Annotated in this window: 69 protein-coding genes, 1 pseudogene and 1 riboswitch (1 of these 71 only partly in view); of the genes and pseudogenes, 27 read left to right on the top strand and 43 right to left on the bottom strand. The window is 49.0% G+C overall.

The features are described 5' to 3' along the window. From guaA to KNP64_RS13270, 5 genes are all read right to left on the bottom strand, one after another. Window positions 1–431 carry the beginning of a glutamine-hydrolyzing GMP synthase gene (gene guaA / locus KNP64_RS13290; protein ID WP_034781662.1) on the bottom strand. It extends 1093 nt beyond the left edge of the window, so 431 of the gene's 1524 nt are visible here — the first part of the coding sequence; it begins with the start codon at window positions 429–431; its stop codon lies beyond the left edge, outside the window. 111 nt (window positions 432–542) lie between these two features. Continuing rightward, a riboswitch (purine riboswitch) is annotated at window positions 543–643 on the bottom strand. A 39-nt stretch (window positions 644–682) separates the two neighbouring features. Beyond that, complete coding sequence (locus KNP64_RS13285) at window positions 683–2779, bottom strand: transglutaminase domain-containing protein (protein ID WP_214793822.1); 2097 nt, start codon at window positions 2777–2779, stop codon at window positions 683–685. After that, window positions 2776–3843, bottom strand: coding sequence for a DUF58 domain-containing protein (locus KNP64_RS13280; RefSeq protein WP_214793825.1), 1068 nt, complete (start codon window positions 3841–3843; stop codon window positions 2776–2778). Before KNP64_RS13280 ends, KNP64_RS13285 begins: the two co-directional genes overlap by 4 nt. Continuing rightward, window positions 3840–4793, bottom strand: a complete 954-nt coding sequence (locus KNP64_RS13275) for an AAA family ATPase (protein WP_214764512.1) — start codon at window positions 4791–4793, stop codon at window positions 3840–3842. The genes KNP64_RS13280 and KNP64_RS13275 overlap by 4 nt, the downstream gene beginning before the upstream one ends. A 173-nt stretch (window positions 4794–4966) precedes the next feature. Further along, window positions 4967–5572, bottom strand: a complete 606-nt coding sequence (locus KNP64_RS13270; RefSeq protein WP_214793828.1) for a flavin reductase family protein — start codon at window positions 5570–5572, stop codon at window positions 4967–4969. A gap of 274 nt (window positions 5573–5846) precedes the next feature. Here KNP64_RS13270 and KNP64_RS13265 point away from each other — a divergent pair, with 274 nt between their 5' ends. Beyond that, window positions 5847–7685 carry an ATP-binding protein gene (locus tag KNP64_RS13265; protein WP_251126457.1) on the top strand — a complete coding sequence of 613 codons (1839 nt, stop codon included), beginning with the start codon at window positions 5847–5849 and terminating at the stop codon, window positions 7683–7685. 202 nt (window positions 7686–7887) lie between these two features. After that, window positions 7888–8205, top strand: a complete 318-nt coding sequence (locus tag KNP64_RS13260; protein WP_131490827.1) for a hypothetical protein — start codon at window positions 7888–7890, stop codon at window positions 8203–8205. 62 nt (window positions 8206–8267) lie between these two features. Here the strand turns inward: KNP64_RS13260 and KNP64_RS13255 are convergent, their stop codons facing one another. After that, entirely contained in the window at window positions 8268–9530 is a 1263-nt protein-coding gene (locus KNP64_RS13255; protein WP_215114010.1) for a tetratricopeptide repeat protein, read from the bottom strand. 273 nt (window positions 9531–9803) lie between these two features. Between KNP64_RS13255 and KNP64_RS13250 the strand changes: the two genes are divergently transcribed. From KNP64_RS13250 to KNP64_RS13240, 3 genes are all read left to right on the top strand, one after another. Continuing rightward, the gene (locus tag KNP64_RS13250) at window positions 9804–10478 is read left to right on the top strand and encodes a hypothetical protein (RefSeq protein ID WP_214709517.1); all 675 of its coding nucleotides are present in this window, start codon (window positions 9804–9806) and stop codon (window positions 10476–10478) included. 57 nt (window positions 10479–10535) lie between these two features. Further along, window positions 10536–10736, top strand: a complete 201-nt coding sequence (locus KNP64_RS13245) for a hypothetical protein (protein WP_214709515.1) — start codon at window positions 10536–10538, stop codon at window positions 10734–10736. Between the two features lie 195 nt (window positions 10737–10931). Then, entirely contained in the window at window positions 10932–12260 is a 1329-nt protein-coding gene (locus KNP64_RS13240) for an N-acetylmuramoyl-L-alanine amidase family protein (protein ID WP_214793831.1), read from the top strand. A gap of 25 nt (window positions 12261–12285) precedes the next feature. Here the strand turns inward: KNP64_RS13240 and KNP64_RS13235 are convergent, their stop codons facing one another. After that, entirely contained in the window at window positions 12286–12810 is a 525-nt protein-coding gene (locus KNP64_RS13235; protein ID WP_214793833.1) for a GNAT family N-acetyltransferase, read from the bottom strand. 35 nt (window positions 12811–12845) lie between these two features. Continuing rightward, window positions 12846–13688, bottom strand: a complete 843-nt coding sequence (locus tag KNP64_RS13230; protein ID WP_214793836.1) for a CPBP family intramembrane glutamic endopeptidase — start codon at window positions 13686–13688, stop codon at window positions 12846–12848. A gap of 161 nt (window positions 13689–13849) precedes the next feature. On the opposite strand from KNP64_RS13230, the gene KNP64_RS13225 reads away from it, so the two are divergent. Then, on the top strand, window positions 13850–16207 hold the full coding sequence (locus KNP64_RS13225) for a bifunctional diguanylate cyclase/phosphodiesterase (RefSeq protein ID WP_251126456.1): 2358 nt from the start codon (window positions 13850–13852) through the stop codon (window positions 16205–16207). 77 nt (window positions 16208–16284) lie between these two features. On the opposite strand, the gene KNP64_RS13220 is transcribed toward KNP64_RS13225, so the two are convergent. After that, the gene (locus tag KNP64_RS13220; RefSeq protein WP_353047354.1) at window positions 16285–16626 is read right to left on the bottom strand and encodes a mannitol dehydrogenase family protein; all 342 of its coding nucleotides are present in this window, start codon (window positions 16624–16626) and stop codon (window positions 16285–16287) included. Between the two features lie 38 nt (window positions 16627–16664). Here KNP64_RS13220 and KNP64_RS13215 point away from each other — a divergent pair, with 38 nt between their 5' ends. After that, window positions 16665–16907: a hypothetical protein gene (locus KNP64_RS13215; RefSeq protein ID WP_214709507.1), complete on the top strand. Its 243-nt coding sequence runs from the start codon at window positions 16665–16667 to the stop codon at window positions 16905–16907. A gap of 33 nt (window positions 16908–16940) precedes the next feature. On the opposite strand, the gene KNP64_RS13210 is transcribed toward KNP64_RS13215, so the two are convergent. The 7 genes from KNP64_RS13210 to KNP64_RS13180 are packed head-to-tail and all read right to left on the bottom strand — an operon-like array spanning window position 16941 to window position 20569. Then, on the bottom strand, window positions 16941–17699 hold the full coding sequence (locus KNP64_RS13210) for an endonuclease/exonuclease/phosphatase family protein (RefSeq protein WP_214793838.1): 759 nt from the start codon (window positions 17697–17699) through the stop codon (window positions 16941–16943). After that, window positions 17696–18241 carry an AAA family ATPase gene (locus KNP64_RS13205; protein WP_214793840.1) on the bottom strand — a complete coding sequence of 182 codons (546 nt, stop codon included), beginning with the start codon at window positions 18239–18241 and terminating at the stop codon, window positions 17696–17698. Before KNP64_RS13205 ends, KNP64_RS13210 begins: the two co-directional genes overlap by 4 nt. A gap of 35 nt (window positions 18242–18276) precedes the next feature. Next, window positions 18277–18747: a hypothetical protein gene (locus KNP64_RS13200; RefSeq protein ID WP_214793842.1), complete on the bottom strand. Its 471-nt coding sequence runs from the start codon at window positions 18745–18747 to the stop codon at window positions 18277–18279. Next, entirely contained in the window at window positions 18740–19249 is a 510-nt protein-coding gene (locus KNP64_RS13195; RefSeq protein ID WP_214720137.1) for a hypothetical protein, read from the bottom strand. Before KNP64_RS13195 ends, KNP64_RS13200 begins: the two co-directional genes overlap by 8 nt. Then, complete coding sequence (locus KNP64_RS13190; RefSeq protein WP_131472859.1) at window positions 19250–19693, bottom strand: hypothetical protein; 444 nt, start codon at window positions 19691–19693, stop codon at window positions 19250–19252. It abuts the gene before it with no gap. 4 nt (window positions 19694–19697) lie between these two features. After that, window positions 19698–20129, bottom strand: a complete 432-nt coding sequence (locus KNP64_RS13185) for a hypothetical protein (RefSeq protein ID WP_214793844.1) — start codon at window positions 20127–20129, stop codon at window positions 19698–19700. Further along, window positions 20126–20569 (bottom strand): hypothetical protein, encoded by a 444-nt coding sequence (locus KNP64_RS13180; RefSeq protein WP_214793846.1) that lies wholly within the window; start codon window positions 20567–20569, stop codon window positions 20126–20128. The genes KNP64_RS13185 and KNP64_RS13180 overlap by 4 nt, the downstream gene beginning before the upstream one ends. Before the next feature lie 199 nt (window positions 20570–20768). Between KNP64_RS13180 and KNP64_RS13175 the strand changes: the two genes are divergently transcribed. From KNP64_RS13175 to KNP64_RS13160, 4 genes are all read left to right on the top strand, one after another. Then, window positions 20769–21479 carry a GntR family transcriptional regulator gene (locus KNP64_RS13175; protein ID WP_214789043.1) on the top strand — a complete coding sequence of 237 codons (711 nt, stop codon included), beginning with the start codon at window positions 20769–20771 and terminating at the stop codon, window positions 21477–21479. A gap of 151 nt (window positions 21480–21630) precedes the next feature. Next, complete coding sequence (locus KNP64_RS13170) at window positions 21631–21978, top strand: PTS lactose/cellobiose transporter subunit IIA (protein WP_214709491.1); 348 nt, start codon at window positions 21631–21633, stop codon at window positions 21976–21978. Continuing rightward, window positions 21975–22763 (top strand): PTS transporter subunit EIIC, encoded by a 789-nt coding sequence (locus tag KNP64_RS13165; protein ID WP_214789040.1) that lies wholly within the window; start codon window positions 21975–21977, stop codon window positions 22761–22763. The genes KNP64_RS13170 and KNP64_RS13165 overlap by 4 nt, the downstream gene beginning before the upstream one ends. Window positions 22764–22840: 77 nt before the next feature. Further along, on the top strand, window positions 22841–22990 hold the full coding sequence (locus KNP64_RS13160; RefSeq protein WP_158570788.1) for a hypothetical protein: 150 nt from the start codon (window positions 22841–22843) through the stop codon (window positions 22988–22990). A gap of 38 nt (window positions 22991–23028) precedes the next feature. Here KNP64_RS13160 and KNP64_RS13155 read toward each other — a convergent pair whose 3' ends face one another. From KNP64_RS13155 to KNP64_RS13135, 7 genes are all read right to left on the bottom strand, one after another. Next, complete coding sequence (locus KNP64_RS13155; protein ID WP_214793848.1) at window positions 23029–23478, bottom strand: WapI family immunity protein; 450 nt, start codon at window positions 23476–23478, stop codon at window positions 23029–23031. A 2-nt stretch (window positions 23479–23480) separates the two neighbouring features. Next, the gene (locus tag KNP64_RS13150) at window positions 23481–23981 is read right to left on the bottom strand and encodes a hypothetical protein (protein ID WP_131472855.1); all 501 of its coding nucleotides are present in this window, start codon (window positions 23979–23981) and stop codon (window positions 23481–23483) included. Between the two features lie 92 nt (window positions 23982–24073). After that, entirely contained in the window at window positions 24074–24244 is a 171-nt protein-coding gene (locus KNP64_RS14885; RefSeq protein WP_251126455.1) for a hypothetical protein, read from the bottom strand. Continuing rightward, complete coding sequence (locus tag KNP64_RS14880) at window positions 24223–24582, bottom strand: hypothetical protein (protein WP_251126454.1); 360 nt, start codon at window positions 24580–24582, stop codon at window positions 24223–24225. The genes KNP64_RS14885 and KNP64_RS14880 overlap by 22 nt, the downstream gene beginning before the upstream one ends. A 33-nt stretch (window positions 24583–24615) precedes the next feature. After that, window positions 24616–24843, bottom strand: coding sequence for an extracellular solute-binding protein (locus tag KNP64_RS14875; protein WP_371815595.1), 228 nt, complete (start codon window positions 24841–24843; stop codon window positions 24616–24618). A 348-nt stretch (window positions 24844–25191) separates the two neighbouring features. Further along, on the bottom strand, window positions 25192–26205 hold the full coding sequence (locus KNP64_RS13140) for a LacI family DNA-binding transcriptional regulator (protein WP_214793850.1): 1014 nt from the start codon (window positions 26203–26205) through the stop codon (window positions 25192–25194). A gap of 146 nt (window positions 26206–26351) precedes the next feature. After that, entirely contained in the window at window positions 26352–27224 is an 873-nt protein-coding gene (locus tag KNP64_RS13135; protein ID WP_131472853.1) for a TetR/AcrR family transcriptional regulator, read from the bottom strand. Between the two features lie 154 nt (window positions 27225–27378). Here KNP64_RS13135 and KNP64_RS13130 point away from each other — a divergent pair, with 154 nt between their 5' ends. Continuing rightward, window positions 27379–28872 carry an MDR family MFS transporter gene (locus tag KNP64_RS13130; RefSeq protein WP_214793853.1) on the top strand — a complete coding sequence of 498 codons (1494 nt, stop codon included), beginning with the start codon at window positions 27379–27381 and terminating at the stop codon, window positions 28870–28872. A gap of 48 nt (window positions 28873–28920) precedes the next feature. On the opposite strand, the gene KNP64_RS13125 is transcribed toward KNP64_RS13130, so the two are convergent. Further along, on the bottom strand, window positions 28921–29220 hold the full coding sequence (locus KNP64_RS13125; protein ID WP_214793856.1) for a hypothetical protein: 300 nt from the start codon (window positions 29218–29220) through the stop codon (window positions 28921–28923). A 447-nt stretch (window positions 29221–29667) separates the two neighbouring features. Here KNP64_RS13125 and KNP64_RS15005 point away from each other — a divergent pair, with 447 nt between their 5' ends. Further along, on the top strand, window positions 29668–29886 hold the full coding sequence (locus tag KNP64_RS15005) for a class I SAM-dependent methyltransferase (RefSeq protein WP_371815355.1): 219 nt from the start codon (window positions 29668–29670) through the stop codon (window positions 29884–29886). Beyond that, the gene (locus tag KNP64_RS13120; RefSeq protein WP_371815356.1) at window positions 29844–30272 is read left to right on the top strand and encodes a class I SAM-dependent methyltransferase; all 429 of its coding nucleotides are present in this window, start codon (window positions 29844–29846) and stop codon (window positions 30270–30272) included. Before KNP64_RS15005 ends, KNP64_RS13120 begins: the two co-directional genes overlap by 43 nt. Window positions 30273–30322: 50 nt before the next feature. Here KNP64_RS13120 and KNP64_RS13115 read toward each other — a convergent pair whose 3' ends face one another. Further along, window positions 30323–31336 carry an ABC transporter permease gene (locus KNP64_RS13115; protein ID WP_214709475.1) on the bottom strand — a complete coding sequence of 338 codons (1014 nt, stop codon included), beginning with the start codon at window positions 31334–31336 and terminating at the stop codon, window positions 30323–30325. Next, window positions 31329–32057 carry an ABC transporter ATP-binding protein gene (locus KNP64_RS13110; protein WP_214764531.1) on the bottom strand — a complete coding sequence of 243 codons (729 nt, stop codon included), beginning with the start codon at window positions 32055–32057 and terminating at the stop codon, window positions 31329–31331. Before KNP64_RS13110 ends, KNP64_RS13115 begins: the two co-directional genes overlap by 8 nt. A 171-nt stretch (window positions 32058–32228) precedes the next feature. Between KNP64_RS13110 and KNP64_RS13105 the strand changes: the two genes are divergently transcribed. The 4 genes from KNP64_RS13105 (at window position 32229) to KNP64_RS13090 (ending at window position 36024) form a co-directional block, all read left to right on the top strand. Further along, complete coding sequence (locus KNP64_RS13105) at window positions 32229–32831, top strand: TetR/AcrR family transcriptional regulator (protein WP_214793859.1); 603 nt, start codon at window positions 32229–32231, stop codon at window positions 32829–32831. A gap of 123 nt (window positions 32832–32954) precedes the next feature. Further along, window positions 32955–34451, top strand: coding sequence for a phytoene desaturase family protein (locus tag KNP64_RS13100; protein WP_214793862.1), 1497 nt, complete (start codon window positions 32955–32957; stop codon window positions 34449–34451). Window positions 34452–34560: 109 nt separating this feature from the next. Beyond that, on the top strand, window positions 34561–35286 hold the full coding sequence (locus KNP64_RS13095) for a hypothetical protein (protein ID WP_214793865.1): 726 nt from the start codon (window positions 34561–34563) through the stop codon (window positions 35284–35286). Window positions 35287–35295: 9 nt separating this feature from the next. Then, window positions 35296–36024, top strand: a complete 729-nt coding sequence (locus tag KNP64_RS13090) for an AAA family ATPase (RefSeq protein WP_214793868.1) — start codon at window positions 35296–35298, stop codon at window positions 36022–36024. Between the two features lie 245 nt (window positions 36025–36269). Here the strand turns inward: KNP64_RS13090 and KNP64_RS13085 are convergent, their stop codons facing one another. The 3 genes from KNP64_RS13085 to KNP64_RS13075 are packed head-to-tail and all read right to left on the bottom strand — an operon-like array spanning window position 36270 to window position 37800. Beyond that, window positions 36270–36755 carry a hypothetical protein gene (locus KNP64_RS13085; RefSeq protein WP_214793871.1) on the bottom strand — a complete coding sequence of 162 codons (486 nt, stop codon included), beginning with the start codon at window positions 36753–36755 and terminating at the stop codon, window positions 36270–36272. 15 nt (window positions 36756–36770) lie between these two features. Further along, a complete protein-coding gene (locus KNP64_RS13080) occupies window positions 36771–37250 on the bottom strand; it encodes a hypothetical protein (RefSeq protein ID WP_214793874.1) in 480 nt (159 codons plus the stop codon). A 58-nt stretch (window positions 37251–37308) separates the two neighbouring features. Next, a complete protein-coding gene (locus KNP64_RS13075; protein WP_214793877.1) occupies window positions 37309–37800 on the bottom strand; it encodes a hypothetical protein in 492 nt (163 codons plus the stop codon). 79 nt (window positions 37801–37879) lie between these two features. Between KNP64_RS13075 and KNP64_RS13070 the strand changes: the two genes are divergently transcribed. Then, the gene (locus KNP64_RS13070; RefSeq protein WP_214709453.1) at window positions 37880–38083 is read left to right on the top strand and encodes a hypothetical protein; all 204 of its coding nucleotides are present in this window, start codon (window positions 37880–37882) and stop codon (window positions 38081–38083) included. Here the strand turns inward: KNP64_RS13070 and KNP64_RS13065 are convergent. The 9 genes from KNP64_RS13065 to KNP64_RS13025 form a co-directional block, all read right to left on the bottom strand. Then, a complete protein-coding gene (locus KNP64_RS13065; RefSeq protein WP_214793880.1) occupies window positions 38080–38553 on the bottom strand; it encodes a DMT family transporter in 474 nt (157 codons plus the stop codon). The genes KNP64_RS13070 and KNP64_RS13065 overlap by 4 nt on opposite strands. Before the next feature lie 12 nt (window positions 38554–38565). After that, window positions 38566–39234, bottom strand: coding sequence for a Crp/Fnr family transcriptional regulator (locus tag KNP64_RS13060; RefSeq protein ID WP_214793883.1), 669 nt, complete (start codon window positions 39232–39234; stop codon window positions 38566–38568). Between the two features lie 6 nt (window positions 39235–39240). Then, complete coding sequence (locus KNP64_RS13055) at window positions 39241–39666, bottom strand: DMT family transporter (RefSeq protein WP_058765626.1); 426 nt, start codon at window positions 39664–39666, stop codon at window positions 39241–39243. A gap of 15 nt (window positions 39667–39681) precedes the next feature. Next, window positions 39682–40620 carry a DMT family transporter gene (locus KNP64_RS13050; protein WP_214793886.1) on the bottom strand — a complete coding sequence of 313 codons (939 nt, stop codon included), beginning with the start codon at window positions 40618–40620 and terminating at the stop codon, window positions 39682–39684. 113 nt (window positions 40621–40733) lie between these two features. Continuing rightward, the gene (locus tag KNP64_RS13045; protein ID WP_214793889.1) at window positions 40734–41222 is read right to left on the bottom strand and encodes a hypothetical protein; all 489 of its coding nucleotides are present in this window, start codon (window positions 41220–41222) and stop codon (window positions 40734–40736) included. Continuing rightward, window positions 41219–41674 (bottom strand): hypothetical protein, encoded by a 456-nt coding sequence (locus KNP64_RS13040; RefSeq protein ID WP_214793892.1) that lies wholly within the window; start codon window positions 41672–41674, stop codon window positions 41219–41221. The genes KNP64_RS13045 and KNP64_RS13040 overlap by 4 nt, the downstream gene beginning before the upstream one ends. A gap of 17 nt (window positions 41675–41691) precedes the next feature. Then, on the bottom strand, window positions 41692–42174 hold the full coding sequence (locus KNP64_RS13035; RefSeq protein WP_214793895.1) for a hypothetical protein: 483 nt from the start codon (window positions 42172–42174) through the stop codon (window positions 41692–41694). A gap of 11 nt (window positions 42175–42185) precedes the next feature. Next, window positions 42186–42647: a hypothetical protein gene (locus tag KNP64_RS13030; RefSeq protein WP_214793898.1), complete on the bottom strand. Its 462-nt coding sequence runs from the start codon at window positions 42645–42647 to the stop codon at window positions 42186–42188. Between the two features lie 11 nt (window positions 42648–42658). Further along, the gene (locus KNP64_RS13025; RefSeq protein WP_214793901.1) at window positions 42659–43114 is read right to left on the bottom strand and encodes a hypothetical protein; all 456 of its coding nucleotides are present in this window, start codon (window positions 43112–43114) and stop codon (window positions 42659–42661) included. Between the two features lie 161 nt (window positions 43115–43275). On the opposite strand from KNP64_RS13025, the gene KNP64_RS13020 reads away from it, so the two are divergent. Together KNP64_RS13020 and KNP64_RS13015 are read left to right on the top strand one after the other, a co-directional pair. Further along, window positions 43276–44481: an MFS transporter gene (locus KNP64_RS13020; RefSeq protein ID WP_214793904.1), complete on the top strand. Its 1206-nt coding sequence runs from the start codon at window positions 43276–43278 to the stop codon at window positions 44479–44481. Window positions 44482–44495: 14 nt separating this feature from the next. Next, window positions 44496–44927 carry a MarR family winged helix-turn-helix transcriptional regulator gene (locus KNP64_RS13015; RefSeq protein WP_251126453.1) on the top strand — a complete coding sequence of 144 codons (432 nt, stop codon included), beginning with the start codon at window positions 44496–44498 and terminating at the stop codon, window positions 44925–44927. Between the two features lie 42 nt (window positions 44928–44969). Here KNP64_RS13015 and KNP64_RS13010 read toward each other — a convergent pair whose 3' ends face one another. Continuing rightward, window positions 44970–46010: a flavin monoamine oxidase family protein gene (locus KNP64_RS13010; protein ID WP_214793909.1), complete on the bottom strand. Its 1041-nt coding sequence runs from the start codon at window positions 46008–46010 to the stop codon at window positions 44970–44972. 479 nt (window positions 46011–46489) lie between these two features. Between KNP64_RS13010 and KNP64_RS13005 the strand changes: the two genes are divergently transcribed. Both KNP64_RS13005 and KNP64_RS13000 read left to right on the top strand, forming a co-directional pair. After that, window positions 46490–46717, top strand: a complete 228-nt coding sequence (locus KNP64_RS13005; protein ID WP_128123914.1) for a hypothetical protein — start codon at window positions 46490–46492, stop codon at window positions 46715–46717. An 18-nt stretch (window positions 46718–46735) separates the two neighbouring features. Beyond that, the gene (locus KNP64_RS13000) at window positions 46736–47008 is read left to right on the top strand and encodes a hypothetical protein (protein WP_214712058.1); all 273 of its coding nucleotides are present in this window, start codon (window positions 46736–46738) and stop codon (window positions 47006–47008) included. Between the two features lie 26 nt (window positions 47009–47034). Here KNP64_RS13000 and KNP64_RS12995 read toward each other — a convergent pair whose 3' ends face one another. The 3 genes from KNP64_RS12995 to KNP64_RS12985 all read right to left on the bottom strand — a co-directional run bounded on the left by KNP64_RS12995 (window position 47035) and on the right by KNP64_RS12985 (window position 48593). After that, on the bottom strand, window positions 47035–47505 hold the full coding sequence (locus KNP64_RS12995; RefSeq protein WP_214756800.1) for a hypothetical protein: 471 nt from the start codon (window positions 47503–47505) through the stop codon (window positions 47035–47037). Window positions 47506–47524: 19 nt separating this feature from the next. Beyond that, a complete protein-coding gene (locus KNP64_RS12990) occupies window positions 47525–48184 on the bottom strand; it encodes a DUF3841 domain-containing protein (RefSeq protein ID WP_214793912.1) in 660 nt (219 codons plus the stop codon). Between the two features lie 100 nt (window positions 48185–48284). Beyond that, window positions 48285–48593 carry a nucleotide pyrophosphohydrolase gene (locus tag KNP64_RS12985; protein WP_214793915.1) on the bottom strand — a complete coding sequence of 103 codons (309 nt, stop codon included), beginning with the start codon at window positions 48591–48593 and terminating at the stop codon, window positions 48285–48287. Between the two features lie 134 nt (window positions 48594–48727). Here KNP64_RS12985 and KNP64_RS15000 point away from each other — a divergent pair, with 134 nt between their 5' ends. The 4 genes from KNP64_RS15000 (at window position 48728) to KNP64_RS12965 (ending at window position 53645) form a co-directional block, all read left to right on the top strand. After that, window positions 48728–49714: a LytTR family transcriptional regulator DNA-binding domain-containing protein gene (locus KNP64_RS15000; protein ID WP_214793918.1), complete on the top strand. Its 987-nt coding sequence runs from the start codon at window positions 48728–48730 to the stop codon at window positions 49712–49714. A gap of 131 nt (window positions 49715–49845) precedes the next feature. Continuing rightward, complete coding sequence (locus KNP64_RS12975) at window positions 49846–50694, top strand: ABC transporter ATP-binding protein (RefSeq protein WP_214793921.1); 849 nt, start codon at window positions 49846–49848, stop codon at window positions 50692–50694. After that, a complete protein-coding gene (locus KNP64_RS12970; protein WP_214793924.1) occupies window positions 50691–51398 on the top strand; it encodes an ABC transporter permease in 708 nt (235 codons plus the stop codon). Before KNP64_RS12975 ends, KNP64_RS12970 begins: the two co-directional genes overlap by 4 nt. A gap of 351 nt (window positions 51399–51749) precedes the next feature. After that, on the top strand, window positions 51750–53645 hold the full coding sequence (locus KNP64_RS12965; RefSeq protein ID WP_029596190.1) for a sensor domain-containing diguanylate cyclase: 1896 nt from the start codon (window positions 51750–51752) through the stop codon (window positions 53643–53645). A 769-nt stretch (window positions 53646–54414) separates the two neighbouring features. Here KNP64_RS12965 and KNP64_RS12960 read toward each other — a convergent pair. Next, window positions 54415–54651, bottom strand: a pseudogene (locus KNP64_RS12960) (IS30 family transposase); the annotation flags it as partial. Window positions 54652–54747: the final 96 nt, after the last annotated feature.

Raw genomic sequence — 54747 nt, 5'->3', positions numbered from 1 at the left:
GTCCCATCAACGATAAATCCTGGCGGTGCTTCCATGACGAGGTCACCGTGACTCATCCAAACAGTATGTTCCACTGGAAGATCCTTGTAGAGGGCCGAAGCTTCCGGCGTCGAGAAGAGCGTCGCTTTCCCGTATTCACGATGTGCGGCCCGCTCGACACGTCCACCGAAGTGATGCGTCATGAGCTGCATGCCGTAACAGATCCCGAAAATCGGAATCCCGAGTTCGAAAATTTCTGGGTCACAGCGATATGCGCCTTCCGCGTACACACTGTTCGGTCCACCCGAGAAAATAATTCCGGCCGGAGCCAGTTCACGAATCTCAGCAGCGGTCATCTTGTGGGAATGAAGCTCACTATATACGCCAAGGTCACGCACACGACGTGTGATCAACTGGTTGTACTGGCCTCCAAAGTCGAGCACCAAAATCATCTCTTGTTCTATTTTCACAAAACCTCCACCTTTCTGCCTTCTTCTCAAAAAAAGAGCGAGCTTCTCCCACGGATTCACTAAACCGAAGAAGAAGCACGCCCTTTTCTGTGTATACGAAACGTGCTCCTTCATAGTCGGTCCATTTACGGTGGTCCGGTAGAGACTCTCGCGCCAATTCGCGAGTATATACGAAGGAATGCTGTTCAATTATCTAACTAATGCGTCTATCTTACTGTATGCATCCGCCTACTTCAACTCATAATTCGACGAATCATGATTTTCCAATATTCTTTATATTTTGAATTCGGTGTTTGGTCGGCATAGATACTTTGCTCGAACAGACGGGTCAATCTCGTCATTTCGGTCGACTCATAATAGGCATCGACCTCTGCAGCGAGTTCGGACGGCGTACGCCCGTCGACTTTGAAGCCTGCTCCGCGGAGTCGTTTCACTAGATATCGATGCATGGCGACGAGCCGATTTTCATTCAATGGACGCCGTGTCCACCAAAGCATCATGACGAGGCGTTCGATCGATTTTCGGTTCCATACGAGAACGGCGACCGTGAAGACAATCAACACCCAACCCCAGACCGGCATATTCCAATTCTCCGTTGCCGCCTCACCTGATGTGACATCATCGAGTGCCAATTCTTCCTGTGGACGGTTCGTCTGCTCATTGTCTTGCGATGCTTGTGGATCGTTGGCTGCCGGGTCTTCTGAATTCGTTTCGTCCTCTGTCTCGATTTGAAGTAAGCTGGCGTCCGAGAAACTGATCGTCGCCTCGAGCGGGACCCAGCCTGCGCCTTCCACGAAATATTCTACCCATGAGTGGGCATGACGGTTCCGGACCGTGTATTCTTCTTCCCCTTGGATAATCCCGCGCGCATCACCCATCGTGAAACCTTTGACCCAACGCGTCGGTACCCCGCTCGCCCGTAGAAGGACAGCGGCCGAGGTCGAGAAGTTGTCGCAGTACCCGATCAACGTATCAAACAAAAATTGATCGACGTAATCGGTATCCCCTTCCGGGACGGCGACGTCTTCCGTATTGTATTGGAAATCTCCAGATTGGAAGTAGGCTTGAACCGCTTGGGCTTGGTCGTAAGGTGTCTCACTGTCGCCCGTAATATCGGCCGATAAGTCGCGGACCCGATCCGGAAGCGAGTCCGGCAGTTGCAAGTACGCCTGCCGTTCTTCTTCCGTCAACGTCGTAACCGGTTCGTTCAATGCCAGTTGCTCTTCAGTAAAGGAAGGGACGCTGTAGCGAAGTTGAATCGTCTGCGGCGTCGTTTGGCCATCATTGTCGAAGACAATCTTTCCGGACGGACGGATGTGAATCGTCTCGTTCGGGAACGGCTCCTCGATACTGCCGACCCTGAATTCGGTCCCGTTTTCCGTCTCGGTCGCTTGTGGATACTCCCCGCCATACGGGACGAAGGTTTGACGCCGGTCGAATCGGAGCAGTGCCTGTTCAGGCGTCGTATCGACGTCCGGGTCGACGAGCTGGCCGCGGTTGTAGTCCGAGTTGAGGACCGGGGACTCGACCCAACCTTTACCGGTGTAAATCTCTTTTGATTCGATGCGCCAGTAGCGTGCCGGTACACCACGGGCGATGAAGACGATCCCGTCATCCTGTTCGAACGGTCCACCGAGTTGCTCATCGTTCACCCCGTAGCCGACTCGACCGCTGCCTGACCCTTCATCGTTCCCAGCGTTTTGGAAACTCTTCGTCAACCGATCGGACCAGTCCCCTTCAATCGTCGGCGACACGCTCGCGAGCGCCAACACGACCGAAGCGAGGAGAGCGATACTGACATAGCGGACGAGCGACTTGCTCGGCCGTTTCGCCAAATCGGTCACGAAGAGTAATAAGAGTGACGCTAAAATCGCAAGTAGTATTTTTCCTTCTCCGTCATAAAGCGTCCATGTGTCAAAGTACGCCATCAATCCGAGCGTCGAGACGATCATCCCGAGGACGAAACCATAGCTTGGATACGTCCGTCCGACCAAGATGGCGAATAGGACACCGATGAGCGCCATCGCCGAGAAGAAAATCGCTTCTTCTGGTAAAGCCCCACTCAGCACGCCACTCAAATCTTCTAGCCAGAGCCCAAACCAATCTAAGATACTGCCGTGATACACGTACAAGACGATAAAGAAGTTGAAAACGACTACGCCAATAAAGCCATACCAAGGCAACAAGCTCGCAAACATCGGTACGAGGAGTAAAAACAGGAACGGCCAATTGACGTCGAACGTCGTGCTCCCGACAATCGGCTCGACCCAAAACGACAACAAGTAAGCGGCAAGTGCCGTATAGACAATCCGTTTCACCCACATCGTCATGTCGTCACCTCATTCGCCGTGTACAAGTGATAGCTGCCTTGGGTCTCATTCATGATTTCGCGTACCCATTTCGTCTCGAGCGGGCTGATTAAAATCAAGTTTCCGATCTCTTGCGGCAAGTTACGCTTCACTCGTTCAACGAGACGTCCTTCCGGTTCCGGCGTCGCCGTCAGCAAGTAATGCCCGACCTCGGCGCTTTGGTCCGGCAAATGGAAAAGGCGGACCTGTTCTTCGATGACATACAGTTCAAACGGCAAGTTTTTCCGTTCAAGTTGCCGAATCGCGCCGACGAGTAACGACAGCGATCGTTCGAACGCTTCTTCGTGTCCGGCAGATGTGGACGGGACGAAGACGAGCGAGAGTTTTTTCTCCTGCTCTTGATCGAACGTTTTCGTCATCAAGTTATCTCGACGAGCCGAGGCCTTCCAGTCAATCCGGCCGATGCGGTCACCGGCCGCGTATTCCCGGACACCGCTCGTCGTGTTCGCCACTTCCGTATATGTCCGCGTGTGCCGGTACTGTTCGCCACGCCCACCGACCTGCTCATCACGCGGCAAATCGAACGAAAGTTCAGCCGGCGACACTTCGACGACCGTCTCAAGCCGCAACGTCCGTTTACGATCGAACAGCCCGAACACGTCACGTACGTGCAGGACCGTCCGATCGAACACGTGGATCCCCCGGCGGATCTGCTCAATCTCATAATGCACCGTCTCTGTTCGCCGAAAAAAGCGGTCGACCGGGGTAACAATTACGTCCGTCGATGTAGCGAGACGAGGCGGTGGTGTCTCTTCTAACGTGACGACCCCGACAAGAAACGGATACTTCCGCTCCACTTGCAGTTCTACGTCCATCGTTTGGCCCGAGACGAGTCGTTTCGTCGTGATTCGCCGCGAGATGTTGGCTGCCGTGACCGGGTAAATCATAAAGATTGTCCAATACGCCGCCAAAACGAAAAATGACCACCAAAGTGTCGAGGCGACGATACTTCCTTCAATCCGGGCGAACGCATAAAGTCCGAATGCCGTCGCCCACACAAGGAACAGCTTCATCCAATTTTTCATACTTCTTTGACCTCACGATCCATCGGTACAGGAAGCGAGTCGAGCCAACCTTTGACGAGATGTTCGGCCGTCTTTCCTTTATAACGTGCCTCCGCCGTCAACAAGATACGGTGACCGAGCACACTACCCGCGAGCGCCTTCACGTCATCTGGCAAGACGAAATCACGGTTATGGATATACGCCCACGCTTGAGATGCCTTCATCAAAGCGAGGGTCGCACGCGGGCTCCCCCCAAGGTATGTGTTCGGGTCGTTGCGCGTCTCATGGATCAAGCGGACGATGTACTGTTTGACTGCACTCGAGACGTGAACCTCCCGCACTTCGCGTTGCATCTGTTCGACTTCGTGCTTTGTGATAACGCTTTGTAACGCTTCGAGCGGCTCCGCCTTTTCGAAGCGAGTCAACAAGGAAATCTCTTCATTGAACGTCGGGTATCCCATCTCGATTTTAAGAAGGAATCGGTCGAGCTGGGCTTCCGGGAGCGGGTACGTCCCTTCATGTTCAATTGGGTTTTGCGTCGCCATGACGAAGAACGGGGACGGTAAAATTTTGACTTCACCGTCGACCGTCACGCTGCGCTCTGCCATCGCCTCGAGTAACGCCGACTGCGTTTTCGGAGAGGTCCGGTTGATTTCATCAGCCAAGACGATGTTCCCCATCAAAGGTCCCGGACGGTACTCGAACTCTTTTGTCTTTTGATTGTACATTGAGATTCCCGTCAAGTCGGACGGCAACATGTCCGGAGTGAACTGAACGCGTTTAAAATCTAAATCAATGGCACGACTGAACGTACGAACGAGCATCGTCTTCCCGACCCCGGGCACGTCCTCTAACAATACGTGACCTCCGGCAAGCAACGCAGTCAAACTTTTTGCGATGACATCTTCTTTCCCGACGATCACCGTTTCAATGGCATTGATGATCGATTGAATGGCTGGACGATAGGACATAGCCGACTCCCCTTTTTTTCTCTAATCGCTGACGCGTTCGAAAATTGAATGTTCTGACTTTATTGTGACATATTCAAGCGCTCGTGTGAAAGAAAACCATCATGCCAATCGGTTTTCCATTCTTTACCCGAAAAAAGGCGCCTTGTCTCTGATTTGAGCAGGCGCCATGACGTTTATTTTGGTCGTTCGATTTCAAAAGTGTCCCCGAGGGTCGCATAAAAGTTGCCGGCGAGACGACTGACCGGCGCCAGTTGTTCCGCATCGATGCGTCCAGCATGATAAAGCGCTGGCTCGATGTGAAATCGGACGACGCGAGCGATCAACAAGTCCGCCGTCACGACGCCATCGTGTTCGATTGGAACGTGATGATGAAGTTTACACTCCATCCGGATTTTGGCTTCTTTCACACCCGGTGTCTCCACGACGTCGCTAGGCACGATGGTGAAGGCCGTCCGCTCGAGTTCGCTTTCCTCGGGTCCTAGATTGGCTGCCGTCTCATTGACGAGGGTCACATTCGTTTCGTCTACGATATGGATGACGAGTTCTTCGGTCGCGACAGCGTTGCGAGCCGTGTCTTTCATGACACCGCCCTTCCGTTGAACCGACACCGAGAGAAGTGGTGGTTCGGAAGCGACGATATTGAAATAACTGAACGGGGCGGCGTTAATCGTCTCTCCGTTTCGCGTCGTCACAAATGCGATTGGGCGCGGTACGACACTTCCAATCAAAAACTTATACGCGTCACGTTCGGTTAAAGCTGAAGGTTCAATCGATAGCATACGATAGCACTCCTTTGGATTCGACTATAGGTTCAAACTATCCCGTTCACAGCGGACGTGTCAAACGTGAGCACATCGGAATGTGTAGGATGATGAAATACAGGGTATATCCGTCTAGATATGACAATTAAACAGACAATCAGACAATCAGACAATCATCTGATGGCACATCGCTTGAGCAGTTCGGTGTTCATCTGATTTTTCTTTTTGTATATTTCGGTTATGACGATTGAATTGAAGATGGTTTTAGTTAAGGAAGGAAGTAGAGCGTATTATGGGCAAGTGGATTGAACAATTGAACAGTCGTCAAATACTCGGCATCCTCTACGGAGTCTGTGCTATGAGTCTTGTCTTAACGGCAATTGGCGCTTGGGTCGTTCGAGACGGAGCGGTATCACCCACTGAATTGTTGTCGTTGCGTTGGTTTTGGATGATCGGCCTCATCATGTTTATCGGTGCCATCTTATTGATTGGTCGACCGCTCATCAAACGGATATCGACTCAAAATGAAAAGATGCATGCGAAGCAACAAGAGATGCAGTCGGTGCTCGAAGCATCTAAACAAAACGAAACAAAACTGCAGTACCGTAACGAACTGATTGAAGTGCTCGCCTCGAAAGAGTCACTCTTTGATTATTCATCGGTCATCGAAAAAATCGTCTTGTTGACTGAAGCAGAGTTCGGGGCTCTACTTCTCATCAAGGACGGCGAAATTGTTTCAGTCGTACCAAAAGGCATGACGGAAGATCAACAAGAAGATTTAAAGACCAAGTCTCTTCTGTTGAAACGCGTCATGATCTCTAAATCGTTAGAAGCGACATCTAAAAAGATTGCCGACGAAATTCATGAATACCCGTATTACATTCATGAAACGGTCATCCCCGTTAAAGACCCGTCAGACGGCAACATGATCGGATGTCTTTATTTAACGTGCTACGACGAACAGTTCGACGCGAGCGAAACTTCGGAATTAAACGCGTTTGCAAACCAGTTGGCGATTTCTCTCTTGCGGACCCAACTTTATCGCCAAATGCAACAAGACCGGAAAGAGACGGCTCAGCTCATCAATTCAGTACGTGAAGCCATCTTATACCTCAACTACGAGGAGAACAGCGTTGTCGGAAACCGCGCATTCATCCGTATGTTCGACGAGTTGCAATTCGAGTATCAAGGCTACGAGCAACTGACTACCGTCTCGATCGATATCGAACAGTGGGCGGAACGCGTCGATCAACGGGATCGTTTTATTAGCTACATCGAGCGCGTGTTCGACCAAGACCCGCCAGAAGATGGCCTGTCCATCTCGCTCGATCAAGGCGATTGCTTCCTTCAAGTATATGCCGAGAGCATTTACCGGGATGGAAAGATTCACGGCACGATGCTCGTGTTGCGTGATGTGACGGCCGAGACCGAGATTGACCGGATGAAGTCAGAGCTCGTCTCAACAGTCTCACACGAACTGAGAACCCCTTTGTCATCGATTTATGGGTTCACGGAACTGATGCTCGAGCGTGACTTGAAAGAAAGCCGGCGCGAATTGTATTTGAAGACCATCCATGACGAAGCGAAGCGTCTCTCCTACTTGGTAAACGACTTCCTCGACCTGCAAAAGATGGAGGCCGGGAAACAGACGTTCGAATGGGAAACGGTCGACCTTCTCGACCTTGCCCGTGACAGCATCAGCTTCTATCAAGAAACGACCGACTCGCATCATTTACATCTCGATGCCGACGTCGGACAAGACTTCAAAATCGAAGCTGACTTAGAAGGAATGCGGCAGTTGCTCGGTAACTTGCTCAGTAACGCCATCAAGTATTCACCTGAAGGCGGCAACGTGCTCGTCTCGTTGGAACGACTCGAAGGTCAAGTCGTCATGAAAGTCCGGGATAACGGGATGGGCATCCCTTCTTCTGCCTTGCCGAACTTGTTCGGGAAGTTTTACCGAGTCGACAACTCGGACCGCCGGAAAATCGGCGGAACGGGCCTCGGTCTCGCCATCTGTAAAGAGATCGCCAAAGCGCACGACGGACATTTACATGTCGAATCGATCTACGGTGAAGGTAGCACCTTTATTTGTGAGCTTCCGACGTCAAAAGAGGCGATTCATCAATGAGCGCGGCCGGATTCATTCCGGTCGTGTTTTTTATATTATTGCTTCTCTTTTTTGCAGGAATGTTTTGGCATAATCTAGAAAAAGAGTAACACCGAGAACCTGAGGCGACGTCAATGCACCCTTCCCATTATTCTCGCAGGTAAAATTTAAAAAAAGAGCTATACTAGTAAGGAAGAGACAGACAAGATTGGAGGTCATGGAGTTGGATCATCGCGACCCACCGTTTTCAGAAGTAGGCGACTTTAAACAATGGGGCCGTTTTGATATAAACGTGCCACTGCAGGGCGGGCAAGCTGAACTTCAGACTGCCGTGTCGATTGTAAGAAATCATATTCCGTTGCGATTGGGTGGATTTTATATCATCGCGAGTGAAGATGGAATTTTGACGAGCGGCTCACACGACGCCAATTTACAAAAACACATCATTCACTTGCTCCAACAAGTGCAAATGGGCCATGTGGAAGATGAAGCGTTGATGAACGAACCGATTTGGACGATTCATTATTTCACCACTCCATAAAACGACAAGAGACGATTCGGGCGTCTCTTTTTTTGTGCAAAAAAAGAACGCCTCGAGAGGCGTTAATCCCATCGAGACATAATCGCAATGGATTTTTCATAGTATTCAGTGGATAGTTTATACTTCCCATTTTCACGTAGCTCACGCGCTAACCAAAGTGCGTATTTGTTTGTGTATAGATAGTCATCGAATGACTCAAAATATTGAACAGCTTTTTTTAAACTACTAATTAATTTTAATTTATCGTGTTCTTGATAACAATTTTTATAAACTTCAAAATGATGGTGAAATTCTTCTAGACCTTCATGTTCCCCTATAATCTCATATCCATTACCGAGCCATGTTATAACCCCATCTGAGTCTTCTTGTTCAGCATAAACTTCGATTAAGGAAAGAACGCTGTAGAGTTTGCTTTTGGGATCAGACTTGTAAGATAGACTTTCAAGAAAATACTCCAACGCCTTTTCTTGGTTACCTAATAAAGAATAAATTTCCCCCATATTGTTATACAACATGCCATTATAATATTTTAAGTCAGTTGCACTAGTGACTTTAGTAGCTCGTTCGTAATGAGACAATGATTCTGAATAGCGTTTTCTTCTTTTGTAAGAAAGCCCGATGATTAAATGACACTCAATGATTCTTTCTACATAAAAATTATCTTTAAAATATCCAAGTGCAAATTTAACGTTCTCAATAGCTTGTAAATAATCCGTCGATTTATAATACAATCCCCCCATGATATATCGCATATCTGCAATCTCCCAATCAGGAATATTCGATGTAGGCAATTGTTCATTTAGTTGCTCTAAAAGCTGCAATGATGATTCCTTATCGTTTGATTGAAAATGGGTCAAACTTTGCATGAGCAAATATCTGATTTTATTGTCTCGATCTAATTGGTCTTCAAGCCACTCAAGTTCGTTTAAATAACGCCCTTTTCCTCCAGGCATCAAATCGAATCTTGCCAATGTAATCAGTAACATAATATATAATTCTTTCGATTGATTAACTACTGGATTAGAAATGTATTTTTCAATCTGCTTTCTTCTATCTTCATCTCTTCTCGTTAGAACTGCTTCTTTTAAAATACTTTGAATTTCTTCTCTGACTTTATCAACTTGTTGACTAAAATCAAAATAAACAGGAACATTTATATTCAACTTTTCAAAAATCAATTCTAGTACTTCTTCACTAGGTGTCGTTTGATTATTCTCAATCTTACTTAAATACGATATGGAACAAATACCTCTCGCTAAGACAGATTGCTTCATGTTCTTACGCATACGCTCTACTTTAATAAGGTTACCGTAGTTATATTCCATCTTAAGTAGTAGCTCCTTCGTCCCAAATATGATTAGTTTTTATATTAATTATTCGCTATTTCCTGCTGTTTAGGAAAATGGAAGCTAAAAACCTCAAAAAATCCAATGCTTTTTGCACTAATTTTCCCAACCGACTACTAAACGAATGACCTAATATACATGTTAAGATTTAAATAAGAACTAATATATTAGTTCTCAATTTAGGTCCATTGGTTTATTAACAATCTACCACCAGAAAATATGGACATTTAATAATGGAGGTGAATATAGCATATGGGAAAGTTAAACTTCTTGCTTGCTGAAGACTACATTAAACCAAAAATCTATTTTCAATCAAAACAACAAAACATCTTTGATGCATCATACTCTTCGTCTGATCGAAGTCAATTTGAAGGATTAGAACATTTAACCCAATTGTTACGTTCATCAACAGGTTTTATAGTTAACGCTTTCCAAGTTGATTACTATCAAACTTTACCACGACTCATAGCTAAAACATTGAAAGAAAACAAAATGTACAAGCGCGTTTATGTTTTAGGTCCTGAACTATCTCTTTCCATTCTAAAGCGCAGTTCTAAAACCGTCTATGAGAAACATTTCCAAGAATTCGGATATATAAATATAGAACAAGCATATGATAGTGTTCTTAAACAGTGTTTAGCACTATTAAAAGAAGGTCATATCTTATATGTTCTTCCTGAAGCCTCTATTTGTTGGAATCCAGAACCACTTACACAATTTAAAAATAGATTTACTCCTTTGTGCAGCACCTTACTTAGTCAAGAAGCAAACGTTCCGATTTTGTCATCAAGCACAAAAGAAAATAATGACAAATTTATTTTACACGAACCAAACATGCCTCAACAGTACATTGGTGACTTAGAAACTCGCATTGAACAACAATCTGATGCGATTTATTCATTGCTAGAATCACCATTTTCTGAGTAAAATCATACTAGGAATCGCAGCTTACAAAATACACCACCCTACATTGGAGGTATTATCATGAAAAAATTAACTGGAATTTTCTTTATTGCCACAGCACTCTTTTTACTCGGAACTTCTTTCAAACCATTAGCAGACGATTTTCCACGTCTAACTAAACTTGAGGCTCCTATTCAAAAATTTGCAGATGATTTCCCACGCCTTACGAAAATCGAAGAGCCTATCAAAACATTCGCTGATGATTTCCCACGCCTTACTTGATCTACACAAGAGACGCCCTTGCGCGTCTCTTTTTTATTTCCGAATCTCTGGAAATAAACTTTTAGAAAAAAAGTAAAACAATTTACATATTAACCTCCATTTTTTTCTTGTTTCCTTATATAATAACGGAGACATGATGACAATTTCATTTCACAGCTATTTCATATGAACGACGAACAAAGGAGCGGATCTCGATTGAACCGAACGAAATCATCTTGGAACTTGAAACTGTTGCTTAGCTCTTCCCTTGTCATTGGTGGCATGGCCATCGCCCCATTCGACTTGACGCCGACCGGTTTCGAATCGAGCCGTGTCGAAGCTGCCTCGACCTACACGACGACAGCTAACTTGAACCTTCGTTTGAGTGCCGCCACTTGGAGTCCGATTCTTCTAACGATTCCATCCGGGGCGTCCGTCAAATATGTCAGCACGTACGGGTCTTGGTACAAAGTCAGTTACGGCGGAAAGACCGGCTACGTCGCTTCGCAGTACGTAAAAGTATCGAGCGCGTCGACAATCACACCGAGTTCAGCCTCGTACTACAAAACGACAGTCAATTTGAACATGCGATTGACGGCAGCCTCATGGAGCACGGTCTTGATGACCATCCCGAACGGTGCCACTGTCAAGTACGTCAGCCGCTACGGCTCTTGGTATAAGGTCAGCTACAATGGGAAAACGGGCTATGTGGCTTCCCAGTACTTATCAGCCACAGGAGCCCCGACCACGACGACATCGACAACCTCTTACCAAACGACGGTCAACTTGAACATGCGTTTGACGGCTGCCTCGTGGAGCAAGGTATTGATGACCATCCCGAACGGCTCGACCGTCAAGTATGTCAGCAAGTACGGCTCTTGGTATAAGGTCAGTTACGGTGGGAAGACGGGCTACGTCGCTTCACAGTATTTGAAACCAACCACGACGACGACACCGACGACGTCCACGGGTACGGGACGTACGATTGTGATCGATGCCGGACACGGTGGAAACGACCCTGGAGCTGTCTACGGCTCATCTTACGAAAAAGTGATTGCGTTCGACATTGCCGCACGTCTCGCGAGTACGCTCTCGAATACATATGGCTATAACGCACGGATGACACGCACGAACGATGTCTACTTGTCGCTCGCACAACGCGTCGAATTGACGAAGTCGTATAAAGGCAGCGCCTTTGTCAGCATTCACAACAACTCTTCGACGAATACGTCTTACCACGGTCATGAAGTACTCGTGCCGACCGGAGAAAGCTATACGACGAACCCATACATCTCGGCTAGCCGGAGTCTAGGAGCGGCCATCAACCGTGAACTCGGTGCCCGTATCCCGACAATCCGTAACCGTGGCGTGAAGTATCAAAACGTTTACGTCGTCGGAAAGAACAGCGTCCCTTCGACACTCGTCGAATACGGGTTCATCAGCAACGCGAACGACCGCTCGCATTTGACGAGCACCACTTACCGGCAACGGATGGCAGACGCCACCGCTTCTGGGATTCATCAATTCATGAGCACTTATAAATAAGCAAGAGACCTGACCGCATATGCGATCAGGTCTCTTTTTCTGTAGTCGTACAACGCCAAATCTTATGCGGTGCGCCAGTTCCCCAGTAATGGTCAAGCGTCAACGTCGGCGGCCCGATCCGCTTTTCCCAATAGGCTTGAGACGTCGGGAAGCCAGCATCCAAGTAAAACGCCGTCTGTCCGTTCGCTGACAATTGTCGTTTGATGTTCTCAATCAAGAAGTGACCTACCCCTTGACGTTGGGACGTAGGCGACACGTACATGCAACCGACTTCTGGCATGTTCGGTTCGACGTCGATATGGGCAGTAATGATGTCATTGGGAGGTAAAATCGCCGCTGTGCCCACGATGACGCCGTCTTTTACGACAACGAAAATTTGAACGGACTCGTCCTCGAAACTGTCCTGAACGGTCGTGTTCAATCGCTCTACTTCTTCATCCAATAGATCGGCATCCTCAAACTGTTCTCGCCGAATCAAGTCACTCAGACTCTCCATGAACAGTCGTTGGAGCGGTTTGACGTCTTCGCGGTCAAGCGGGCGAAAGTTCAATGTCTCCACTTCCCTCTAGTCCTGAATTGTACGTGCTAGTCTTTACCCGCGTCCCGATGGGGGATAACGTTCGCTTGATGCGATCCTTCGACCGCTTCGAGTTGCTCGAGGTGATCATAACCGAGATGGCCGTGTGTCTGCCAGACGAGGATGATCGCGGTCGTAAGGAGTAACAGCGTCAAGTGAAGAAATCCAATCGGGAACGCGCCCGGCTCAATTAACGGAACGAGCGTGAACGAGACGTTGAACATCGTGTGCAATAAGAACACAGACCATAAGTTCATCGTCGTGACGTTATAGAGCCACGAAATGATAAACGTGAACGCCAGAATTGCCGAGCCATACGCCCAAAACGGGATCAATGACTGCCCCGTCCCCTCCATGAAGAAGAGCGGAATATGCCAGCCCGCCCAGATGACGCCGACGAACAGGCTCGCCTTGACGGGCGTGACTTTCAGTTGAAACGCATCGAGCAAATATCCGCGCCACCCGTACTCTTCTTGGATTGTTCCTCCAAGAAACAACATGTAGAGGAAATAGGGAACAACGAGCCATGGACGTTCCAGTAACGACGCGCCATCGGCATCGGACCACCAATAGGCAATCAAAAACAACACAGGCAGGAACAAGAGCCCGAACGCGTAATAGCGAACGGACATCTTCCACTCGAACCCTCGCTTCCAAAGCGTCTTCACTCCTAACCAGCCATTCTCTCGGAACGCCATATAGCTCCCTGCCAGACTTGGACCAAACGCCCCAATCACGATAATCACCTGGATCGGTAATCCGGTCCACATATACAGCCCCCACCACGTCAGCCATGAGAACCCGAACGCGATGAGGAGAAATAAGGTGACTTCTTTCTTTGTCGGAATCACTCGTCTCCCCTCCTTCTATCCGTAGTTTACCCGCTTTCCGTACGACTTCCCTATTTCACGCAAAAAATATTTTCATTATAAAAAGCAAAATGATAGATGGACTTTTGTTTTCCAAGGTATAATGAAAATTACAACAAAATTACATTCATAGTGAGGTATATATGGAACCAGTCGTTGAACACTCGATGAGTCACAACCTGTTTCTTGTGATTCTATCCTATCTGATTGCCGCCGTTTCCGCTTACGCCGCCATCGAACTGGCGCGACGTGTCAATTCAGCGAACCGTTCCGTCCAAAACGTCTGGATTGTCGCTGGTGGCGCGACGCTCGGTCTCGGTATTTGGTCGATGCACTTTATCGCCATGTTGGCCCATGAGGTATTGCGACCGGTCACGTATTCGATCCCGCTCGTCCTATTTTCCGTCATCATCGCCATGGTCGGCTGTATTTTCGGCTTCTTGATCGTCTCGCGTCGCACGACCCGCCCTGCTTTGATCGGTGCCGGGGTTGTGATGGGCGGCAGTATCGCGAGCATGCATTATGTCGGCATGGCCGCCTTGCAAGGTGTAGTGACTTCGTATAATCCATGGCTTGCGGCGTTATCGATTCTGATTGCGATTGGCGCCTCGCTCGTCGCCCTCTGGATTGGTTTCTTCTCGAAGTACGCCAAGCAAAAGATCGATCTCGAATTGAAAGTATTCTTCTCGTTGCTGATGGGCATCGCCATCTTCGGCATGCACTTCGTCGGGATGCTAGCCGCTTCGTTCACGTTCATCGAGACGGATCGTCCGTTCGCCAATGCGATCGAGCCATCGTTACTCGCATGGCTCGTCACGGCGATCACGATTCTCTTGTTCGCGATTTTCTTCCTGTCGCTCACGCTCGATCGTCACCTTCGTAAACGAGAGTTCATTCAAGCGACGATTCTTGAGTCGACGACGGATGCCATCGTCACGACGACGAAAGATGGAATGATCCAATATGCGAACATGGCGTTCTATCGCTTGTTTGACGAAATCGAAGAAGATGCTTTTTTCCAAGACTATCATCCGTCGCTCACGATCAATCAACCGTTTTATGAACCACGGCGCATTGACATCGATGACCGAACGATCGAAGTGACGAGTTACCCACTCAAAGGCGAAACGATGGACCAGATGCTTTGGTTCCTCCGTGACGTCTCAGAAACGATCGCCTCACAGCGTCTCGTCGAACATATGGCGTATCACGACACGCTCACGGATTTGCCGAACCGGCACAAGCTCGAACGTATTCTCGCCGAACATATTCAAATCGAGGACCCGGTCGCTTGTCTCTACATCGACATCGATCGTTGGCGGTTCTTGAGCGACATGCTTGGACATCACGGCTCGGACGAACTGACGATGCAAATCGCTGAGCGTCTGCAAGTGACCATTCACCCGGATGACATTTTGACGCGCGTCGGTTCATCCGAATTCATCATCTTGTTGTTCGACAAGCGGAGCACGCTCGCCAAACAGAAAGCCGAGAAGTGTATCAAGGCGATTTCGCAACCGTTCGATATCGACGGGACGACCGTCGAACTGACGATGAGCGCCGGCATCAGTCATTATCCGAAAGATACGAAGTCGGCCGAGGAGCTCGTGCAATACGCACGCCTCGCCGTCCACGAGTCGAAACGGACCGGTAAGAATCAAATTAAAGAATTCGAAGACGAGTCGAAGCATCAAATCCTTCGAACCGTCGAAATCGAAAAGGCGCTCGCGCAGGCGCTCGACCGAAATGAGTTTTCACTCGTGTACCAGCCGAAAGTGTCACTTACGCAAAATCGACTCGAAGGCGTTGAGGCGCTCCTGCGTTGGAACAACCGCGAGCTCGGTCACGTGTCACCGACAGACTTCATTCCAATCGCGGAGAACACCGGCCTGATTCACTCAATCGGCAGTTGGGTCATGCGTGAATCATGCCGAGCCTGGGTCCATTGGAAGAAGTCGGGCGTGAAACCATTCACGCTTTCGGTCAACGTCTCCCCGCTCCAGTTCGCGCGTGAGGATTTTGTCGAGTCGCTCCAGGCCATCTTGGATGAGACCGGGATGGACCCGATGTTCCTCGAGCTCGAGGTGACGGAGTCGTCGATGCTGTCATATGAAGAATCGACGCGAGAGAAACTCACCCAGCTCCATCAGTTCGGGATTTTAATCTCACTCGACGATTTCGGGACGGGCTACTCGTCGTTCCGTCAATTGCGTGAGCTACCGGTCCAAGTATTGAAAATCGACCGGTCGTTCATCGTCAACTTGTTCACCGATCGGAACCAGGAAGCCATCGTTCGCTCGATGATTCAACTCGGTCATAACTTGGGCATGAAAGTGCTCATGGAAGGCGTCGAGACGTCGGATCAACTCGAATGGTTGCTGAACGAACAGTGTGATTACGTTCAAGGTTATTACTTCAGTCGTCCCCTTCGTGAGAAGGACGTCGTGAAGCACGTCAAATCGGTCACCACTTATATTGAGTTCGGTAAGACCCGAGCTTGAGGAGACTGCAGCCCCTGCGCTGCAGTCTTTTTATATGCCAAAAATCTCCCATGCCACTCGGGCACAGGAGATTCGATTTACGAGACTTGCGCTTTTTCTTGTTCGCGAATCAAGTGATATTGTTCGAGGATCAACTTCGTCAGCGTATCGTCCTCATGCAATTGAAGATATTTTTCCACCGTCGAGACGATGCCGTCTTCTTCGATGGACACATAAAGTTCAGAAGATTCTGAATCCTCAGGGTTGTAATAGGTCAAGGCAGCCGCGATTCCGTAGGCCAGTTCATTCGGTTCGATGCCGTTGTCGATCAGTTCGCGGGCCGGTTTGACGAGCCGGTCACTCGGTCCGAGCTTGCGGATCGGTGAGCGGGCGACACGTGAGACTTCATCTTTCAACTTCGGATTCTCGAATCGTTTGATGATCTTTTGAATGTATTGGCTATGTTCTTTCGCCTCTCGTGTTTCCAGCCGCCTTTTTCTTGGCGCTCGCGCTCTTGTTCAGCTTCCCGTTCTTTAAAGAATGGTGGGATGACCCGTCGCTTCGCCCGAAAGCGTATCGCTTTGCGGGACGTGTTGCCGGCGGCGTCTTGTCATTCCAGCTCTTCGCCTGGCTCCTATTCGGTCAAGGCGAGTGGATCGGAAGTATGTTCTTGATCCCGTTCCTCATTTGTCTCTACTTCGTCATCCGCACGTTCAAATGAAAAAGGGGGAAGCGACTAAGCGTTCCCCCTTTTTTAAGAGATGTCGAGATCGAGTAAGACTCCATAGTGATCACTCGGCAGCATGTCGGTGATTGAATCGGACGTCTTCCCAAACACGTCCACGCTCGAGATGAGCGGGACGTTTCCTTCGTCGTGACGCAATAACATCCAATCATAACGCGACGGTCGTTTCAGCAAGGCATCCTGTTTCAAATACGGATTGTGTCTATAATCCAACGTCGGCTCATCCCCTCCACGATGACATGTGGCGACATCAATCCAACGATGTGCGGTCAAATCACGATAAATCTCCGACTGCGGATTGTCATTGAAGTCACCACATAGCAGCTCGTAACGTTCTCCCTCACCAATCCACTCGCGGACGGCCCGCACTTGCGTTTCCCGAATGTCCGGCGACCGCCAATTCAAATGGACGTTCGTCAATCCGAACGCGTGACCTCCTGCTTGAAACGTCACCCGCATCGCACAGTAGTTCGCTTCTTCTACCTCGTGGTGCCAAATCGCATCATTCGTATCGAGCGGAATATTACTTAAGACAGCGAGCCCTTCATCGGGTGAGTCCGGATAGGCGAGAAATACGCAAAACGGATAGCCCGTTTCGTTGGCGATTTGCTCGGCCACACTGATGCCTTGCTCCCCTTCCACATACGTTTTGACTTCTTGAAACGCCAGCACATCGGCGTCAATCGCCTTCACCGTCGCATAGATCGATGCAATCCGCTCGGACCAACATGTCGGATTGTTCCAGAGGTTGAACGTCGCAATCCTCATGTACTGGCTCCACTTTGTTGCAAATCTGTCAGCACGAATTGTTCGCTTTCTTGAAGCTGTTGAATCATTTCGCTCAACTCACCGACCGTGTTGTCTAAATAGTAACGGTCCGGTGCACCCGAGCTTAGAAACTCGTTCCGCAATATGATGACCCGCTCGCCCATCTGCGCATCGCTCGGCCGGTGTTGATCACGTTGGACGTGAACGTCTTGCTCCGCCCATAAGATGACGTAGCTCACTTCAATACCTTGTTCAATCCAGTGCGCCGTGTAGCGCTTCACGTCTTGCCAAAATGCGACCCAGTCGACGACGACATCATATCCCGCTTCAAGAAAATTATCGGTTAAAGATACGATGTTCTTCCATACCAGGTCGTTCGCCCGCTCCGATTCCCATGGCCTTTCACGACCGGACACCGTCATATGACTGATGTCGTCACCAGACACATATGCACTCTTCTCCATGTCTTGAGCGAGCCGTCTCGCCGTCGTCGACTTTCCGACGCCAGCCGGTCCCGAGATAATCCATACCTTCCGCTTCATCAATTGTTCCCCCTTCAACAGGTAAAAGGAAGCGCCTAGGCGCTCCCCCACTTTTGCTCTTCTCGTAATTCGGCTTCCGTGACGTAGTGATCGTCGAGCTGAGCCATGTGACGCTCGTACAGACGATGCTCAAGAATAGCGAGCCCGTATGCTCCTAGCCCAATCAAAGCGAACGTTTGGAGTGAAATCCAATCCGTGAACAATGCATAAACCCACACTAGGAAGAATGGTAGCGTCACGAGCCCGAAGATGGAGTTAAGATGGATGAGGCGCTTTGCTGCATCCGACTTCAAAAACTGCTTTTTGATGTTCTCGCGTTGCCACATCTTACAAAAATCAGGAAGACCCGCTGCGACACTGAGAAATATGACTGTCATTGGTGAGAGCCAATTATACTCTAATGAGAAAAATAGAAGCGCGGCCAACACCGCTGACAAAAACACTTGCGTGGAATGCTTTCTCTGATCGAACGCCGTCAATTCACGCATTTGGCTACGCTTATCCATGCTCTCGCTCCTGCTCCATCTCACGGGCTTCCCGAATCAACTTTAAATCCTCTCCCGTCAAATAATGACCGTCATGCTTTTGGATGATACGGTCGAGCCATCTGCCGAAAAAGGCAGCTCCCCAGAAAAAGGCTTGCGACAACAAGAACGCCTGGAACGTCTGCGGTTGTGGCGTCTCATAAAACACGACGATCCCGTAGTATCCGATCGCGCTAAACCCAATCAAATAAACCGTGTACCGCAGCGTGAGCAGCTTTCGTGCTTTTTCGTTTTTCACGAACCGGAGCCACATGAGGAATCGAGTCGTTTCAATGCTAATCAACATAGCGAAAATCGCTACTAAGAACACTAGAAAAAACGAATCGGGCATCTCCCAGTACGATGCGTAAACGAGCATCCCAACGATTGCAGAAACAGCCAGGATGCCAAAACCCCAACCGGTCCACTTTTCAAATCGAAGAATCGTATCAATTTGTTGTTTCGATTGTGGTGACAGTTCCATTCAACTCATCCTTTCGATTACTTCATCATATGTCGGTATATCGGGATCATACTGTTTCAATTGACGCGCAATGATGCGGGAACGATATTTTTCAGTCAAACCCCAAATCCCAAATAGAAATCCAATTCCAAATCCAAGCGACTCCGTTGTGAGTAAGGTCGTCATGAACGTACCCATCAGTATTGCGCTAATCCACGTGTCCGCGTATTCGACTTGCAACCACCGTAAGCTTTTCGGATGCGTCGAGAAGTGCCGAAGGAGGCGGTATTGTGTATGCCCCATGAAAATCAGAAACAGCGCCACGGACCACATTAAAGGAATCAACAACATCTTTTCGAATAGAAGGGCCACAATCATAGATAGGATATAGAGGACTAGTACTGGTACACCGATTCGTCGGATTCGCTTCACCCATCGGACTTCTTGTTGAATCTGATTCTCCATCCGCTCACCCCCTCAGTTGTTCATATGTAGGACGCCACACATCCTCTTCTTTCATCCGCTTCTCGATTCGCATCGTCAGCCATCCGGCCACGCCCACAATCAGAACTCCACCGATATATGCTGTATTCGACTCTAGCAGCTTCCCCCCATTGATGGCGATAAAAAAGGCGACCGTATTCAGGCAGTCACTTCCGATTTGTCGGCGATAGAGATGCGACAATTGCGGATTCAACGTCCGCCGCATCCGGTAACGCTTGACGTACATCACATTGATGGGGACGAGCATAAGCCCCGTATAAACGATGCCCCAATCCAAACTGTCCGTCCATATCGTGGCGGGGATCACGATGACGAGAAACACGCCTAAAATCCCAAAAATCAGTTGGTGGAATGCGCGAAACCAGGCGCGCTCCGCCTCTACTCGACGATTCTTCATTTCACTTCCTCCAACTCGAGGGCGCGTAAGATTGGGTCATATTCTTGTAGTGTCCGGTTCAAACGGCGCGACACAATCTCGGCCATGATTCCCCAGATGACGACAGCGAACGCCCAATAGAGGTTGTCTCGACTAAAGATCAATAGCCCACCGACCATGATGACAAGCACACTCGTATTTACGAGGTCGTATCCTAATTGCCAGCGGAGCATCTTTTTGGCGACAGGATTGACCAGAAACGACCGTCTCATCCGATATTTCGCCACGTCCGAGACGAGCAGGGCGATTCCGACGAGACCGAGCGGGACAGTCATCCACGTCGCCCGTCCAATGAACATGAAAACGAACGCCAGAATGACGACCGTTAATAAGACGTACCCGATGCGTGTATGCCGTTGCTTCCATTCTCGTTCCCGTTCCATTCGAACTGATTGTGCCATATCCATCTCCTCCTCAACTCTTCTCCTTTTCTATACGAAACCCTTTCAAATTCGTTTCGCCATTTTCAAGGATTCTCTTCACAATCGTTCGACGTTTTTCAACAAATGCCGAAGGATTGTCGTCCATCAATCTATAATTTCTAATATACTGATAGCGTATTCATACCTACAAATTTTGTTGCGAAAGGTGCAGAAAGTCATGGGTCCAAAGTATAAGCAAGTCGCTGAACAGATTGAGACGGATATTATGAATCACGTCTATCAACATACGAACAAGCTCCTCACCGAGGAAGAATACGCCACGAAATACGGCGTCAGTCGCAACACGATCCGAAAAGCGATCGAGATTCTCGTCAATAAAGGCTACGTCTATCAAGTCCAAGGGAGCGGCGTCTTCGTCCGTGACCATTATATGAGCGATTACGTGAACCTCGAGAAGTTGCAAGGTCTCACGAGCGACTTCAGTGGACGGAAAGTCGAGACGCGCGTCCTTGATTTCGAATTGACGACAGCGAACGATGAAGTGGCCGAACGGATGAAGTGCAACGTCGGGACGCCCGTCTACTACGTCAAACGTCTCCGGCTCGTCGATGACCATCCGTTCTCGGTCGAGGATTCGTATTTCCGGAAAGACCTTGTCGTCTATCTCGACCGGAACATCACCGAGAAGTCGATTTACAACTACTTCCGCAACGACCAAAAACTCGCCATTGGTTTCGCCGATCGTGTCATTTACGCCGACTTTTTGAACGCAGAAGATGCCAAACTACTCGGGTTGAACGAAAACGATCCGGCCCTCCTCGTTGACAACACCGTCTATTTGACGAACGGTCAAATCTTCGACGTATCGCGCTCGACACATCATTTCCGTCATGTGAAGATGCTCAAAGTCTCAAACATCAAGTCCTAAACGCGCTCGAGAGATTGTTCTCGTGTGCGTTTTTTTATGTTCGCATTTCGGGCAAAAGAAAGGGTTTACATGTAAGCGGCATCGTTCACTATCATCTTTTTATAATTTGTAACTATGAATTTTGGTTATCCATACAAAAAGGAGAGATACTATGGTTTCTGAAACAATTGAAATTACTCCCAAAGATATCTTCGGTTTAATCGCCCTTTCAGGCGACGCGAAAGCAAGCTACCATCATGCGATGCTGTTGATGCAAGAAGGCAAAGCAGAAGAAGCGGCTGAAGCGGTCAAAGCTGGTGACGCGACATTAAAAGAAGCACACGCCATCCAGACGAAATTCGTCACACTCGAGGCACAAGGGAAAACGGCTACGGTCGGAGTCCTCATGGTGCACGCGCAAGACCACTTAATGAACACAATCCTCGTAAAAGAGATGCTCGGCTATATGATGAACATGCAAAACGAAATCAACCAATTGAAAGGAATGGATCAAAAATGATGAAAATCGGACTCTTCTGTGCAGCAGGTATGTCAACAAGTATGTTAGTCGAAAAGATGAAAGCGGTTGCCGAGCATACGTTCACAGAAGTCGTCTATGACGTGCTTCAAGCACCACTTCAAAACTTGACAGACACACTTGCCGGAGTCGTCATCATCGTGGTGCTCATGTCAGTCATGTGGTGGTGTGGAATTCACGGTGCTGCCATCCTCATGGGGATTAAGGGACCACTCCTTACAGCTAACACGCTTCAAAACCAAGCACTCCTCGATGCGGGTGAAACACTCCTTGCCGGTGAGAACGCGAAAATCGTTACAATCCAGTTCCTCGACGTGTTCACGAAGCTCGGTGGATCAGGCATCACAATCGGGTTCATTATCGCAACACTCATCGTCGCCCGCTCGGCTCACTTGAAGCAACTCGGTAAGCTCTCGCTTGCACCAAGTCTCTTCAACATCAACGAGCCGGTCATCTTCGGGATGCCGATTGTGTTCAACCCGATCATGTTCGTACCGTTCGTCATCGTTCCTGCCATCGCATCGTTCATGGTGTACTTCTCAATCCTTTGGGGCTGGGTCGACCCGTTCAACTCGCTTCAAGTGCCATGGACGACACCACCAGTAATCTCCGGTTTCTTAATCGGCGGATGGCGTGCAGCGCTCTTGCAGATTGCAACGATTGCCATGGCCGTAGCCGTCTACCTCCCGTTCGTCCGCATGCAAGACCGCGTGTCGTACGGTGAAGAGTTGAAAGCACAAGAAGACGCAGACAAAGCGTCAGCCTAAGTAAAAAACGACAGCCCTTCTCATCACAGAGAAGGGCTGTTATATTTAGGAAAATGAGTATGAGAGTTGGTACATAGATGAAACGAAATTATACGGTCACGTTCTGCTTATTGATGAGCGCCTCGTTCCTTGCCGGCATCGCTCTAGAGTCTGTCGTCCCGTTCGTACTAGGAGTCGTCTTTCTATTCGCAGCTGGCGTTCAAGCCAGGAAAGAAATCATTCATTAACAAGCAGCCAGCCTATTCGTAGCGCTGGCTGCTTTCGATTACAGATCTCGAATCGGATATGCGTCGGCGATTGCCTGTAACCCTTCCAAAAAACGCGTCACATTGCTCACAGACGTCTCAAAGGTGAACGCAAGCTCCTCAGATTCCCCTTCAAGCGGATGTTCGACATATCCCTTTACCGTGACCTCATCCCCATCCGTGTCCCTCCTCGTCATCGTCAAGCGGATATACGGTTCTGTCGGTTCGAACTCGACTTCTTGCATGTCACCGGCAACGAACGACTCGAACACCGGTATGTAGTGAGCCACGAGCAGGCTGTCGAGCATGACGTCATCGAATGTGATGCGATGGTCCGGCGTATGAAGCCCGACCCAGTTGCGATGCCAGGCCGCGTCATGGATGTTGTCGGCGTCCGGATAGGCATAGGCGTAGCTTTCAATCGTTACATCACATGACTCATCTAGTGACATCAGTTTGGCGATGGGCATCGTTATCCGTCCTTCCTGAGCGAATAACCGTCAATCTCCTGTAGACGCATCCGTTTCTGATCGACGGCCGCATGGATGATAACCGTCACGCCTGGATTGAGTTCCATCATCTTCTTGATTTTCGTCAAGTCGTCGCCTTTGATCTCGACCGGCAAGACGAACTCGCCTTCCTTCAAGTGAATGAACTTGATTTTTCCTTTGTCGTCATAGCCTGTCACTTCGTACGTCGCATATTCACGTTTCATCAACATCTCCCCTTCTTCCGAATCAATCTCCACACCGAGATCACAAATTTCCCGTTCCCGTTCAATCCGTTTGTCCCGTTCCATCAGTCCTCTCACGCCTAAAAAAGAAGAGAACAACACAATAAAGATCATGAGGACATTCGAATAGACAAACCCATAGAGCAAACCGTACATGAACCAGCACAGCAACGACATCATCATAAGCGTGGTCGTCTTACCCTGTTCCCGCTCTTGATCCGTTCTATGGTGTGACGCCATCATCCGTCCTCCTCTCCATACTTCATACGTTCCCCGCTTGAATCGGTTCCACACAAAAAATCCACCCCTGTAGCGGCAGGGATGGATCCAGCTTACGCCTCGACGCTATCCGCGTGTTTGGCTTTCTGGTCCGCGATGACGCCTGCGTACCATTTCGCGCTGTCTTTCAAGACGCTGTGAAGACCCCATGTCGGGAGGACGTAAGAGAAGACTTGTGTCTCCACTTCTTTGCCGTCTTCTTTCACTTTGATCGGCTTCGACATCCCTTCGACCATTCTGGAGCGAGTGCCGTGTATTGTTTCTCACGAAGCTCCTTCGTGTAGTCCATGTAGTTGATCTTGTCTTCTGTCAAGACGAGTTCGTTCTTGTCGTTTACCCATGCTTCTGGGTTCGCGCCTTGTGAGAACCAACGAATCGCGCCTTCGTCTGGGAACATTTTGTAGCCTTTTTGCTTCATCTTCTCTGCAACTTCGAAGACGCCGTCCATCGAGCTCATCATGTTGCCGATTTCAGCCGGATCGTCCGTACCGAGCACTTCTTTCGCTAAGCTACGTTTGTAGTAGAAGCCACCTGGTGTCGTTTGCCAAGAAAGCGCGCGCACGTTGCCATCTTTATCTTTCCCGAGGTCGAAGACCTAAGGGATGTAATCGTCTGAGATATCGTCGACGTTATAAGGCTCGTCTGAAAGGTTTTCCCAGTATCCTGCGTCAACCCATTGCTTGAGGAACGCGATTTCTCCTGTGAAGACGTCCGGTGCCCCAACGCCGCTTTCAAGTGCCGGCTTAAGTTTTGTCGGATAGTTCGCGATTGGAACGATTGTCAATTCAACCTTAACGCCGTTCTTCTCTTCGTATGTTTTGATTGGCTCTTTAAGCTCGTCCCTGAACGACCAAACTTTAAGTACGTCGTCTTTGCCGCCTGTCGCTTCTGAAGATCCTTCGTCGTTTGAGCACGCCCCTAAGACGCCGACTGATAGTGCTCCGATCGAGAGTAAGCTGACTAATTTTTTCGCATGTGTGAACCCATCCTTTTAAGTGTTTTAGAAAGCGTTTACAATAAGAGGTAATAATTTGTCGAAAGCGCTTTCGAAAATATTGAAATAAAATATCGAAAGCGGTTTCGATTCGAGGTAAATGATTTTCGAAATCGCTCTCTCCTCTCCATTCCGCTGAAGCGAATAGAGCGACTTCGAAAGATCATCGTGACTTGTTTACTTTTTGACCGGTGCGCAAGACGCACGTTCAATCAACCGAACTGGGATGACACGACGTTCCGTGCGTCGTTCTTTGGCCGTCATCTGTTCAATCAACAGCTCGGCCGCCGCTTCCCCGATTTCGTCCGTATCTTGACGAATCGTTGTCAGCTTCGGTGTGATGTATTTGATCATCTCGATGTCGTCATAGCCGATAATCGAAATGTCTTCTGGCACCCGGAGGCCATGTTCATGAACGGCTTCGATCGCGCCGATGGCCATTTGGTCACCTGCGACGAAGACGGCAGTCGGCGGAGATGGGAGTTGCAATAGCTGCTCCATCGCTTGTTTGCCTTCTTCGACCGAGAAGAACCCGGCGTTGACCAAGTAACCTGGTTGAATCGGTAAGTCGAGTGCGTGCATCGCAAGCTCATACCCTTTCACCCGGGCCGCACCGGCGTCAATCGACGAATCTCCGGCGATATGCGCGATATGGCGATGTCCTAACTCGTACAAGTAGTTCACAGCCATGCGGGCACCTTCCGTGTTGTCCGAAAAGACGACGCTACAGTTGGCGCTGTCCATATCGACCACGACGATCGGGATATCGCTTTGCATGAGCTCTTGCACTTGTTCATCCATTCGGTCCGAACAAATAACGACGATACCGTCGACTGCTCGATGTTTGAAATGTTCGAGGTAACTCATGTCGCGGTTGCGGAGGTTACGCGAGGCGAAGATTAAATCATATCCGTGTTCCTCGGTCGCGTGACGGAAACTTTCAATGATGCCGTTAAAAAATGGATGTTTCATTCCGACTTCGTTCGCTTCTGAGAACATGACTCCGATCGCCCACGATTTTTTCGTTGATAACGACTGGGCGTGTGCGTTCGGCAGATAGTCCATCTCAGCCGCTGCTTGTAATATTTTGGCTCTCGTCTTTTCGCTGACGTCCTTATAGTTGTTCAACGCTTTGGAGACCGTCGTAATCGAAAAGCCGGTTTTTTTAGCTAAATCATAAATCGTGCCCATGTCATTCTCCTCTTCCCGAAAGCGCTTTCGGTAATTTGATTGTAGGGCATGAATTTGTAGGAATCAATTCTTTTTCGTGGAATATTTTGAGATTTATTTTCGTACCGTGTTTCTTCTATATTAAGGGATAAAATCATTTTTTGTCGTTAGTGTGTCCGCGTGTATAACCAAACGAGATTCGTGAACTTTTGAACTTCCGTCTCTCCCGTCTCACCTTTGAACAAACGTTGGAACGGTTTCAGCAACTGTTCAAGGACGATTTTCCGGAGCCGGTCTTGATGGAGCTCGTACGTGATTGCTTCGAATAAATCGGCTTGTTCCTCGGTCATCTTCACGTGCTCATGGATGCGCGCCGCCATCCCAATCAACTCATCTTTCGTGACGAGGTTCTTATCCGTCGTCCCCCGCATTTGATCGACAGTGACCGGGTTCAAGATATGTTCTCCGGTGTCGACCATACGCGCCGCCATCAACTCGACGTAGGCGTACAAATTACGAATCAATCGCTGAATCGAGTAGGCCGTGTTCGTGATGCGGAGTGTGAACAGGATATGTTGCAACATCCCGTTGAAGAGCACTGTCAACTCGACCGAATACGGGCGAATCTCTTCCCCGATAATTTCCGTCAGACGCATGGCGAGCCATTCGATCTCATAGACGCGGTGTTGTAGGACGAGCTTTTTTAATTCAGGTTCATTCGCTGACATAATCGACTCGAACAAGGCGTGGAGGTTCCGCTCCTCGTTCAATTGAATGAGAATCGAAATCTGCTCGATAAAGACGTCCTTGTCGCGCTTGTCACGTCCCATCTGCATCTCAATCCGGCGCTGTCCAGCGTCATAGCGCAAGTTCTCGAGAATGTTGGCGACACAGTCCGTCTTCGAGGCGAAGTAGTTATAGAACGTGCCTTTTGAGATGTTGGCCCGTTCGATGATTTCTTGGACCGACGTCTGCTGCACTCCGTTCTCAATGAACAAAGCCATGGCGACGTCAGCAACTTTTCGTTTCTTATCCTTCATATACTGATTGCTCCGTTCTGTCTGGTTTCTGCCTTAAGTATACCATTTTGAACCGACAGTACAAAACAGTTGATTTATTTGTACGGCGGGTATAAAATCACTACATCGACACTTACTAGTATATAACTATTCAGAACATAAAGGAGCAACTCGTATGAAACCAGAATTCCAAAAGAAACCGCCGTATCTCATGCTCGCGGTCCTCTTTGTCGGGGCGTTCATCGCCTTCCTCAACAACTCTTTATTGAACGTCGCGCTCCCATCGATCATGGTCGATTTGGAGATTGCTGACTACTCGACCGTCCAATGGCTCGCGACAGGATTTATGCTCGTCACAGGCGTGCTCGTCCCAGCATCGGCCTACTTGATCACCCGGTTCTCGAACCGTGGTCTCTTCATCACGTCGATGGCGATTTTCGCTCTCGGGACGGCCATCGCCGCTTTCTCTCCGAACTTCGGTGCCTTACTCGCCGGTCGGATGATTCAAGCGGTCGGGGCGTCGACGATGGGACCGCTCTTGATGAACGTCATGCTCGTCAGTTTCCCGCGTGAAAAACGCGGAACGGCGATGGGGATTTTCGGTCTCGTCATGATTTCAGCACCAGCAATCGGTCCGACACTCTCGGGCTACATCGTCGAATACTACGACTGGCGCGTCTTGTTCGAGATGATTCTCCCGCTCGCCATCATCGGCCTCGGTCTTGCCATTTGGAAAGCCGAGAACGTCATGGTCCAAAATAAAGAGCAATCGCTCGATTACTTGTCACTCGTCTTATCGACGCTCGGGTTCGGTGGCGTCTTGTACGGTGTCAGCTCAGCGAGTTCAGATGGCTGGGATAACCCAATCGTCTTGACGACGATGATTGTCGGGTTCGTCGCATTGATTGCCTTCGTCATCCGTCAGCTCAACATGGAGAAGCCGCTGCTCGACCTTCGGGCGTACAAATACCCGATGTTCGCGCTCGCCTCAATCATCGCGATCGTCAACGCCGTCGCCATGTTCTCCGGAATGATTTTGACACCGGCCTACGTACAGAGTGTCCGTGGCATCTCGCCGCTCGACTCTGGGCTCATGTTGTTACCGGGTGCGATCATTATGGGGATCATGTCACCGATCACCGGCAAGCTGTTTGATAAATTCGGACCGAAGTTGCTCTCTATCACGGGTCTCACGATTACGGCCATCTCGACGTATATGCTCGCCCACGTCCAACTCGATTCGACGTACACGTACATCGTCACGACGTACACGCTCCGCATGTTCGGGATGTCGATGGTGATGATGCCGATCATGACCAATGGTCTCAACCAGCTACCGACGAGCCTCAACCCGCACGGAACGGCCATCAACAACACGGCCCAACAAGTATCCGGTGCAATCGGGACGGCAGTCCTCGTGACGATCATGAACTCGGTGACGAAAACAGAAGCCGAGTCGCTCATGACCGGCGTCGACCCAGCGACACTCACCGAGAGTGCGATGGGCGCGTTGACACAACAAGCGCTTCTGTCAGGCATCCAGTATTCGTTCTACGTGGCACTTGGAATGAACCTACTTGCGCTTGTACTGGCATTTTTCGTAAAACGGGTCGATGTACGCAAGCTCGACTTCAAGGAAGAAAAATCAGAACTCAAAAAAGCAAATTAATGAATACAATAAGCCGTCCTGTGCGAACAGGGCGGCTTGTTTTCTCGGTTATCCTTTTGTGAAACTCAAATCATGCCGACTCGGATGCTCCAGGTCGATCTGTCGAATCTTCCGCTCGTAATGTATCGTCGTGGCTGCCTGGGCAGCAATCGCACCAAAGAAAATGACGAGCCATAAGAGCAAGTTTGACTGCATGTCGTTCTTAAATAAGAAGTAGAATCCAATCGCCCCGAACAACGAGACGGCGTTGCGGCCAACGTACGTGCGACGAATGAACTTCTGAACGGTCCGTTCGTCCGTCAACCGTTGCATGAATCGGCTCTCGCGCCATTCTAGATAGATTAACACAACGAGCGCCGCTAAGAAGGCGATTCCATAACCTGTTTGAAACTAATTCATGACCAATAGCGCAAATGAGAGACCGACCGCGATGACGACCGATACGTGCAAGGGCATCCATCTTTTTTGATACAGTTGAATCGTCCGGATCCGTGCTTGTTTCTCCATTCGTAATCACCTCACTTCTATCTTACGTAAGAAAACTGGTTTTTGTTCCCTTTTTTAAGGATTTAGATTATTCTGATTAGAGGAAGATATTGAATGTAGGGGTGAAGGATAGTGACTTGCAACCAAATACGATTGTTTAGCGGACTCGCACTTCTCGTGACGGGCGTCGCTTTACTACTTAAGCGTTAACAAGCATTCGGGGCATCTGCCCGGATGCTTTTTTCATGTAAACTGAAAGAACAAACTTGAGGACGTATAAGCTCTACGTCCGTTAAGGAGGAATAGTGCATGTCAACATGGGACAAGCGGTTCAATACGGATGAGTATGTATATGGGGAAGCCCCGAATGCCTTTGTGAAGCAACAGGCACATCTGTTCAAACGAGGGATGCGCGTGCTCGCGATCGCCGAAGGGGAAGGTCGAAACGCGGTTTGGCTCGCAGAACAAGGAGTCAATGTGGACATGTGGGACTATTCGCAAGTCGGTCTCGACAAAGCAACCGGTTAGCGGAACGTCGCGGGGTCACTCTTCATACTCGTCTCGTCGATTTGGCTGAGGCCGATTGGCCGATAGACACCTATGACGCGATCGTCTGTATTTACGGACATTTCCCCGACAACGTGAAAAAGTCCGTCTTGGAAGGCGTGAAGCGGGCCTTAAAACCAGGTGGTTATTTTGTGACGGAAGTCTACAGTGAGGCGCAACTCGATTACGGGACGGGCGGCCCGAAACAAAAAGAACTGCTTTATGCGCCCGCTGACTTCTCCACACTAACGGATTCATTCAAAACGATTCACTTTTTCGACGGGACCGTGGAACGGTATGAAGGCGCGCTCCATAACGGCGAATCGGCGGTCTTGCAATATATCGGTCAAAAAGCAAGCACCCTATAAATAAACGAAAACCGACTCGCTAACCACGAGTCGGTTTTGTCATTGTGACATCAATGCCCCCGATACTTTCCAAGCGCACGCATATTCAACAAGTAGAGCACACCAGCGTAAACGATCAAGCCAAGTACATAGCCCCAAATTCCGGCGAAACCACTACCGTACACCATCACTTCTTTGATTGCCGTCGCCCCGTAAAAGATTGGCATGACATAGCTCAAGTTGCCGAGGCCGTATGGAATCAAGTCGAGCGGGATTAACCCTGAGAAAAATACTTGCGGGATGATCGTGAACGGGATCATCTGGACGACTTGGAGCTCAGAACGGGCGAACACCGAGATCGTCGCGCCGAACAAGACGGCTGTCCCGGCCATGAGAATCATCACGAGAAACACCCAGCCGATATTGCCGAGCGATGTCAGCCCGAGCACGTAAATCGTATAGAGGACGATGAAGACGGACTGGACGACCGCGAACACGCCATAGCCGAGCGTATACCCTAGAATGACCTGGCCACGTTTGATTGGTGTCATCAGGAGCCGTTCGAGCGTGCCGCCGCTCCGTTCTTTGACGAGCGCCATCGCCGATAGAATGAAGACGAAGAAGAACGAGAACAGTGACAAGAACACGTAGCCGAACGAGTCGAACGTCGATTGGCCTTCTTCCCCGTATACATAGTTCATCTCGATATCAGCCGCCGGATTCAACGCCGACAGCGCCGTTTGAATCTCTCGCACCGCCTTCGAGGACTTCGTCGACGGTTCTCGGAGCGTGATTGTTGTCCCTTCCTGCGTCGCTTCAAAGATCGCATCGATGTCCTTATTGTCTTCCAAGTATCCGAACGGGTCGTCGACCGTGTCCAACCGGACGTCGAGCGTCTCGGCTTCGAACGCCTCGACGAGTTGCGTTTGTGCGTTCTCATCAAGCACGACGACCGGCACGTAATCCGAGTCACCGAGGAGGAAGTAAACGAGCGTCAAAATCAAGAGTGGTGCGATTAAAATCAAGGCGACACTCCGCTTATCGTTGAGCGTCTGAAAAATGACGCGTTTCGCCAAGTTACGCACGATCCATCCCTCCTTCTCGACCGGCGATGAGGAATAGTTCCTCGACACGACCGTTCTCCGTCTGGTCCAACAGGTGCGGGACGGTATCGTAAGCGATCAAACGGCCGTTATAGATGAGCGCGGCCCGGTCACATTCGAGTACCTCGTCCATGACGTGCGTCGAGACGATGATCGTCGTCCCGTTCGCCCGAATCGCTTGAAACTGATCCCAAATCTGCCGGCGCAAGATCGGGTCGATTCCGACCGTCGGCTCGTCTAAAAATAAGACGTCGGGTTGATGGAGGATGGCAATCGCAAGCGAGAGCCGTTTTTTCATCCCGCCCGAGAAGTTACGGACGAGCTTTTTGCGGTCGTCCATCAAATCGACGAGCGTGAGCACTTCCGTGATGCGTTGTTGGAGCTTCGTTTTACCGAGTTTATAGATCGAGCCAAAAAACTCCAAGTTCGCCTCGGCCGACAAGTCGTCATACAATCCGTCGTTCTGGGGCATGAAGCCGATATTGTGGAGCATGCCCATGTTCGGCATCTTTGTTTCGCCGATGCGAATCGAACCTTTGTCCGCGGCTAAGGCACCGATCATCAGCCGAATGAGCGTCGTCTTTCCCGAACCGGACGGGCCGAGCAAGCAACAAATGTCGCCTGAGTTGATGGTAAAGCCGACATGGTCGATGGCCAATTGGTCACCGAACGATTTACTGATGTCGTTCAGTTGAATATCCATATTCATTCTCCTTTTCGATGCCATGTTCGAGTACACTGAATTAATAGACACCGTGTTGGTTTATAGGTTCAGTATAGACCTCAGTCGACATCCCAACAATCGGCAATATCAGCCATCGTGTCGGTTATCAGATAGTTTTCACTCAAGTGTTGGATAAAGGAGAATATTCAGATGGGACATGAAGATTTACGCATCACACGAACGAAACAATTGATTAAAAGCGCCTTCCTCGAATTGATTGACGAGCATGGGTTCGAGGCGGTCACCGTGAAAGCGATCACCGAACGGGCCGGTATCAATCGGGGCACGTTCTACAGTCACTATGTGGATAAGTTCGACTTGATGGAGAAGTCGATTGAAGTGATTTTCCATGAGGCCGAACTTAAACTCGTCAAAAACCTCCCTCACGTCTTCGGTGAAGAGCGCGGCGAATCATCCTATCAACTGCTCGTCCCGTTCATCCGTTTCATCGAAGACAATAAAATCTTGATGAAACCGCTCCTCAGACCGACCGGGGACCCGCAGTTCCAGGCCCGGCTCCGGTCGTACATGCATGCGGCGCTGTTCCATCGTTCCCCGACGGTCTTGTTCGACGAGACGAAGGCGCTCGTGCCGGCCGATTATTTAGTGTCTTACATCTCATCGGCCCATATGGGTGTCATTTACGAATGGCTCTATAGCGACCGTCCCGACACGGCCGAGGACATTGCCCGCATCATCTATACGATCACGTTCGAAGGGCCGCTCGTCGCGGGTGGTCTCCGTGCACATTGAAACTTTTACCGTTCCCTCCTGTACGTTAATATTTGGATAAAATACTTCTCAAATGGGTATGTATACGGAGAAGAATGTCTTTGGTTCATAAAAATTAACTGGTGACAGAAGGGCGGCTCGTCTATGCAAAACGTGAACAAGTCTGTGATTGTGATTGGTGGAGGTCTCGGAGGGATATCAGCGGCCATCTCGCTCGCTCAAAAAGGATATGACGTCTCCTTGTACGAAAAGAACGACCACATCGGCGGGAAAGTGAATCGGCTTGAACAGGACGGGTTCGGCTTCGATCTCGGCCCCTCAATTTTAACGATGCCGCAGATTTTCGAGAAACTGTTCGCAGGCAGCGGTAAGCGGATGGAAGACTATGTGCCAACTAAACGGCTCGACCTCGAGTGGCGCTCATTCTTCCCGGATGGCACCGTACTTGATCTCTATCATGATTTGGACAAGATGGAGCGCGCTAACCCGACGCTGTCGCGGAAAGACATGCGTGAGTATCGAGAGTTGTTGAAGTATGCCCAGCGTATCTATAAGACGACGGAGAAGAGTTATTTGAAGGAAGGGTTCGAGTCGCCGCGCGAAGCGGTGGCACAGACCGGTCTTTTCTCGACGTTGTTCGGCTTCGATTTAACGTCAACGATGTACGACGGGATTGCCAAACGAATCAGCAACCCGCATTTGCGGACGATGCTGTCGTATTACGTGAAATACGTCGGCTCATCCCCGTACAGCGCTCCGGCCGTCCTCAACATGATGATTTACATGCAGCACGCACAAGGCTGCTGGTATGTCGAAGGTGGGACGCATAAACTGGCGGAAGGATTGACGAAACTCGCTGAAGAGATTGGTGTGAAGCTCCATACCGGTCAAGGCGTCGTCCGGGCGCATACGTTGAACGGACAACTGACGGCGATTGAACTCGAGGATGGACGGCTACGCTCGGCCGACTATTTCGTCTCCAACATGGAAGTCATCCCGTTCTATCAAAAGATGGTCGAGGCGGATGAACAGTACGTCGACAAGCTCGTCGAAAAGTATGAACCAGCCAGTTCCGGTTTCGTGCTCCACCTCGGGGTGAACAAAGAGTACCCGGCCCTCGGCCACCACAACTTCTTCTTCTCGGAGAACTTGCATGAACAGATGGATAAGATTTTCGAGCAGCACGAGTTGCCGGACGACCCCACGATTTACTTGGTGAACGTCAATAAGACCGACCCGACACAGGCACCGCCCGGGCACGAGAACATTAAAATCTTGCCGCATATCCCGTATATCCAAGACGAGCCGTTCACTCCTGAACAGTATGCCGCCTTTGAAGAGCGCGTCCTCGATAAGCTCGAGCGCATGGGCTTAGACGGTTTGCGCGAACATACGGTGACGCGCGACGTCTGGACGCCGCATGATATCGAGCGCACGTACGGCTCGGACCGGGGCGCGATTTATGGGACCGTCGCCGATAAGAAGCAAAACGGCGGCTTTAAGCACAAGAAGCAGAGTGAACTGTACGACAACCTCTACTTCGTCGGTGGCACGGTCAATCCCGGCGGCGGCATGCCGATGGTGACACTGAGCGGCCAGCAAGTGAGCGATAAGATTGCGAAACGCGACAAAGTGAAATAATTTTCTTCAATCCCTCATTCGATGTGAGGGATTATTTTTTGAAACTTTTTCCAATCATTTTCCGTATATTGTGCTACGATACAACAATCACACCCAGCGGAGGAACAGGATGCATCAAATCACAAGTTATTTCTTTATGTATGCCAAAGTTGTCGTCACCGATAAGATTCCATTCATTTGGACACTCGGGATCCCACTCATTCTCGCCTTGACGCAGTCGTTTTCAGATATCCGCCAAGCGACGACAGCGGAATACTACCCAGGGCTCTCTTATTTCTGGGTGTATATTATTCTTGCTACATATGTGAACGGTGTCGGCATAGAACTCGCTCGCATGCGCGAATATGGACTGATGAAAACGTACGTGATGATTTCCGGGAACAAACTGACGTATGTCATCGCCGTCATCTTAGCACAGCTATTATTCGCCTCCATCAGCCTGCTTTTATTCACAACGGTCGTCACACTCGTACACGGGTTCTTCTCGTTCAAGTTGATTGCAACGTCTCTACTCGTATTGATCGGGAGTATCCCGTTCGCGGTTGCTAGTGTCGCCATCACGGCACTTCCAGTGAAAGTATCGAGTCTCGGGACGTTCGCGAACATTCTGATGTTTCCGCTCTTTTTATTGGCAATCAACTCACCTGATCAATGGTTCAGCTTCCTCAACCCGTTCTACGCGCTCCATGAATTCGCGCTCGGATTGCTGCACCTGACTACTCAAGTCGAACTCTCGTTTGGAGTATGGGCGACATTCCTTTCCGTACTCGGTTACTTCATCATCGGTGCGATTGCGTTGAAACGCTTCAGTCTCGTCTCACTCATCACACGCTAGGAGGTTCTTATGCACGTACACCAACTTACTTATCACTATCCGAAAGCGACGCGTCCTGTGCTCGACGGTGTCTCGTTCACACTGCAACCGAATAAGCTGAATGTCTTGATCGGACAAAACGGTGCCGGGAAGACGACACTCTTTGATTGTATGACCAGGACACTTTCAGTCGACAAAGAATCACTTGAACTCGTCCCGACGGCGGACATGTTGTATTTGACACAACTCATGTATAACCATCATGAGTTGACCGGAAAAGACCTCGCCTACTTTATCGGACGGTTATCCAAACGTCCCGATTTCAAAAAACTCGAGTCGTATGTGAACGGACTCTCGACCGCACGAGAGCAAGAATTGTTCGAACACTTATGGAAGATGAAACTCGGGAAAATGTCTGTCGGGGAGCGGAAATGGTTGTTCGTGACGTTACTCTCCTCGGTCAAGCGCTCCCTTTATCTGTTCGATGAACCGACGAGCGGGGTCGACCCGGTATCGCGGACCCACATCATGCGGCGGTTGCACCGTTTCGTCCAAGACGGACGGACGTGCCTCATCTCGACGCATCAGCTACATGACCTCTCGCAATTTGACGCACATGTCATCTTCCTCCACGCGGGACGTGTGTTATACGAAGGCGACTTCCAAGACTGGTTGCGCGCCTCCGGGACGACCGACCCGGACGAGGCGTTCGTCGCGATGGTCGAAGGAACGACGAATGATGTGGCGGTGACTCGATGACCGATTCATTTTGGGAACGACACCGCTTCAAGTTCTATACGATTGGCATGGTCATCTGCGGAATATTGGTGGGCATGTTTTCATAAGAAAAAGCATCTGACGTCGTGTCAGATGCTTCTTTTAGTTGCCTGAACTCGATTTTCCGATAATCAGCTTCAATACAAGAATGACTCCGCCTAACATGACAGCAAAGGTACCAAGCGACCAGAGCATGTCAAACACTCGTAGATCCATCGTCTTCCTCCTTATTTGAGCTGACGTTTCGCTTCATCGCGATGCGCCGTCCGCAGCTCATGATTCGTCACGTGCTCCGGGTCAATCAACTCGATTTTCCGGTTCACCCATACTGACAAGAAGATGAATGGGATGAACAGAGCGAGCAGCATGATTGCGAAAATGACGAGTGACCCTTCAATCGCCCAAGCGATGGCGATGAAGACCCCAAGCAGGATGACGTTTGCGAGCACGATGCCAAACTCGAGTCGCACGAACTTTTGATAGCGCGCGTCGTCATTGAATGTGAGCAGCAACTTTATCCGATGCCATGCCCGATAGAGACTTGGCAGCTGCGTCGCCATGATGATGATGGCGAACGTCGTGAGGGTGATGTCTTGGGTAAAGATGAAGTAAAAGGCGATCCCTAAAATTGCGAACGTGAGCAAGAGCGCCGTCCGGTTCACCTTTCGGTCGTTCTCGACCATTTGTTTCAGTCGTTCATTTTTATCAACCATAGTTAGGTACTCCCATCATGATGACTTTCGTTTTTTGTGCTCGAGTTGCGCCATGCCGAGTTCCGTCGCGGTCACATGCTCCGGGTCAATCGTTTTCAACTCACGGTCGATGCGAATCCCAAGCGCCAAGAACGTGATCAGACCGACGATAACGACGATGACGAGCGTGAGTAGCGTGATCCACCCGAGCATCGAGCTCGCAATCAACAATAAAAGAAACACGATGTTCCCGACGGCCATGCCGAATTCGGACCGGACTTTCTGTTGGTAGCGAGCGTCGTCGTTGAAGGTGAGCAGCAACTTCATCCGATGCCACCCTTTATACAGCACGGGTAGCTGTCCGACCAAGATGATCGGCAATAGCAAGAGGACGTCCGTCGCCCAAAAATAGATGATGAACAGTGCGATGATTCCTATCGTCGGGTACAACATTTGTTTTTGTCGCTTTCGATCGTTCTCCATCATGCGTTCAAGTCTTATGTTATGGTCAACCATCCAATCCCCCTAATCAAATCTCGTTACCTTCTTTTACGAAAGAAGAAGGTAACAGGTTTCACATTTTGTCCCACCCTCTCTTCAACCGTTCCCGTTTCGTAAAGCCAATCAAGCTATCCGTGACATGCTCGTGATCGATCCGAAGCAAGCGATAATCAAGCCATGTCTCAACCACCAACATGCCTGCAATCAACATCGCCGACAGTCCGCTGAACACGGACAATGCAAAGAATCCGGATACGTGTCCAAACGTTAGACCGAGCATACCCCATAACATCGCAATCGCGATGATGCCCTTCGCCCGAATCAATCGTTGGTAGGAGCAATGCTCATTGAATGTCAAAAGTGTACGTGTCTTCTGCCACGCTACGCGACTGAGCGGGACAGCCGTCATGATCAGAAAGGAGAAGACTGCAAGTAGCTGCAACGATGCATTGGTATAAATCCACCACCCCAGTCCTAGCCCTGCCGCGGCGGCCCATAACAAGTTAAACGCACCTTTTTTGGGAAGCATATATAACTGCTCGATTCGTTCTTCTCGTGTCACCATAAATGTATTCCTCCTTGAAACCAATTCGGACCGTTCACCGTATATACGAATAGCATACCAATAATTAGGAGGTATTTCGATGGATATTCTCATTTTAGCCATCCTGCTCGGCATCGTCTTCTTTATTGTGACCCGCTCTTATACCATCTATCCGTCATCGTTCGGAGACCGTTCCCCCGTTCAACCAAGCGCCTCGCTCACGACAAAATGCCCGCATTGCCAAACCGTCGTCAAACGGCAGGAACACGGGCAGACTTGTTCAACTTGTCGAAAATCCTTTTAGACGGCTTGCTTTGCTTTTTGGTGTGCCGTCTCTTTCTTCCCACTCAACTGAAACAACAGTACCCCGCCGACAATCAACACGATACCAAGCGCTGTCTTCCATGTGAACGGGATGGCTTCGAGCCCGAACCAGCCGAGCGTGTCCCAGAGGAGCGCGAATAGGATTTGCGACACCATGACGATTGAGATGGCATGGCTTGGTCCGAGCTGTTGGACGCCTTGCGTCACACTCATGACGACGCCGACCCCGATGATGCCGCTGAACCAGTACCACGTCTCCATCCCCGTGACGGCGAACAGACCCATTCCTTCACTGATCAATCCGACGAGTAGCGATGCCAGGAAACCGAGGGCGAGCACGAGCGTCGTCGTCGCCCACGCCCCGACCTGTTCTTTCACTTTGGCGTTAAACGTATTCTGCACACAGACGAGCATGCCGCCCATGACCGCGAGCATCATCCCAAGTGCCATGATGTGTCCTCCTCATTCATAAATACTCTCCCCAGCAACGGCAATCAGCCCGGCGCGATCAATGATTGCAATCGACCGACGATCCCGTTCAATCAATCCTTGCTCGACGAACCGCTTGAGTGTCCGGTTGGCGTGGCGATAACTCGTCCCAATCAAATCGGCGATATCGGTCAACTCATCGACGGTCGACCCGAGCGTCGTCTCTTCCGGTGTCATCGACAACAAATAGCTCGCAAGCCGCACGTCGACCGGATAGAACAAGTTGAAACTCAGCGATTGCGACTTCATCTCAAACTTCTTCGTGATGCCTTCGAGCAAATAATGCAACCACGTGACATCGTCTTTGGCGTGACGCGCGAGGTCCTCGAAGCGGACGACGATCATCTCGACCGGCGTGACCGCCTCGACCGTGTTCAAGAACGGTGTACGTCGGACGTATTCGATGTCGCCAATCAAATCGAGCGGATATTTGAACGACAAGACGAGCCGCTTCCCGGCCGCTGACGTGTGGGCCACCCGAATCTTTCCACTGACGAGAAAGTGGAGTTGTTCGGCCTTAGCGCCTTGTGTGCAAATCGCCTCCCCTGTCGCGTAACGGACGAGCTTAAGTTGAGGTCGAACGGCTAATGGGAGCACCCCATCCAACCCATACCGCTTCATGTAACGGTCAATCTGTTCCATCACGCGTCATCCTTTCAATACGAGAATCCCGACAATCATCATGACGACCCCGAGCAGTTGCGTCCGGTTCAAGTCACGGCGCAACATCCCGAACCAGCCGCGCCAGTCGATGACAAGTGCGAGGGCAAGCTGGGCGATGAGAAACAATGAAATCGTCAACGTGACGCCGAGTTCATGCACGGCCGTCATATTGCTGAACAAGATGAACGCGGCGAACGCGCCCCCTGACAAATAGAGCGGCTCGACGCGACGCATGTGGACGTACGTCCGATCGCGAACGAGAAGCATAATCATGAGCGCAACGACGAAGCCCGTCAATTGCGTCAACGTCGCAGCTTGCCACGTCCCGATACTCGAACTGATGCGAGCGTTGGCGACGCTCTGTAGCGTTAAAAAGAAGCCGCCACTGATGGCGAACAGTACTCCGCGCATGATGTCTCTCCTCCCTTATGACAATCGAATCAGCATGATCCCGATGACCATGACGAGTAAACTGACGAGTTGTATCCCAGTGATCGGGTTCTTCGCAGCACCAAACCAACCGAAGCGGTCGATGAGCAAACTCCCGCATAGCAAGCCGACAATGACGATGACGACAGTGATTCCGGTCCCGACCATTGGTACGATTAAGACGTTCCCACCGATGAACAGTGCCCCGATGATACCACCGAGCCAAATCCACCACGGCTGACCGCGTAGTCCGCGCCATTCGACGCTCGGCCGCAAGACGAGCAAGATAAGCAGTAACGTGACCGTCCCGACGACGAACGAGACGAGCGCCCCTTTCAAAGCTGATTCGAGCACCGTTCCTAAATAACCGTTGATGGCCGTCTGTGTCGCACTCATCATCCCGGTCCCGATTCCGACGAGACGCCAAGCGTTCAAATTGCCCGTTCCTGTCTGCGACGAGGCGATCAGTTTGCCGCGACGACGATTAATCCAGTCCGTGAGCGCGACCGTCCCGACGACGCCGAGCAACACGAGCAAAGCCCCGAATACGCGCCACGGTGTGAGGACGTTGACGGCTGAATGGAACCAGCCGAAGTGGTCAATCAACAGTCCCATCAAAATCTGTCCGAAAATCGGCATGATGACGGTCTGGACACTCCCGAGCCTCGGGAACAGCAAAATGTTCCCCGTTAAAAAGATGACCCCCAACAAACCACCCGACCACATCCAAAGTGGTTCTCCTTGGAAAATGGATGATTCAATCCCGAACGACTGCCCGGTGAGCAGTAACGTGAGCGTTAAAAAGGTCGTCCCAATCGCGAATGACAGGAACGACGCGACAAATGGTGACCCGACGATGGTGCGCAGACGCGAGTTCACGCTCGTCTGCATCGGCAACAAAATCCCGATGACGAGTCCAATAACAATGGCTAACATTTTCTCTTCCTCGATTCTCTCTATATACTGTTGTACGTGTTAAGCTTACTCCCCACACACTTTAGCATAAAGGACCGATGTCCTGAAATGTGAAAAAAGACGAGTTCCGACTATCAGGAACTCGTCTTTCGGTGCGTATAGCGCTCAGTTTTCGCTTCGTTGAACATCCGATTCGTGACGTGGTGTATATCAAACGTCAGCACCACTCGGTTGACCATGTATGGGAACAGCAAACCGCCGATCATGCCACCCGACAAGGTGGACACTAGTGTCCAAATATTAATGACGCCAGTATGATAACAAGCTAGCGCACAGAGAGCGATGAGAAATGCGAACCACTGCACCACATAATCCGCATACACCCAGCGCCGATAGCGAGGATCTGGATTAAATGTCAGCAATAGTTTTGTCTTCCTCCATTCGACGCATAGTTGCGGCAAGTACAGCGCGAACACGATCAACGGTAAGTAAATCGATGTCTGATAAGAGATGAACGCGACGACGATGAGGTTAAAGAAGAGGCCCCAGTAGCGCCAGTGCCACGTCGCATCCTCATGTGCGAGCAAACGCTCGATTCGTTCCTGTTTCGTCAACATCTTCATAGCAATCCACTCGCTGTTGCCAATTCAGAGCGGACCGGTTGAGCTGCATCCGCGCTTTGGACAGTTTCATTGAAGCGTTTATACAGAATCGGCAATAGGAAGGAAATCCCAATGACGAGAACCCACGTCCACCAAGGGGCCACCAGTTTATAACTCGCCACGCTACCGACGATGAAGACGTACCATCCGCTTAAAATTCGATAGACATTCCGCGTCGCCATTCGTGCTCCGCTTTGATCAGATAGACGAGCAAACGTCTCTCCTTCTTTCAGCAAATACACGATTGAACCGCTGGCGAACAAACCCATCAATCCTAAGCCAACCCACCAAATATGATCCGCGAGCAACGTGACAAACAATAGTCCAGGGACAGGAGCGAATAGCATGTCTCGTCGCCGCTTCCTTTGCTCACGGTATCGATTCATTTCGTCAATCCGTTGTTGTTTCGTCATACGATTCCATTCCTTTTCTAATCATTGATTCCATCAAGCCGACGCTTCAGCTTCTCGCGATTGGCTTTGGCCAGCATGTTCGACGTGACGTGTTCCGGGTCGAGTTTGAGCAGTTTTCGATCGATCCACAGCGGTAACAAGACTGAAGGTGGTGCCCCGATGGCCACCGCCCACATCAACACGTCCGGATGGATCTGTCCCGTTAAAAACAGTGCAATCAGACTGAATAATAAGATGAACGTGAAAACGAGTAAAGAAAACTGTAGCTTAATGAGACGGCGATACGTCCAGTCATCATTGAACCGAAGATAGAGGACGGTTTGTTTCCATTCGAAAAACAACGTCGGGATGAGACTAACCACCGCAATCACGCCAGAATAAGTCGTCTGCATCATGAAATAGAGCGCACTCACAAAGATGACGACACTGCTCCCAATCATAAAACGACGATACGTCGTATTGATTTGTAACAACGCTTCAGTCCGGGCTTCCCTATTCATCGAGTACCTCCTCAGTCTCTGACGTGGTCGAGTCGAATCTCACGCAGCATCGGATGCTCCGGGTCGATGTCACTCAATCGCTCGTCTTGTTTTCGAATCAAACGGTATCCCCCATACAACACACCGATTGTCAGCACCACTATCCACGCATACATCCAACCGAGGTTAAGCGTCAGCGCAAACGATAAAATGAATACGACGAACAGCGCAAAGATAAATCCATTCCGACGGGCGATGATGGTTTTGGCATTCTCTCGTTCGGTTAACTCGGTCTCGATTCGGTTCGCCTTGAAGAAGATTCCTCCCAGCAGCAAGAGACAGACGAGTACGCCGGCCACGTACCAACCGTTCCATGAATTCGACTGAATCACTCCGACGAGACAAAACACCATCGGAAACGTGAGCAGACTTTGAAATACGGCCGTCTTTACATTGGTTTTATAAATCAAATTGATGCGTTGTTGTTTGGTCATCGAATCCCCCCTTAAAAGCTTTCTCGTTTGACGTCGCGACGCCTCGGTTGCTCAGGATCGATCCGCTTTACTTTCTCATCAAGCAGCCGCTCGACAATTACTAGCGCCAACGCTGCAAGGGAGAAGATGAAAAATGGGACCCAACTGATTGTTTCGAGCTTCAGGAGCAACGGGAAAAACAAACAGCTGAAGACAACCATCATATAGTCGAACACATATTGAATGTGGATGACCCGCTTCGCTCGAATGTGGTCTGTGAAACTGCTCATGAATCGACTTTCCCGCCCAATCATCACGCCGTACGCTAACAGCGACACGACCATCAAACTTCCGTACATGAGCGATCGTGTCTCAGTTTGCAGAAAGAAGAAAAGCAATACCCCAATCGGAATCGCAAAACCGAGTCGTACGAGAAGCCATTTCCGGTTTGCGGTAACCATTTGCTTCAAACGCTGATGTTTATTCATCTTCTTCACCTCTTATCCCACTATACGATTCCACCAGAAAAAAAGTTCCGTTTTTTTACAATTGTCTTGTAGTAGCCAACTCGCTTGACGAACCCGTGACTTCGCTATATAGTTTAGTTAACTTAACTATATTAAAAGGCAGAAAGACTGAGGTTTTCTTTATGAATTTGCTACAAAATCCACGCTTCGTATTCACGTGGTTATCCGGCATGACGCTCACGCTCGGCTTCTCGATTTTCTTCTTGAGCGTGTCGTGGCTCACAATCGATGTGCTGAAGCAACCGGCCCTCCTCGGGATTATCATGACCGCCGTCTCATTGCCGCGCGTCGTGATGATGATATTCGGCGGTGTGTTCGCCGACCGATTCCAAAAGAGTCAGCTCTTGTTTTTGACGAACCTCGGGCAAGGTCTTCTCATGGTCGCGGTCGTGACGCTCCATCTTGCGGACGCGTATTCGGTGTTCGCCTTAATTATGATTTCCATCGTGTTCGGACTGCTCGACGGCATGTCCTATCCGGCGTTGTCTTCCTTGATCCCGTCGCTCGTCAAACAAGAAGAGCTACAACGCGCCAACTCGCTCTTCCAAGGGACGCTCGAGCTCATGTTCGTTTTCGGCCCCTTCCTCGCCGGAGCGTTACTCACATGGGGCGGCTTCGGGCTCAGCTTCGGGACGGCAGCCGTCTTGATTTTCATCGCCGCTATCTTGATTATGCCGCGCTTGATTCGTGACTCGATTCCCCTCGCCCGTGCGATGTCGCTCGGTGATGTTATCTTCGACTTGAAAGAAGGCATTCGTTACGTCTCAAGCACACCGATTTTGCGGAGCGGGACGCTGTCGATTGCCATCGTCAACTTGTTCGTGATGGGACCACTCATCATGAGCATCCCGATTCTCGTCGGTGAACGGGGCGGCAACGCGTTTGATTTGAGTTTGATTGAAGGTGGACTTGCTGTCGGGACGTTCGTGGCGAGTTTTCTCGTCCTGTTGTTCCGCTCGGTCCATCGTGGACGCTTCGTCTTCCGCGTCCTGTTTTTGACGATTGGGGCCTTCTTCCTCTATACGCAGGCGCAGTCCATCACGCTTCTCGCCTTGGCTGCGGCCGCGAGCGGGTTTATGTTGATGCTCGTCTATTTGCCGACGGTCACACTCATGCAAGAACATAGCGACCACGACAAAATCGGACGCGTCATGAGCATCATGGCGCTCGCTGCGTCAGGCTTAGAGCCGATCGCATTCGCCGTCCTGTCGATTTTGGTCGCCTTGGCTGTACCGATTCAAACGTTACTCATCTCGTTTGGTATAATCGGATTAGTATTCAGTATCGTGTTATACGTACGGAGCCAGACGTTCCGTGACACGCGATGAAAGGAGAACAATCATTGAAGGACACACGCAAACAGCAAGTCATCGAGATGTATCGTCAAATCGACGAGCTCGACTTGTTGTTCACCAAATACTTTACCGAGTTGAACGAATTCGAACTCAGTTACCAGCAAGAACAGATGTTACTCCTGTTCAAACGACAAGACACATGGACGACGACCGAGATTGCGACAAAGATGAATATCTCGAAGAGTGCGGTCAGCCAAGTGCTCAAAGTGCTCGAACAGCGTCGGTTCGTCCAGAAAGAGAAGAACCCGGACAACTTGCGCGAGAGCTTCATCCGTCTCGGCCCAATCGGTGTGGAGTACTCGAAACAAATCGATGCCATCGAGGAACGGCTCGCTGAAGAGATGTTCTCCGTGCTCGAAGACGACGAGATGACGATGATCAATCGTTCGCTCGCGCTGATGATTAAAAAGTTCAAATGAAAAATGCGTATCGTCCCGACTCGGGAGGATACGCATTTTTGGTTAAAGTTGCTCGACGACACGTTCCGCTGCCCGGAGCGCGCCTTCAATGTGACCGCCGAACAAGGAGTCCGTCTCCGTCCCAGCGAGTGAAAGCCGTCCTTCCCAAGCTGGGTCGAACGCGATCGGCTCATAGACAGGGAAGTCGGTCAACGGCACCCCATCTTGAACAGTGGCCGTATGCCGGTCACTCGACCAATCGACGTATAAGACGTCTCGCGGCTGTCTCGCCTCTTCCCCGAACAGGCGCACGAGTTGATCGATGACGCGACGATTCAGCTCGTCCCGGTCGAGTACCGAGCGTTCGGCAGCAGACAACCGAAAGAAGCCGAATAACGCGGCCAGTCCGCCCGGTTGTGAGGCGTCATGAATCTCCTGCAACACCCCGGCCCAGCTCATGCCTTGACCAGATTGACCACTGTCTCGCCAAAACGGGCGGTCATACACGGCGAGTACTTTCGCCTGTCCAGCCATCCAGGTCGGAGTGTCTGCCTGCTTCGACTTCGTCGTTTCAGACAGTTCCGGGTGAAAGGTGATGCGTGAGACGAGTCGTGGCGGGATGGCTAAGATGACGTGTTCGAACGCTGTTGTCTGTCCGCCTTCGAGCTCGACCAATATCTCGTCTTCCGCCTGTTGAATTGAGGTGACGGTCGACTCGAGTTGAATTGTCCCTGCCGGTAGTGTCGAAGCGAGCGCCGTCGTCAAGCTGGCCATGCCCCCGATGAATCGCATCGACGGGACGGTGTGGCCAGGCGGGAGCGTATGGCGTTCGATGACACCGAACTGGCGCTCGAGCATCAAATCCCCGGTCGTGTGTTGAGAGAACGTCGGGAGACCGAGTCGTTCGATCAGTTGCGTGATTGTCGTCTCCGTCTCTGGCCAATACCAGGTCGGGCCGAGGTCGAACCCGTCATGGCTCAACACACGTCCCCCGATACGGTCACGCGCCTCGAACACGGTGACGTCATAGCCTTTTTCAGTGAGGAGCGACGCGGCATACAAGCCGCTCACGCCCGCCCCGATGATGGCGATTGATTTGGTCATATAAATACTCCTTCTCTATACGTGGTGCTCCCATTATACTGAAAAAGACGAATATACATAATTTGGGCGCACCACTCAGGAAAGGGCGTTACGACGTGAAGCGTGTCTTCTATTACATCTTATTTCCTTACATCTTATTAATGCGAGGATTATATCGATTTATCAAAACGGAAAGTACAATGTCTTATGCATTCATGCTGATCTTTGTTCCTGCCCATATCCTTATCATCGGATATGGCCTCCAAGTGTCGCTTTTACTAGAAACCGTTTTTAGAATTTATCTTTTGGCAGGATTGTTCACCCCAATGTATTACTTCGAATCGGATGTCAGGCGCAAACGCACTAAACCGGGATACGTTCCGATTGATGAAACCAAATAGCGTATTAAAACGTATTCAATTAGAAAGGATACGTTTTTTTGTTTCTTATATCGATTAAAAAGCAGAATCCGTAAATTACATAAAGGGGAGGAAGACAGAATGAACATAGCATTCGTCTCGTTATTCGGCTTATTGGTGACATTCATGCCGATTATTCTAGCCATCACCGTCATCGTGATGGTCATGAAATTTATGAACCGTTATGAACAGCGTGCTGATGAACGGCTTGAGCTTGAGCGTCAAGTAGCCGCTCGTCAACAAGAGCAATTCAACGTGTTAGTAGAACGACTCGATCAAATTGAAGAGAAGATGGAGACTCGCCCATAAGTCAAAAGGAGTGTTTAAATGGATTGGACCACGATCATGTTGACTGCCTCATTGATTTTGAACGCCTTCTTGCTCAATATCATTGCGCAACAAGCAAAAGAGATGAGTGCATTGAAACGAAAACAACTCCATACAGAACCAATCGTGCAAGATGCTGAGTTTCATGCGTCGATTAAAGAAAAAATCGATACGATTGGAATGATTCCGACCGTGAAATTCTTGCGTGAGACATATGACCTGTCGTTGCTTGAAGCGAAACAATTGGTCGATCGGGTAAACGAAAGGGAGTAGCGCGCGCTACTCCCTTTTTCCAGCTTTTATGAGTTGAAGTAACCGACTTTTCCTCTGGCGTACACTTTGTGCGTCACGTGCTCAGGGTCAACTTTGCCGAGTCTTTGATCGAGCCGAGACGACGCAATGATTCCGATTCCATAAGTACCGGTTGCGACAACCGTCACACTGATTAGTTCCGGATTGAGCAGTAGCGTCAAGATCAATACAACATATGCTCCAATCAGTCCAAATGCTGTCCACCATTCGAGACGCACAAGCCGCTTATACTCGGCGGACTGGTTGAAGCGCAGCAATGTGTTCGTCCTAGCCCCTATTTTCACGAGACCGACAGATGGAAACACTAGAAGGAACCAGATGAATTCAGCGAGACGACGTTCGCCAATCATCATCAAGGTCACACTGATTCCTGTAATCAGTGCAAACAGAATGATTGCCTGACGGGTCGAGCGCTTGCCGCTTTCATACAAATGATTGAACCGTTCGCGCTGCGTCATGGAACCAGACTCCTTTTGTTCAACTAATTTCTTTCAACCCAGTTTGGTCTCGCCACTGGAACGGTATCGATTTCTTCAAACCAAGTCGATAGCCGAGACGCCACACAAATCCTCGAATCCGGTCCAACCAACTGTCACTCAAGTCTTGGAACGGCATGACGGCCCGGACGTGATGGAGCTCGATACGATGAATCACGTATTGATAGCTAGGTGCCGCTATCGACCGATTGACCGCCATCTTTTCGCACCACTTCTGGTCAAAGAGTCTCTCCCAAGACTTTCGCGTATACGCTGGAGTGGGTTCTTCCTCGGTGTCGAATGCTTCGGCTGTATCAAATAAAGCAGAGTTGTGTAGAACAAAATCCCAAAATGAAATTTCCGAAGCCAACACTTGATCATCCGGTAATTCAACCGTCAACACCACACCTTTATTCCCCGATCCGATCCGTTTTCCGGTGCCTAGGTCAGGAAACTCGTCCCGACACCAAACCGGATAGTTCCCATTCAGCGGAATCCCGACTCGCTGCTCATATTGTTCGACCATCCAGTCATAAGCCGGTTTGAAAAATTCAAATCCTTCGTCATTGAACATGGCGTAGTGAGGATCACCTTGTAGATACCCTCGCTCCAATGCTACTTTCCAAGCGTCTCCATGCTGACACGTATAATAGATGCCCATATTCATTAACCCTTTCCACATTTGTTCTTTTACCACTTTATCCGATTTCACATCAAAACGTAGTGAAAATAATGGTCAGGGTTAATCGGTCGATTACAACTTAGGCGTTCGGACTCGGATACTTCACAGCATTTTTCTCGAGCTTCTCTTCAATCGCCTGCGACACATTGATCCCCGCCGCATGAGCGAACGTCAGCGCGTAGATAAGGACATCCGCGAGTTCTTCTTTCATCTCGACGCGTTTCGTCTCGAGCGCTTCTTCGCTCGACACCCATTGGAACAACTCTAATAGTTCGCTCGCCTCGAGCGATAACGATAACGCCAAGTCTTTCGGGTTATGGTGGAACGCCCAATCGCGCTCGTCTCGGAATTCAATCACTTTATCCATCAGTCGTTGTACTTCGTTCATCTCCACGTTCACTCCCCTTGAATGCGTTTTTATCATTTTCAAATTATCTCCAGTTTAGCATAGCCTTATTCCAATTCGTTACTCAAGTCTTCTATGAATCAATGGTATAATCCCACTAAAAAGGGAGGGATTCGGTGCTTACGTTCAACAACGTCTCTGTTCGCCAACAAGACACGCTCATCCTTGAACATATCTCGTTCACCATCAATCCGGGTGAAGTCGCAGCCATCCACTGCGGCGTCACTTCCCGGGAAATATTGTTCGCATTATTGACGGACTCGCACGCGAACTACTCCGGGACCATCGATACACAAAATTACACGCTTTCGGTCTTCTCCATCCGTGACGGCTTATATGACCGGTTGACGGTCGAGGAGTATTTGCGTTTCACGCATACGCTCTACGAATCGACGGAATCGCTGGATACAGTCCTGCAAACCGTTCAACTCACCCCATATCGGAACAAACGATTAAATCGGCTCAGTCTGTCGCTCGTCCGGCGCGTCCAATATGCGGCGCTGCTCTTACATAATCGGGACATCTATGTGCTTGAAGAACCGGATCAAAACGTCGACCAAGAGACACGGCACTTGTTCGCGACCGTCTTGATGCAACTGAAGCAGCAACAAAAAGCCATCCTGCTCCTGACGAGCAACATGGAGAGTGCCCTGTTCGTCACGTCGACCGTCTATCGGATCGACCACCGGCACTTGCGCCTGCTCGACGTAGAACCGGATGAACCGGATGCGAACGAAGACGTCACGCCAGAGGTGATGCACGTCCGCTTCGAGAAGATTCCGACGAAAGTGAACGAGAAAATCGTGTTACTCGACCCTCCGGAAATCGACTACATCGAGAGCCAGGACGGACAATCCGTATTGCACAGTCAGTCCGAGCAGTTCCCGAGCGTCTTCACGATGAACGAGCTCGAGACGCGTCTGACCCCATACGGCTTCTTCCGCTGCCATCGGTCGTACATCGTCAACCTTCAACGCGTGCGAGAAGTCATCACGTACACGAAGAACAGTTTCAGTCTCGTGCTCGATGATTCGGCGAAGACGACCATCCCGCTCTCGAAGACAAAAATGGCCGAATTGAAGACAATGATCGGGCTGAAATAGGCTCCATTCACTGTCCGATTTGCTCCACTCAGTCCTCAAGAAGCGCCATTTATGGCCATTCTAATGCGCCCCACTCTTCCTCTCGATACGATGTAAGCAGGAAATACGACATCACCAAGGAGGAACGAGCGATGCAGGATATTATCACCGTGAATCAATTGAAAAAGCTGTTCGGGAACGAAGAAGCGTTACGCGACGTGACGTTTTCTGTTAAAAAAGGAGAGGTGTTCGGGTTCCTCGGACCGAGCGGATCCGGGAAGACGACGACCATCAAAATCTTGACGTCCCAACTCGCGCAGACGTCAGGTGACGCCACCGTGTTCGGCGTCCCGGTCTCGGAATTGAAACAAGAACAGTATCGGAAGCGGATCGGTGTGTTGACCGATAACAGCGGCCTATACACGCGCCTTTCGATCGAAGAGAATCTACAGCTCTACTGCGACCTATACGACGAGCCACGCACACGAATCGACGATGTGCTCCAGACAGTGAACTTGGCCGGGGAACGCAAAAAACGCATCTCCGCCTTATCACGCGGGATGCTGCAACGAGTGACACTGGCCCGGGCGTTGTTACATGAACCGGAACTGTTGTTTTTAGATGAACCGACGTCCGCACTCGACCCGGTCAACTCGCGCCACATCTATAAAGGCATCGAACGGTTGAAGGCAAAAGGGACGACCATCTTTTTGACGACGCACGACATGAACGAGGCCGAGGAACTGTGCGACCGCGTCGCGTTCTTGCATCAAGGGGAGATTCAATTGCTCGACGCCCCAAAACAATTGCGCCGGAAATATGCGAACGGCTCGATGCGCGTCGAACTGCATGACGGGGAAACGGTGGACTTGAAACAAGGAAAAGACGGGGCCGACTGGCTCCATCCACAAATGCGCGACCAAAATATCGCGGCCATTCATTCAAACGAGCCGACGCTCGGGGATATCTTTATCGAAGTGACAGGGAGGAAATTATCATGACATTTTCAATGAAACGGGCACTCGCCATTTTCCAGAAAGACTATAAAGACTTGTCGCGGAACTTATTCGTCTCGTCGACGTTGATTATGCCGCTGTTCTTCGCCGTCTTCTATTCACAGCTCGGCGGAGAAGGCATCGACGTGACGTACTTCGTTATCAACATCACGTTCAGCCTCGTCGCGACGTTCGTCCAGTGCGCCTTGATTGCCGAAGAGAAAGAGAAGAACACGCTCCGCGGGCTGATGTTGTCGCCAGCGAGCACGCTCGACATCTTACTCGGAAAGAGCGCGCTCACGTTCGTGACGACACTCATCCTCATCGCGGCGTGTGTCTTTATCATGGGATACAGCCCGGCGAACCTTCTCGTCATCTCACTCGCACTCATCGTCTCGACATTCTTCTATATCGGGATTGGGACGATTCTCGGATTGATGACGAAGACGGTCATGGAAGCCTCGCTCATCGTCATGCCGGCGTTTTTCTTCTTCTCGTTCTCACCGATGCTGTTGGTATACGAGGACCGCTTCTCCATCATCGGTCTCCTCGAGTACTTGCCGAACATCGTCTTGATCGACCTCGCGCATCAAATCGAGGCGGGAGCAGGACTTGGCTCTACATGGGTGGAGCTTGCGGTTCTGTCGGCTTGGGCACTTGTCGTGTTCGTTGGAAGTATTGTGATGTATAACCGGAAACAGACAGACTAAAAAGCGACGATATTACTCGTCGCTTTTTTTCTATGTTCAATTCAAAATCTGATGGATTTTATGCGTCAACCACACCTTATGGTGATGAGCCGATTTGAATTAATAAACACTTAGGTTTCAATATAGTTGTAGAATAAGTATAATTAAAGAGATTGTTCAAAAAGAATTCTTAACACTTCAATTTATTCATCAATTGAAAACTATCTATTTTTGCCATGTTTTCTTTATTTCTTTGTTATATGAAGTCCATTTCGTTTGTTTTGTTTAAAATATATGTACTTACTGTATATTTATACTTTGTTTTTGACGTCTAAAGAATAATCGCACCAAAAGACGAGTGGAGAGATAAGTATGGAAAGAATTAAAAAATTCCTTTTATTATTGTTTCTGATGGTGTTTACTTGTTTGACAGTTGCTCCAACTGTTAATTTTGCAGTTCATGGTAATGAGATAACAGCAAAAAATGGGGTACTTGATTTACGTGATATAAATTTTGAAGAGCACAATTATATAGAGATGAGTGGGGAGTGGGGTTTATATTGGAACAAATTCCTCAAACCAGAAAAAGTACCGGATAATCCCTCAACTTTTGTTTCATTTCCTCATAGGTGGATGGGTTCTGAAATGAACAATGAGACATTACCAGGTGAGGGACATGCCACATATACACTTAAAATAAAAGTAAATGAAGAGAGCTTATCAACTCATAAGGGCCTTTATGTACCGCTTATTTCGAATGCATCGAAACTATGGATCAATGGGAAATTAGTGAGTCAAATTGGTGAAATTGGTATGAGCTCAAAAGATGAACGTCCAACCTATAATCCACAAGTCATCACTCTTGATTTAGATAAGCCAGAATTTGATCTAGTTTTACAGGTTTCCAATTACTCTGCACGAAACGGTGGAATTTGGGGAGAGTTTTTATTCGGAAATGCAGAAGAATTAATAAGTATGGCTGAGAAACGAATGCTTAAAGAAATGTTTATTATTGGTGGTTTAACTATTTTCGGATTTTACCATTTTGTTATTTATATTCTACGTAGAACAGATCGAGCTGCTCTCTATTTTGGGATTCTTTGTTTACTAATTGCTCTTCGCTCGCTGATAGTCGGCGAGGTAGTTTTAACCGATCTACTCCCTAATTTCTCTTGGGAATGGCACAGAAAAATCGAATATTGGACGATTTCAATCGCGTTTCCAGTATTTTTATTGTTTCTTAATGCAATGTTTCTTAACTATATAAAAAAATCCATTTTACAAATGTCCTTTTTTATAAGTTTACTTTATTCTTTATTTGTCTTATTTACACCTGCTAAAGTTTTTTCGTATACGATTAACTTTTATCAACTGATCATGACAGCGATGATGTTGTATGTACTTTTTGAATTGACCAAAGCGTGGAAGCGAAATGTTCCAGGTGTAAAGGTTTTATTGATCTCAACCGTCATTTTTACTGGTACAGCCTTAAATGATATCCTTTATTATAATGAATGGATTCATACAGGTGATTTTACAAGTGTTGGATTATATATCTTTGTCTTTGCTCAGTCTATCGTTCTTGCTATTAAATATGCATCTACCTTTCAAAAAGTTGAAACCTTGTCTATTCGTTTAGGAGAACTAAATAACACCCTTGAGGAAAAAGTGCAAATAAGAACTTCTCAACTGGAGCGATCACAAAATGAACTAAAACAACTGAATCAGAAGCTCGAAATTCTTTCAAACATTGATACTCTAACAAATGTTCCGAATAGACGGTCACTCAACCAAAATTATGAAGAGGTTTGGGAGATGAACAAGGATTTATTGAAACCAATTACGGTATTTATGATCGATATAGATTGTTTTAAGCTTTTTAATGATACATATGGTCATCAAAAAGGTGATGAGGTACTAAAATTAGTCGCTCAATCATTGAAAAATAGATTGGATATGGTTGGAGGATTCTTTGCAAGGTATGGCGGAGAAGAATTCTTTGCTTTATTAGATGGGAAATCCGTTGAAGAAGCCGTTGATATAGCTAAAGATATGAATGATGTCATTCATAAATTAAAAATCCAACATAAAACTTCAACGGTTGCAGATACAATAACAATTAGTATCGGAATTGCCCATTCTACTTCTGCAAATCTAGTAGAAAAAGAGCAACTAATCAGTAAGGCTGACGAAGCTCTTTATCGTTCAAAACAAATTGGCAGAGATTCCATATCATTGTTTTATCAGAATGAAATTAAACATCTGTAAGTATCTCGATATTGTGGAGAAAATCTAACATAACAGACTAAATTATATTGGAATTCACAAATATATCCCATAATATCTCGCTTGAAAAAGCATAGAGTTTATGGATCTGAGCTTTTCCAAATCTCTATCTTAATCTTTATATGGTATACTTTAACGGAATTAAGTGGAAATTAAACCTATTATGAACTTTACTGTTTGGATTAGATAAACTTATGTAAAAACTATAGGAGTATTTTTAAAACCGCATTTCGTATGCTCTAATATCTTCAATCTTCGCTATATCATCTGAATGCGGTAATGTATTACTATTAAGTACTTTTAAAGAAAGAATAAGCTTACTTTTTTGGTTCGGAGAACTCCATACGAGGAGTATCCCTGTTCTCTTTTTAAGATGTAATGTACTGACATATTCATTTAAATTTCATGATTATTATCGTTAACTATTTCTAGCATGTATTGTTCATTATCATTATAATTGATTATTTCTATTTCACTTACAATAGCATGTACACATAAACTCACTTTAAGATTCTTTAATGGAATTTGAATATTGGGTAGTACTTTCTAAGTAGTGCTGATTCGTAAATGAAGAGCCTAACCCATTTTGATTAAGATTTAGGCTCTTTCTAGAATTGTTCTGTTAAATTATACGATGGCGTGCTAGTTCCTATGCATCATGTTCACTCAGTATTAACTATATTTCTATCCCCATCTAATTTAAATTCACTACATACCTGATATAATAATAATTTTAATGACCGACGGTTTGTCAAATTAAGCGCAACACTTCCTCGGTGAAGGCCTCGTGTGCGGTTTTCCAGTCCAGGCACTTTCTCGGTCGCCCGTTGATCTTGGCCAGCGCATCCGCGAGTTCACCGTCACCGACCTGCGCGAAGTCCGTTCCTTTCGGGAAGAACTCGCGGAGGATCCCGTTGGCGTTCTCGTTGCTCCCCCGTTGCCACGATGAATACGGGTCGGCGAAATACATCGGCACGCCGAGCGACGCCTGGATGTGTATTTTGCAATACAAATGTGGTTCTTACGCAATGTTGGTGAATGATGATGAGCAATCGCCCGAAGGTGGTCGCTCATTTTTTTGGAA

Source organism: Exiguobacterium sp. s64, from assembly GCF_018618035.1.
Classification (GTDB): Bacteria; Bacillota; Bacilli; order Exiguobacteriales; family Exiguobacteriaceae; genus Exiguobacterium; species Exiguobacterium mexicanum_A.
This window is presented reverse-complemented; position numbering and strand designations above follow the sequence as displayed.

Coding starts and splice junctions, on each gene's coding strand:
- KNP64_RS13045 (WP_214793889.1), bottom strand. CDS start 41,222: ATGAAGATGTTGACGAAACAGGAACGAATCGAGCGTTTGCTCGCACAT.
- KNP64_RS13055 (WP_058765626.1), bottom strand. CDS start 39,666: ATGCGCGGAGTACTGTTCGCCATCAGTGGCGGCTTCTTTTTAACGCTA.
- KNP64_RS13165 (WP_214789040.1), top strand. CDS start 21,975: ATGATGAAAATCGGACTCTTCTGTGCAGCAGGTATGTCAACAAGTATG.
- KNP64_RS13175 (WP_214789043.1), top strand. CDS start 20,769: ATGGGTCCAAAGTATAAGCAAGTCGCTGAACAGATTGAGACGGATATT.
- KNP64_RS13200 (WP_214793842.1), bottom strand. CDS start 18,747: ATGGATAAGCGTAGCCAAATGCGTGAATTGACGGCGTTCGATCAGAGA.
- KNP64_RS12965 (WP_029596190.1), top strand. CDS start 51,750: ATGGAAAGAATTAAAAAATTCCTTTTATTATTGTTTCTGATGGTGTTT.
- KNP64_RS12970 (WP_214793924.1), top strand. CDS start 50,691: ATGACATTTTCAATGAAACGGGCACTCGCCATTTTCCAGAAAGACTAT.
- KNP64_RS13150 (WP_131472855.1), bottom strand. CDS start 23,981: ATGGCGTCACACCATAGAACGGATCAAGAGCGGGAACAGGGTAAGACG.
- KNP64_RS13160 (WP_158570788.1), top strand. CDS start 22,841: ATGAAACGAAATTATACGGTCACGTTCTGCTTATTGATGAGCGCCTCG.
- KNP64_RS13080 (WP_214793874.1), bottom strand. CDS start 37,250: ATGGTTGACCATAACATAAGACTTGAACGCATGATGGAGAACGATCGA.
- KNP64_RS12995 (WP_214756800.1), bottom strand. CDS start 47,505: ATGACGCAGCGCGAACGGTTCAATCATTTGTATGAAAGCGGCAAGCGC.
- KNP64_RS13250 (WP_214709517.1), top strand. CDS start 9,804: ATGGGAAAGTTAAACTTCTTGCTTGCTGAAGACTACATTAAACCAAAA.
- KNP64_RS13155 (WP_214793848.1), bottom strand. CDS start 23,478: ATGCCCATCGCCAAACTGATGTCACTAGATGAGTCATGTGATGTAACG.
- KNP64_RS13005 (WP_128123914.1), top strand. CDS start 46,490: ATGAACATAGCATTCGTCTCGTTATTCGGCTTATTGGTGACATTCATG.
- KNP64_RS13070 (WP_214709453.1), top strand. CDS start 37,880: ATGGATATTCTCATTTTAGCCATCCTGCTCGGCATCGTCTTCTTTATT.
- KNP64_RS15005 (WP_371815355.1), top strand. CDS start 29,668: ATGTCAACATGGGACAAGCGGTTCAATACGGATGAGTATGTATATGGG.
- KNP64_RS13090 (WP_214793868.1), top strand. CDS start 35,296: ATGCACGTACACCAACTTACTTATCACTATCCGAAAGCGACGCGTCCT.
- KNP64_RS13000 (WP_214712058.1), top strand. CDS start 46,736: ATGGATTGGACCACGATCATGTTGACTGCCTCATTGATTTTGAACGCC.
- KNP64_RS13100 (WP_214793862.1), top strand. CDS start 32,955: ATGCAAAACGTGAACAAGTCTGTGATTGTGATTGGTGGAGGTCTCGGA.
- KNP64_RS13030 (WP_214793898.1), bottom strand. CDS start 42,647: ATGACCAAACAACAACGCATCAATTTGATTTATAAAACCAATGTAAAG.
- KNP64_RS12975 (WP_214793921.1), top strand. CDS start 49,846: ATGCAGGATATTATCACCGTGAATCAATTGAAAAAGCTGTTCGGGAAC.
- KNP64_RS13210 (WP_214793838.1), bottom strand. CDS start 17,699: ATGAGGATTGCGACGTTCAACCTCTGGAACAATCCGACATGTTGGTCC.
- KNP64_RS13130 (WP_214793853.1), top strand. CDS start 27,379: ATGAAACCAGAATTCCAAAAGAAACCGCCGTATCTCATGCTCGCGGTC.
- KNP64_RS13280 (WP_214793825.1), bottom strand. CDS start 3,843: ATGAAAAATTGGATGAAGCTGTTCCTTGTGTGGGCGACGGCATTCGGA.
- KNP64_RS13095 (WP_214793865.1), top strand. CDS start 34,561: ATGCATCAAATCACAAGTTATTTCTTTATGTATGCCAAAGTTGTCGTC.
- KNP64_RS13255 (WP_215114010.1), bottom strand. CDS start 9,530: ATGGAATATAACTACGGTAACCTTATTAAAGTAGAGCGTATGCGTAAG.
- KNP64_RS13285 (WP_214793822.1), bottom strand. CDS start 2,779: ATGACGATGTGGGTGAAACGGATTGTCTATACGGCACTTGCCGCTTAC.
- KNP64_RS13170 (WP_214709491.1), top strand. CDS start 21,631: ATGGTTTCTGAAACAATTGAAATTACTCCCAAAGATATCTTCGGTTTA.
- KNP64_RS13185 (WP_214793844.1), bottom strand. CDS start 20,129: ATGAAGAATCGTCGAGTAGAGGCGGAGCGCGCCTGGTTTCGCGCATTC.
- KNP64_RS13065 (WP_214793880.1), bottom strand. CDS start 38,553: ATGGCACTTGGGATGATGCTCGCGGTCATGGGCGGCATGCTCGTCTGT.
- KNP64_RS13035 (WP_214793895.1), bottom strand. CDS start 42,174: ATGAATAGGGAAGCCCGGACTGAAGCGTTGTTACAAATCAATACGACG.
- KNP64_RS13050 (WP_214793886.1), bottom strand. CDS start 40,620: ATGTTAGCCATTGTTATTGGACTCGTCATCGGGATTTTGTTGCCGATG.
- KNP64_RS13020 (WP_214793904.1), top strand. CDS start 43,276: ATGAATTTGCTACAAAATCCACGCTTCGTATTCACGTGGTTATCCGGC.
- KNP64_RS13265 (WP_251126457.1), top strand. CDS start 5,847: ATGGGCAAGTGGATTGAACAATTGAACAGTCGTCAAATACTCGGCATC.
- KNP64_RS13190 (WP_131472859.1), bottom strand. CDS start 19,693: ATGGAGAATCAGATTCAACAAGAAGTCCGATGGGTGAAGCGAATCCGA.
- KNP64_RS13085 (WP_214793871.1), bottom strand. CDS start 36,755: ATGGTTGATAAAAATGAACGACTGAAACAAATGGTCGAGAACGACCGA.
- KNP64_RS13195 (WP_214720137.1), bottom strand. CDS start 19,249: ATGGAACTGTCACCACAATCGAAACAACAAATTGATACGATTCTTCGA.
- KNP64_RS14885 (WP_251126455.1), bottom strand. CDS start 24,244: ATGTCGAAGCCGATCAAAGTGAAAGAAGACGGCAAAGAAGTGGAGACA.
- KNP64_RS13075 (WP_214793877.1), bottom strand. CDS start 37,800: ATGGTGACACGAGAAGAACGAATCGAGCAGTTATATATGCTTCCCAAA.
- KNP64_RS13135 (WP_131472853.1), bottom strand. CDS start 27,224: ATGAAGGATAAGAAACGAAAAGTTGCTGACGTCGCCATGGCTTTGTTC.
- KNP64_RS13040 (WP_214793892.1), bottom strand. CDS start 41,674: ATGACGAAACAACAACGGATTGACGAAATGAATCGATACCGTGAGCAA.
- KNP64_RS12990 (WP_214793912.1), bottom strand. CDS start 48,184: ATGGGCATCTATTATACGTGTCAGCATGGAGACGCTTGGAAAGTAGCA.
- KNP64_RS13025 (WP_214793901.1), bottom strand. CDS start 43,114: ATGAATAAACATCAGCGTTTGAAGCAAATGGTTACCGCAAACCGGAAA.
- KNP64_RS13270 (WP_214793828.1), bottom strand. CDS start 5,572: ATGCTATCGATTGAACCTTCAGCTTTAACCGAACGTGACGCGTATAAG.
- KNP64_RS12985 (WP_214793915.1), bottom strand. CDS start 48,593: ATGAACGAAGTACAACGACTGATGGATAAAGTGATTGAATTCCGAGAC.
- KNP64_RS13245 (WP_214709515.1), top strand. CDS start 10,536: ATGAAAAAATTAACTGGAATTTTCTTTATTGCCACAGCACTCTTTTTA.
- KNP64_RS13110 (WP_214764531.1), bottom strand. CDS start 32,057: ATGGATATTCAACTGAACGACATCAGTAAATCGTTCGGTGACCAATTG.
- KNP64_RS13205 (WP_214793840.1), bottom strand. CDS start 18,241: ATGAAGCGGAAGGTATGGATTATCTCGGGACCGGCTGGCGTCGGAAAG.
- KNP64_RS13225 (WP_251126456.1), top strand. CDS start 13,850: ATGGAACCAGTCGTTGAACACTCGATGAGTCACAACCTGTTTCTTGTG.
- KNP64_RS13010 (WP_214793909.1), bottom strand. CDS start 46,010: ATGACCAAATCAATCGCCATCATCGGGGCGGGCGTGAGCGGCTTGTAT.
- KNP64_RS13275 (WP_214764512.1), bottom strand. CDS start 4,793: ATGTCCTATCGTCCAGCCATTCAATCGATCATCAATGCCATTGAAACG.
- KNP64_RS13105 (WP_214793859.1), top strand. CDS start 32,229: ATGGGACATGAAGATTTACGCATCACACGAACGAAACAATTGATTAAA.
- KNP64_RS13180 (WP_214793846.1), bottom strand. CDS start 20,569: ATGGCACAATCAGTTCGAATGGAACGGGAACGAGAATGGAAGCAACGG.
- KNP64_RS13140 (WP_214793850.1), bottom strand. CDS start 26,205: ATGGGCACGATTTATGATTTAGCTAAAAAAACCGGCTTTTCGATTACG.
- KNP64_RS13060 (WP_214793883.1), bottom strand. CDS start 39,234: ATGGAACAGATTGACCGTTACATGAAGCGGTATGGGTTGGATGGGGTG.